This is a genomic window from Flavobacterium sp. TAB 87 (assembly GCF_001529295.1).
Lineage (GTDB): Bacteria > Bacteroidota > Bacteroidia > Flavobacteriales > Flavobacteriaceae > Flavobacterium.
In genome coordinates, this window is record NZ_LLWK01000038.1 from 230,687 (window position 1) to 288,357 (window position 57,671).

39 protein-coding genes are annotated in these 57,671 nt (G+C 36.3%); 27 read left to right on the forward strand and 12 right to left on the reverse strand.

The features are described from left to right. Positions 1–144: 144 nt before the first annotated feature. The gene (locus AP058_RS13175) at positions 145–960 is read right to left on the reverse strand and encodes a LytTR family DNA-binding domain-containing protein (protein ID WP_066311751.1); all 816 of its coding nucleotides are present in this window, start codon (positions 958–960) and stop codon (positions 145–147) included. A gap of 180 nt (positions 961–1,140) precedes the next feature. Between AP058_RS13175 and AP058_RS13180 the strand changes: the two genes are divergently transcribed. The 3 genes from AP058_RS13180 to arsB are packed head-to-tail and all read left to right on the forward strand — an operon-like array spanning position 1,141 to position 3,027. After that, entirely contained in the window at positions 1,141–1,470 is a 330-nt protein-coding gene (locus tag AP058_RS13180) for a helix-turn-helix transcriptional regulator (protein WP_066311754.1), read from the forward strand. Between the two features lie 17 nt (positions 1,471–1,487). Continuing rightward, entirely contained in the window at positions 1,488–1,991 is a 504-nt protein-coding gene (locus tag AP058_RS13185) for a DUF6428 family protein (RefSeq protein WP_157492728.1), read from the forward strand. 10 nt (positions 1,992–2,001) lie between these two features. Then, a complete protein-coding gene (gene arsB / locus AP058_RS13190; RefSeq protein WP_066311758.1) occupies positions 2,002–3,027 on the forward strand; it encodes an ACR3 family arsenite efflux transporter in 1,026 nt (341 codons plus the stop codon). A 639-nt stretch (positions 3,028–3,666) separates the two neighbouring features. On the opposite strand, the gene AP058_RS13195 is transcribed toward arsB, so the two are convergent. Next, entirely contained in the window at positions 3,667–5,208 is a 1,542-nt protein-coding gene (locus tag AP058_RS13195; protein ID WP_066311760.1) for a glycine--tRNA ligase, read from the reverse strand. A gap of 98 nt (positions 5,209–5,306) precedes the next feature. Here AP058_RS13195 and AP058_RS13200 point away from each other — a divergent pair, with 98 nt between their 5' ends. Beyond that, positions 5,307–5,987, forward strand: a complete 681-nt coding sequence (locus AP058_RS13200) for a ComF family protein (protein WP_066311766.1) — start codon at positions 5,307–5,309, stop codon at positions 5,985–5,987. A 1-nt stretch (position 5,988) separates the two neighbouring features. On the opposite strand, the gene AP058_RS13205 is transcribed toward AP058_RS13200, so the two are convergent. Next, on the reverse strand, positions 5,989–8,673 hold the full coding sequence (locus AP058_RS13205) for a reprolysin-like metallopeptidase (RefSeq protein WP_066311767.1): 2,685 nt from the start codon (positions 8,671–8,673) through the stop codon (positions 5,989–5,991). A gap of 193 nt (positions 8,674–8,866) precedes the next feature. Between AP058_RS13205 and AP058_RS13210 the strand changes: the two genes are divergently transcribed. From AP058_RS13210 to AP058_RS13245, 8 genes are all read left to right on the forward strand, one after another. After that, on the forward strand, positions 8,867–9,805 hold the full coding sequence (locus AP058_RS13210; protein ID WP_066313436.1) for a bifunctional riboflavin kinase/FAD synthetase: 939 nt from the start codon (positions 8,867–8,869) through the stop codon (positions 9,803–9,805). A gap of 101 nt (positions 9,806–9,906) precedes the next feature. After that, the gene (locus AP058_RS13215; RefSeq protein WP_066311769.1) at positions 9,907–10,344 is read left to right on the forward strand and encodes a hypothetical protein; all 438 of its coding nucleotides are present in this window, start codon (positions 9,907–9,909) and stop codon (positions 10,342–10,344) included. A gap of 99 nt (positions 10,345–10,443) precedes the next feature. Continuing rightward, positions 10,444–11,526, forward strand: coding sequence for a biotin synthase BioB (gene bioB, locus AP058_RS13220; protein ID WP_066311770.1), 1,083 nt, complete (start codon positions 10,444–10,446; stop codon positions 11,524–11,526). Between the two features lie 52 nt (positions 11,527–11,578). Continuing rightward, positions 11,579–11,815 (forward strand): LysR family transcriptional regulator substrate-binding protein, encoded by a 237-nt coding sequence (locus AP058_RS13225; RefSeq protein WP_066311771.1) that lies wholly within the window; start codon positions 11,579–11,581, stop codon positions 11,813–11,815. Between the two features lie 51 nt (positions 11,816–11,866). Continuing rightward, complete coding sequence (locus AP058_RS13230; RefSeq protein ID WP_066313445.1) at positions 11,867–12,337, forward strand: methylated-DNA--[protein]-cysteine S-methyltransferase; 471 nt, start codon at positions 11,867–11,869, stop codon at positions 12,335–12,337. Positions 12,338–12,445: 108 nt separating this feature from the next. Then, the gene (locus AP058_RS13235; protein WP_066311773.1) at positions 12,446–13,159 is read left to right on the forward strand and encodes a 3'-5' exonuclease; all 714 of its coding nucleotides are present in this window, start codon (positions 12,446–12,448) and stop codon (positions 13,157–13,159) included. Between the two features lie 147 nt (positions 13,160–13,306). Further along, the gene (locus tag AP058_RS13240) at positions 13,307–14,746 is read left to right on the forward strand and encodes a nucleoside recognition domain-containing protein (protein WP_066311778.1); all 1,440 of its coding nucleotides are present in this window, start codon (positions 13,307–13,309) and stop codon (positions 14,744–14,746) included. Positions 14,747–14,794: 48 nt separating this feature from the next. Continuing rightward, positions 14,795–15,262 (forward strand): FKBP-type peptidyl-prolyl cis-trans isomerase, encoded by a 468-nt coding sequence (locus AP058_RS13245; protein ID WP_066311780.1) that lies wholly within the window; start codon positions 14,795–14,797, stop codon positions 15,260–15,262. An 86-nt stretch (positions 15,263–15,348) separates the two neighbouring features. On the opposite strand, the gene AP058_RS13250 is transcribed toward AP058_RS13245, so the two are convergent. Genes AP058_RS13250 through AP058_RS13265 form a run of 4 tightly spaced genes read right to left on the reverse strand, consistent with a single transcriptional unit; the run spans position 15,349 to position 21,535 of the window. Further along, positions 15,349–17,817 (reverse strand): TonB-dependent receptor, encoded by a 2,469-nt coding sequence (locus AP058_RS13250; RefSeq protein ID WP_082706663.1) that lies wholly within the window; start codon positions 17,815–17,817, stop codon positions 15,349–15,351. Then, positions 17,756–19,123, reverse strand: coding sequence for an HTTM domain-containing protein (locus tag AP058_RS13255; RefSeq protein WP_066311782.1), 1,368 nt, complete (start codon positions 19,121–19,123; stop codon positions 17,756–17,758). The genes AP058_RS13250 and AP058_RS13255 overlap by 62 nt, the downstream gene beginning before the upstream one ends. A gap of 2 nt (positions 19,124–19,125) precedes the next feature. Next, entirely contained in the window at positions 19,126–20,247 is a 1,122-nt protein-coding gene (locus tag AP058_RS13260) for an imelysin family protein (protein ID WP_066311784.1), read from the reverse strand. A 58-nt stretch (positions 20,248–20,305) separates the two neighbouring features. After that, on the reverse strand, positions 20,306–21,535 hold the full coding sequence (locus tag AP058_RS13265; protein WP_066311787.1) for a DUF4856 domain-containing protein: 1,230 nt from the start codon (positions 21,533–21,535) through the stop codon (positions 20,306–20,308). A gap of 187 nt (positions 21,536–21,722) precedes the next feature. Here AP058_RS13265 and AP058_RS13270 point away from each other — a divergent pair, with 187 nt between their 5' ends. Both AP058_RS13270 and AP058_RS13275 read left to right on the forward strand, forming a co-directional pair. Continuing rightward, a complete protein-coding gene (locus AP058_RS13270) occupies positions 21,723–22,913 on the forward strand; it encodes an imelysin family protein (protein ID WP_066311789.1) in 1,191 nt (396 codons plus the stop codon). A 57-nt stretch (positions 22,914–22,970) separates the two neighbouring features. Then, positions 22,971–24,371, forward strand: coding sequence for a di-heme oxidoredictase family protein (locus tag AP058_RS13275; RefSeq protein WP_066311791.1), 1,401 nt, complete (start codon positions 22,971–22,973; stop codon positions 24,369–24,371). A gap of 31 nt (positions 24,372–24,402) precedes the next feature. Here AP058_RS13275 and AP058_RS13280 read toward each other — a convergent pair whose 3' ends face one another. After that, the gene (locus tag AP058_RS13280) at positions 24,403–25,056 is read right to left on the reverse strand and encodes a metal-dependent transcriptional regulator (RefSeq protein ID WP_066311797.1); all 654 of its coding nucleotides are present in this window, start codon (positions 25,054–25,056) and stop codon (positions 24,403–24,405) included. Positions 25,057–25,135: 79 nt separating this feature from the next. Then, positions 25,136–27,007: an Nramp family divalent metal transporter gene (locus AP058_RS13285; RefSeq protein ID WP_066311799.1), complete on the reverse strand. Its 1,872-nt coding sequence runs from the start codon at positions 27,005–27,007 to the stop codon at positions 25,136–25,138. 223 nt (positions 27,008–27,230) lie between these two features. Here AP058_RS13285 and AP058_RS13290 point away from each other — a divergent pair, with 223 nt between their 5' ends. From AP058_RS13290 to AP058_RS13345, 12 genes are all read left to right on the forward strand, one after another. Further along, positions 27,231–28,397: a lycopene cyclase family protein gene (locus AP058_RS13290; RefSeq protein ID WP_066313451.1), complete on the forward strand. Its 1,167-nt coding sequence runs from the start codon at positions 27,231–27,233 to the stop codon at positions 28,395–28,397. Between the two features lie 370 nt (positions 28,398–28,767). Further along, entirely contained in the window at positions 28,768–29,178 is a 411-nt protein-coding gene (locus AP058_RS13295) for a BrxA/BrxB family bacilliredoxin (RefSeq protein ID WP_066311807.1), read from the forward strand. 244 nt (positions 29,179–29,422) lie between these two features. Continuing rightward, a complete protein-coding gene (locus tag AP058_RS13300) occupies positions 29,423–30,808 on the forward strand; it encodes a rhodanese-related sulfurtransferase (RefSeq protein WP_066311810.1) in 1,386 nt (461 codons plus the stop codon). A gap of 71 nt (positions 30,809–30,879) precedes the next feature. Next, complete coding sequence (locus tag AP058_RS13305; protein ID WP_066311813.1) at positions 30,880–32,121, forward strand: peptidase U32 family protein; 1,242 nt, start codon at positions 30,880–30,882, stop codon at positions 32,119–32,121. Next, positions 32,121–32,351 carry a ferredoxin gene (locus AP058_RS13310; protein WP_066311815.1) on the forward strand — a complete coding sequence of 77 codons (231 nt, stop codon included), beginning with the start codon at positions 32,121–32,123 and terminating at the stop codon, positions 32,349–32,351. The genes AP058_RS13305 and AP058_RS13310 overlap by 1 nt, the downstream gene beginning before the upstream one ends. Positions 32,352–32,434: 83 nt before the next feature. Further along, on the forward strand, positions 32,435–35,581 hold the full coding sequence (locus tag AP058_RS13315; RefSeq protein ID WP_066313460.1) for a SusC/RagA family TonB-linked outer membrane protein: 3,147 nt from the start codon (positions 32,435–32,437) through the stop codon (positions 35,579–35,581). A gap of 18 nt (positions 35,582–35,599) precedes the next feature. After that, positions 35,600–37,132, forward strand: a complete 1,533-nt coding sequence (locus tag AP058_RS13320; protein ID WP_066311821.1) for a SusD/RagB family nutrient-binding outer membrane lipoprotein — start codon at positions 35,600–35,602, stop codon at positions 37,130–37,132. A gap of 247 nt (positions 37,133–37,379) precedes the next feature. After that, positions 37,380–38,768 carry a regulatory iron-sulfur-containing complex subunit RicT gene (locus AP058_RS13325; protein ID WP_066311822.1) on the forward strand — a complete coding sequence of 463 codons (1,389 nt, stop codon included), beginning with the start codon at positions 37,380–37,382 and terminating at the stop codon, positions 38,766–38,768. After that, complete coding sequence (locus AP058_RS13330; RefSeq protein WP_066311825.1) at positions 38,752–39,231, forward strand: gliding motility lipoprotein GldH; 480 nt, start codon at positions 38,752–38,754, stop codon at positions 39,229–39,231. The genes AP058_RS13325 and AP058_RS13330 overlap by 17 nt, the downstream gene beginning before the upstream one ends. A gap of 11 nt (positions 39,232–39,242) precedes the next feature. Continuing rightward, a complete protein-coding gene (locus AP058_RS13335; protein ID WP_066311828.1) occupies positions 39,243–41,546 on the forward strand; it encodes a penicillin-binding protein 1A in 2,304 nt (767 codons plus the stop codon). Positions 41,547–41,777: 231 nt separating this feature from the next. Next, positions 41,778–42,479: a CoA transferase subunit A gene (locus AP058_RS13340; protein ID WP_066311837.1), complete on the forward strand. Its 702-nt coding sequence runs from the start codon at positions 41,778–41,780 to the stop codon at positions 42,477–42,479. Positions 42,480–42,565: 86 nt separating this feature from the next. Further along, positions 42,566–43,222 (forward strand): 3-oxoacid CoA-transferase subunit B, encoded by a 657-nt coding sequence (locus AP058_RS13345; protein ID WP_066311840.1) that lies wholly within the window; start codon positions 42,566–42,568, stop codon positions 43,220–43,222. Between the two features lie 117 nt (positions 43,223–43,339). Here AP058_RS13345 and AP058_RS13350 read toward each other — a convergent pair whose 3' ends face one another. Next, entirely contained in the window at positions 43,340–47,185 is a 3,846-nt protein-coding gene (locus AP058_RS13350; protein WP_082706664.1) for a T9SS sorting signal type C domain-containing protein, read from the reverse strand. Between the two features lie 200 nt (positions 47,186–47,385). Between AP058_RS13350 and AP058_RS13355 the strand changes: the two genes are divergently transcribed. Beyond that, a complete protein-coding gene (locus AP058_RS13355; RefSeq protein ID WP_066311843.1) occupies positions 47,386–47,868 on the forward strand; it encodes a regulatory protein RecX in 483 nt (160 codons plus the stop codon). 82 nt (positions 47,869–47,950) lie between these two features. On the opposite strand, the gene AP058_RS13360 is transcribed toward AP058_RS13355, so the two are convergent. Both AP058_RS13360 and AP058_RS13365 read right to left on the reverse strand, forming a co-directional pair. Further along, the gene (locus AP058_RS13360; protein WP_066311846.1) at positions 47,951–52,990 is read right to left on the reverse strand and encodes a T9SS sorting signal type C domain-containing protein; all 5,040 of its coding nucleotides are present in this window, start codon (positions 52,988–52,990) and stop codon (positions 47,951–47,953) included. Between the two features lie 829 nt (positions 52,991–53,819). Next, complete coding sequence (locus AP058_RS13365) at positions 53,820–56,891, reverse strand: T9SS sorting signal type C domain-containing protein (protein ID WP_066311849.1); 3,072 nt, start codon at positions 56,889–56,891, stop codon at positions 53,820–53,822. Positions 56,892–57,671 lie beyond the last annotated feature (780 nt).

Here is a 57,671-nt window from a genome sequence, read left to right on the forward strand (position 1 = left end):
TACTACTTTTGGACCTGCTTACTGCAAATCTTGGTGTAAAACTAAAACCTAAACCCCCATTTTTTGATGCATAAAAGCCTCTTTATGGTACAAGTAACTCGTACACTAGCGTGCGTATAGTCATACAAGGTAAATTACTAATTCTTAGACTTCTAAGTAATTGTCTTCTGAAAAATTATCAATAATTAACTCAATATTAGACCTATAAGACTTAGAAAACGGAATTTTTTTAACCGTATTTCGAAGCGTACATAACTTGCTACCAGTATGTATGCGCGCAATATAATTGCTGTTAATTAAATAGCTGTTGTGAATTCTATAAAACGGATTCCGTAATAAACCTTCAAAATGCTTTAACGTTTTAAAAGCAGTGATCATCTCGCCAGTCTGCAAATAGATGTCCGTTGAATTATTATCGGCTTTAAAATAAACGACTTCATTGGCCCGAATGTATCGGTAATCACCATATGATTTCACACACAATAACAATGATTTTTCGGAACTGATAACATTCGAAACAAAATTAGATTCAACATTACCATCTAATAATGAAAGCGCTTGCTGCTGCATTTGTTCTAATTTACTCGTTTTTGTAATAGCTAAAACCGCTTGAAAAAATTCATTTCTGTGAATCGGCTGCAATAAATATCCCGAAACCTGAAAATTAATCGCTTCAAAAGCCAATTCCTTAGACTTTGCTGTCACTATGACTTTCGGAACAACAGTCAAATATTTATGTAGTGCATTAATAAAATGCAGCGACAATTGACTCTCCTTAGCTTTAGGATCTATCGCAAGAAATATTATTTTAGGAGTATGTGCTAAGACTAAGTCTAAACCTTTTTGATACTCAGTGGCCGAAGCTACAAAGAGTAACTCTTGACAATCATCAGCATAATCCTTAAGCTGCGCAGTAGTTTCAAGACAATCATTAATAATAATATAGGTTAATGCACTCATTCTATTTTTCTACTATTTAAATTGGCACCGCCAAATTTTACAAATATTAAATAAACATAAAAAAAACTATCTATTTGAATCAAATTAATAAAAACAAAATTTATTGGCTAAAAGAAAACATTGCAATAAAAAAATGAAAAATAATATTTCCACACAAAAAACAAATCGTAATATTGCGATATGGGAATCACAAAAACAATTGGCTTTGACATGGAGACCAACGAAATGGCCGAAATTCTAAAAGCATTAGGGCATCCCGCGCGCTTGGCCATTGTCAAGCACTTAATACAAACACCATCTTGCATTTGTGGCGACATTGTAGCCGTACTGCCATTGGCGCAATCTACCATTTCCAAGCATTTATCTGAACTAAAAAAAGTAGGGTTAATACAAGGCAACATTAGCGGAAACAACAGCTGCTATTGCTTAAACCCTGAGACTTTTAACCGAATCAAATTATTTTTAAATACACTTACAGCTTTTTCTATTACTGAAAACAAATGCTGTTAACATCAAAAACTCACACTATGAAATGGTCCGAATTTAAATCGCAATTAAGTCAATTTCCATCACATCATTTGCAATTCGAAATAACGAAAGACACTTTTGTACATCCTTCTTTTCACATCACCGAGATCAAGCAAGCCAACATTACGTCGGTAGATTGTGGCGGAAAAAAGAACGAATGGACAGAGATTATCGTGCAACTTTGGGAGCCGGAAGTGCTAGAGAATAATCGCTCCATGCAAGTTACCAAAGCACTTTCTATAATCGAATTGGTCGAAAAATCAGTTGCTCTAGATTATAATGCCGCAGTAAAAATTGAATTTGGAAATGCTGTTTTTGAGACCAAACAAATGCTTCCGCAGGAATTCGAAATCAAAAATGACGAACTTATCCTAAAATTGCAAACAGATGCCACGCAATGCAAAGCCATCGATCGCGGAGAAGCTTGCGGCACTCCAAAACCAAAACTTAAAATCACCAATGCATCAGAGAATGTTTGCACACCAGATTCAGGTTGCTGCTAAAGTGTAATCCATGAAAAAACTATCTTTTTTAGACAATTACCTCACACTTTGGATATTCATTGCCATGTTTATTGGCGTGGCTTTAGGCTATTTTTATCCCGCAATATCCACGCACATCAACAGCCTCAGCTCAGGAACTACCAACATTCCTATCGCCATTGGCTTAATCTTAATGATGTATCCGCCACTGGCAAAAGTCAATTATAAATTACTCCCAAAGGTTTTCAAAAACACAAAAATCGTATCCATTTCGCTCGTACTAAATTGGATAATCGGACCTTTTTTGATGTTTTTTCTAGCCATCATTTTCCTAAAAGAATATCCAGAGTACATGATCGGACTAATCCTCATCGGCTTAGCGCGCTGCATCGCCATGGTTTTAGTCTGGAACGATCTCGCACAAGGAAATTCCGAATATGCCGCAGGTTTAGTAGCCCTAAATAGTATTTTTCAGGTTTTTTTCTATAGTTTTTATGTCTGGATTTTCATCACCATTCTACCGCCTTATTTTGGTTTCGACGGCGCGATCGTCGATATTTCCATCGCAACCATCGCTCAAAGTGTGGCCATCTACCTTGGCATTCCTTTTATTTTAGGGTTTTTGAGCCGCGCTATTTTAGTCCGCAGCAAAGGCGAAAACTGGTACAATACCGTATTTATCCCAACCATTTCGCCACTTACTTTAATCGCATTATTGGCCACAATTGTTGTGATGTTCAGTCTAAAAGGAGAACTGATCTTGCAAATCCCAAAAGACATCATCATCATCGCCATTCCCATGCTGATTTATTTCCTACTCATGTTCCTTATTAGTTTCTTCACCACCAAAGCCGTTGGAGCAACCTATGACAAAAATACCGCCGTTTCTTTCACCGCCGCTGGAAACAATTTCGAGCTCGCCATCGCCGTTGCCATTGCGGTGTTTGGCATCAACTCTGGCCAAGCATTTACGGGTGTTATCGGCCCTCTGGTCGAAGTTCCCGCGCTTATCCTCTTGGTAAAAGTCTCCTTTTGGCTCAAGAAAAAGTATTACTAGTTGGGCGTGCCGCCTCCCACGGGGTCGGCGTCGGGCTTTCGGGTCTACACGGTAGCCACCTCTATCCCTCACGCGGCCGCGATTTTCAAAATCACATTTAGATTTTAATTACAACATTATTTTTAGGATCGACCACCATTTTTTGCACTTGTAGTTCGTCCCAAATTTTACTAATTCACACAAATTATTTAGGGGAAATCTCCGCTGGAAAAACAACGAATAAAGTTTCTAACTCTGATTTCACTTATTTAAAAACAAGCAAAATCTCCGCGATTACTTTTTCAAAAATCGTACAACGTATAAACATACCTACAAGGTTAAAAAAAACCTTGCAGGAGATCTTACTTAGCTTTAAAATCATAATTATCGAGAATTTGTGGAATTTGTGGTTAAAAAAAGCTCGCTATTTCCTAGGAAACTTTTGAGCATTCTGATCTTAAAAATAAAAAAAATACACTTAAGGAAATCATACCTACAAGGTTAAAAAAAACCTTGCAGGAGATCGTACGCAACTTTAAAATCAAATAATTAGCAAGAATTTGTGGAATTGTAGTTAACATATTATGAGATAATTTAAAAAAAATCCCAAACTCCAGTGTTAGGAATTTGGGACTTTAAATATTTAAAATCTAACGAAAATTACATCTTCATCAACCAGTTTTTCATCGAAACTTCGTTTTCAATAATTCCAGCCAATTCAGTAATTTTTACGCGATCTTGTTTCATCGTATCTCTGTGACGAATCGTAACCGTTTGGTCTTCGATCGTTTGGTGGTCTACCGTAATACAAAACGGAGTTCCCAATGCATCTTGTCTTCTGTAACGACGACCAACCGCATCTTTCTCATCATAGGCCACATTGAAATCCCATTTTAAATCAGCAATGATTTTATGTGCAATTTCAGGCAATCCATCTTTTTTAACCAATGGCAAAACAGCCGCTTTTGTTGGAGCCAAAACCGATGGTAATTTCAATACAGTTCTAGATGAACCATCTTCTAAAACCTCTTCTTGCAATGAAGTTGCAAAAACAGCCAAGAACATTCTATCCAAACCAACTGAAGTTTCTACCACATAAGGCACATAATTCTGATTCAGTTCTGCATCAAAATACTGTAATTTTCTGCCTGAATGTTGTTCGTGTGCTTTCAAGTCAAAGTCAGTACGCGAGTGAATTCCTTCCAATTCTTTAAATCCAAATGGGAAATTAAATTCGATATCAGTCGCTGCATTAGCATAATGCGCTAACTTTTCGTGATCGTGAAAACGGTAATTTTTTTCTCCTAAACCAAGTGACAAATGCCATTTTAAACGCGTTGTTTTCCAATGTTCGTACCATTTCATTTCGTCGCCTGGACGTACAAAAAATTGCATTTCCATTTGTTCAAATTCACGCATTCTAAAAATAAATTGTCTTGCAACAATTTCATTTCTAAATGCTTTACCTGTTTGGGCAATTCCAAAAGGAATTTTCATACGACCTGATTTTTGTACGTTTGCAAAATTCACAAAAATACCTTGAGCTGTTTCAGGACGCAAAAACAAATCCATTGCTGAATCTGCCGAAGCGCCCAATTTGGTACCAAACATCAAGTTGAATTGACGTACTTCAGTCCAATTTTTTGAACCAGAGTCTGGACAAGCAATTTCTAATTCTTCAATTAAAGATTTAACATCACCCAAATCTTCATTGCCAAGAGAACGACCCATTCTTTCTAGAATTTCGCGTTCTTTCGCTTTGTATTCCATCACACGAGCATTCGTCGTAACAAATTCTTGTTCGTTAAACGCATCGCCAAAACGAGTTCTCGCTTTTTCGATTTCTTTGATCGCTTTTTGATTCAGCTTTTCAGCATAATCTTCAATCAATACGTCAGCTCTATATCTTTTTTTAGAATCTTTATTGTCAATCAATGGGTCGTTGAAAGCGTCAATGTGACCCGAAGCTTTCCAAGTGGTCGGATGCATCAATATTGCAGCATCTAAGCCGACAATATTTTCGTTCATCTGTACCATCGATTTCCACCAATATTCACGGATGTTCTTTTTTAATTCTACTCCATTTTGTGCATAATCATAAACCGCACTTAAACCATCGTAGACTTCGCTCGACGGAAAAATAAATCCGTACTCTTTTGCGTGCGAAACTACATTCTTAAATATATCTTCTTGTTTTGCCATAGTACTGCAAAAATATAAAAAGAACCCTTAAAAAAAAGGAAATAGGCAAAGATTGCTGCGTTGAATTTTATATTTTTATAAATAAATTCTTCCTAAGTATGTGGAAACATCTTTTAAATCTATTTTTTCCGAAAGTTTGCTCCGGTTGTCATGCTTTTTTGATTGCCAACGAAACTGTAATTTGCACCAAATGCAGACACGAAGTTCCACTTACGCAGCATCATCTTCATTCAAAAAATGAAGCTTTTCAAAAGTTTTATGGCAAAATTGATGTTATTCATGCTTCTGCTTTTCTATCTTTTCATAAAAATGGAATCGCACAAGAATTAATTCACCATTTAAAATATAAAAAACAAGAAGAAATTGGCTCTATTTTAGGCAACTGGTATGCCGAAGATTTAAAAGAAATTAAACCTGAAATTCCTTTTGACATTGTAATTCCGGTACCTCTGCATCCAAAAAAACAAAGGGAAAGAGGCTACAATCAAACCACTACTTTTGGAAAAGCGGTAGCCGCAAACTTATCCTTACAGTTTAACGAACAAATTCTTCTTCGCAAAACCTATTCTAAAACACAATCCAAAAAGAATCGTTTGGGTCGAGCCGAAGGAATCGAGAAAGCTTTTGACGTCGTATTTACCGATCAAGATCACAACAAGCACTTTGTCTTAGTAGACGATGTGTTAACTACTGGCGCCACACTAGAAGCTTGTTCGCGCGCTTTGCTTAAAATTCCAGGGGCCAAAATTAGCATCATTTGTATGGCAATGGCCAATTGAACTACCGAATTATTATTTTTCGTACGGTTTTGGAATCTCCATCGATAACGGTTACCAGATAAACTCCAGCCATCTTACGGTTCATCTGTATACTTTCAATAAAATTTGCTCTCCCTTCAAAACGTTGCTCGTACACTTTTCGTCCCAACAAATCATGAATTAAAATTTGAATCTTATTTTCTAAACTGCTTTTAAGTTCTACAGTAAAATTTCCATTGTTCGGATTTGGATATATCGCAAAATCGGCAGTCTCAAACTCTGGATTATCTAAGATAAAATGTTTAGTTGTAATCGTTAAAGAAGCCGAATTTAAAGTTCCTGCATCAGTCGCAAATTGATCCCTAATTCCGAAAGTCCAAATTCCTTGCGCTTCTTTTTCATTAAAGATATTTAAATAATCTGATGGCAATACTTTTTGAAAAACCGCAGATCCACAAGAAATTGCAGCTCCCGAATCGTCATAAATTAAATCTAAAGTAGTAGATGCGCTCGAACAATTTCGATTAAACAATCGCACCACAGTTCCTTGTGGATGCTGAATATACGAATCAACATCAGCAGCATACGAGTGTGTAAAATTCATCTTAACATCTACATCCGCAATTTTATCATTAGCTGCCAAATCGTTTTGAGTATTCGAAGTTGGCGGAACTACAAAGGTCAATTTCGTGTAATTTTTATCTCCATCTGGAATTTGTACTGGTGCTTGAAAGACATAAGTGTTAGTACTAAAAGTTACCGAATAGCCAACAGCAATTGGTTTACTATTTATCGCATAATAAATATTTGCGGTCGGTTCAATCAAAATACGACAATCTGTTCCCTTTATAGTTTGAGGAACTGTAATTACTTGCGAGCCATCGTTTGGCGTATTGGACGCTAAGGTAGTATCATATGTTACGCCGCCATCTGTAGATAACTTAATATTTACGTTAGTTGATCCTGCTAAATTTGTTGTGTTATTAACTGACCAAGTTATGGTTTGCTGGCTCCCATTTTGCCAAGCAATATTCTCTGTGTCTTGAGACGTTATTACAAAAGGTCCCGTATTCGCATTTACGGTAACAACCATGGCATCGGTATTGGTTTGAGCCAAACCTTGCGCAGCATTATCTCTAGCGGTTAAAGTGAAATTTAATGTTCGACCGACCGATGCAACCGATTCCCAAGTAGAGGTCAAAGCTCCAGCGAGCACTTTACTTTGTTCGGGCATATAGCGAATCGCGGTATTTTTAGGTAAAAAAGAACGAAACAAAGGTCCGTCAACTTTTGAAGGAATCGCTTTACTTTGAGCGCCAACCGAAGCGCCAACTGAATCATTTTGTTCCCAACAGTATGTTAGCGAATTCCCATCCGTAGCGGAACCTATTCCTTTTAAAACAAAAGCAGTAGTGATCGGAATCACATAATTGAGACCCGCATCTACAACCGGAGGATCACTAGCAATTGGAGTACTTATAGCACATGATTTTGAGGCTAATTTATTCTGAATTTGTAAAATGCTCACATAAGTAAAATATCCATCAGAAATTTGTTGCACATCATAATCAGAAACACCCGCATAGCCCATTATCGTCGAGCCGCTTCCTGGTTCTACATTTACACCCGTTCCTTCACTTTCAAAAGAAAAAGTATGATTTGCTCCTAATTGGTGTCCCATTTCGTGTGCTACATAATCAATATCAAAACTATCTCCTTCGGGTTTACTATCAGACGGCGAGGTATACGCACTTCCTTTTGCATTCGCATCGGTCGCAAATTTCGGATTTTCGCAAACACAACCAATGCAACCAGCATCACCACCACCGCCCGATCCGCCAAACAAATGACCTATGTCGTAATTCGCATTGCCAATTGTTACCGTTAAGTTTTGTTGCAATTCCAAATTCCAAGCGCCGTCCACTCCAGCACTTGCGTTTGAGTATGGATCCGTAGTTGGATCGGTGTATATTATTTGGTCATTAGTAGCAATTAAAACCAACTTTACAGACAAATCGGTATTAAAAATAGCATTAACTCGTGTCATAGTTGCGTTCATACCCGCGAGAGCACCTTGTTTGGTTCCTCCAAAATAAGCGGTATATTCTGCAGTACTTGAAAGTGCCAAACGCAATGTCTTGAAATTTTTTGTATTAGAAACCGGTTTTGCCGAAGTCTGTAATTTAGAATTTAATGCAACATCCTGCGTTGTACACAGCCAATTGGATTTTTGATTTTTGTTTGAAAAAACTTCGTATTTCTTGGTATTGCGATCTACAGCTTCTATAAAATCGCGTTTGCCGTTGCTTTTAAGGGTCATACTTTGAACACCTATTGGTGAAATGCTAAAATAAATTCGATTCGATTGCTCTTGTAAACTAACACCTTCATACGACTGTATTTCCGGATATTTCGCTTGTAATTCAGGTTCAAAATTAGATGTTTTCCAAACAGAAAAAGATTCTAAAACTCCTTCCGAATTTGGGAACGAAAGTGTAGTCATTTGTTTTTTAGAACTGGTGTTTTTCAATGCGTTCAATCGTTGTTGCAGCAAAACCTCATCCAATTGATAATATATTGACTCACTTGCAGTCAGTCCACGACTGGTTAAAGCCGGAGTAGCTTCTTTTTTCCAAATTAAATCATTCTGGGCATACAATTGTAAACCAGTACAAACAAAAAAAAGGAATAGTAATACTCTTTTCATACAAAATCAATTTCCGTCAAAATTACTTTTATTTTCTTAAAAACACGCGATTTACTAGTTTGCCAAAAAGATTAACAGCTTAATATGCTTAGTATTTACTCCTTTTAACGCTTTTCTTTGCAAAAAATCAATTCGGCTTCTTGCTAAATTTGAATTAGATACCCTAAATTTGCCGCATCTTAAAATAATTGCTTTGAAGATTTTTCATTCTATTAACGATTTTCAGTGTACTAAAAAAACAATACTTACGCTCGGCACTTTTGACGGCGTACATGTTGGGCATAAAACGATTTTAGAAAAACTGACTCAAAGCACCGAAAATGGTTTGTACGAAAGTTTAGTTCTTACTTTTTTTCCGCATCCACGAATGGTGCTTCAAGAAAAATCTGAAATTAAACTGCTCAACACTATTTCTGAAAAAACAGAACTTTTAGCTCAAATTGGTATTCAAAATTTAGTCATTCATCCCTTTGATGAAACTTTTTCGAGATTGACTGCCGAAGAATTTGTAAAAACAATTTTAGTCGATCGTTTTCAAATTCACAAAATTATTATTGGTTACGACCATCGTTTCGGTCGAAATCGAACGGCTAATATTGATGACTTAATAATTTTTGGAGAAGAGTATGGTTTTGAAGTCGAACAAATTTCAGCGCAAGAAATTCATGCTGTTTCAGTAAGTTCAACCAAAATTAGAACGGCTTTGTTGGACGGGAAAATGGAATTGGCTAATGAGTATTTGGGCTATACCTACTTTATTACAGGAAAGGTTGTACAGGGCAAGCAATTGGGCAGAACCATTGGTTTCCCTACTGCAAACATTTTTGTTCCCGAAGATTACAAACTGATTCCAAAAAATGGCGTCTATGTAGTTCAAGCAATTATCGATGAAAAAGTCGTTTATGGAATGATGAATATTGGGTTTAATCCCACGATCGAAGATCAAAATCAGCAAAAAATAGAGGTTCATTTTCTTGATTTTGAAGGTGATTTATATAATGCTACACTGCAAATTTCGATAGTACATTACATACGAGATGAGCAAAAATTCGATTCGATCGAACTATTAACAAAGCAACTACAAAGTGACAAAAAAACTGCAGTAGATTTTCTGCAGCAAATTAATTTGTAATTTTAAAATCGCAGTCCGAGATCTTCCTACTTGTTTTTTTTGTAAATTTATAGCTATCATTCTGTTTATTAATAGAATACAACTATTTAAAAAAGATAATTATGAAACTACCAAAAGAACTTTCCAACGGATTTTTAATATTTCTGGGTATCGCTGTTTATTTTTTAGTACTATCTATTTTAGGTCTCAGTAACTTATTTTACTTGCGATTACTGAATGTTATTTTCATTTTTTATGGTGTGAACCGAACCATACAAATGAACACAAAAAATGGACAAAATGATTTTGTATCCAATGGCGTTTCTGCTATGGCAACGGCGGTCGTTGGAGTATCTTTAAGCGTTTTGGGATTATTAATTTATATCTATGCCAGGGGCGGCGATGCTTTTGTGCCTTTGTTAGCCGAAAGTTTTCTTTTTGGCGGAGATCCTTCTGTTCCTGCCTATTGTATTTCTTTATTGTTTGAAGGACTAGCTTCGGCGGTAATTGTAACTTTAGTGCTGATGTTATATACCAATAATAAATATGCAGTCGACTAATTTCTTTATCTAAAAAACATTCCGTTTGTTTTTTAAGAAAGAGTCCATTGGTACATAAGAACTATTTAACTACTTTTGGAACATCAAAAATAAACGTCGATGAATATCACCAAACATAACTGGACTAAGGAAGAAATTATTGCTATTTACAACAAACCTTTAATGGATTTGCTTTATGAAGCTGCTACAATTCACAGAGCCAACCATGATCCAAATATTGTACAAGTTTCGACTTTACTGTCTATAAAAACTGGAGGTTGTCCCGAAGATTGCGGTTATTGCCCCCAAGCTGCTCGTTATCATACCAAAGTAGAAGGAAACGATTTAATGTCGGTGAGTCAAGTAAAAGCGCAAGCTTTACGGGCTAAAGAAAGTGGCTCCTCTCGTGTTTGTATGGGAGCGGCTTGGAGAAACGTAAAAGATGGAGCAGAATTTGACGATGTTCTAGAAATGGTTCGTACCATTAATAAACTAGACATGGAAGTGTGCTGCACACTGGGAATGTTAACCGAAAATCAAGCACATCGTCTAGCAGAAGCTGGACTATATGCCTACAATCATAATTTAGATACTTCTGAAGAATATTATAAAGAAGTAATTTCGACTCGTGGATTTGAAGATCGTTTAGAAACCATTAATAACGTTCGTAAAACCAATGTTACTGTTTGTAGCGGAGGAATTATTGGAATGGGAGAAAGTATCGAAGACAGAGCAGGAATGTTAGTGGCTTTGGCTACTTTGAATCCGCAGCCAGAATCGGTGCCAATTAATGCTTTGGTTCCGGTGGAAGGAACGCCAATGGAAGATGAAAAGCCGGTTGAAATCTGGGAAATGATTCGCATGGTTGCTACCACTCGAATTATTATGCCCGATACACAAGTGCGTTTGTCTGCTGGAAGAACAAACATGAGTCGCGAAGGACAAGCCATGTGCTTTTTTGCTGGAGCGAATTCTATTTTTGCTGGTGATAAATTACTAACCACACCAAACCCTGACGTAAACGAAGACATGAAAATGTTTGAAATGTTAGGTTTGATTCCGCAAAAACCATTTACAAAAGTAACACAACCTAAAACAGTCGAAGCAGAGAATTCTCAGTTTGCTCCTCTTGGTGAGAAACCAAAATGGTCTCGTCCTGGACATACGATCGAAAGAAATCTAGAAGCTTCTGGAAAGAAATAAAAAGCAAAATTAAAAATTCCCGAGAGTCAAATCTTCGGGAATTTTTTTTTACTTGATTCCGCCAAAAGTGGTGCACGAGTCCAATACTATTTCATCGATTATACAGTTGGTAAAAAATGGATTAGGAATTTCGATTGTACTGACCAATGTGATTAAAAGTTACGAAAATGCTGAACTAGAACTTGTCGAACTGAAACAATCCAATTTATTCACTGACATTTTAATAGCAACATCAAAAAATCGAAACTCAGAAATTGCAGATGCTGCTACCGCTTTCTTGCTAAAGTAAATAATATTGACAGTAAAAAGCCTGATTAATAACTATAAAGAAATGCAAATGATAGTATCGACCAACATACAAACGCCATTAGGAATTGCTCAAATCACTGGAGATGCATTTGGCATTAGCGAAATAAAAATCTCGCAAGATGGCGAAATTTCAACATTAATTCCGCGAGAAATTCAACAAGCTGTGAAGCAAATTCAAGAATATTTTAAAGGTATTCGCACTGAATTTGATTTTAAGATGAATCCGAAAGGCACTGAATTTCAACAAAAAGTTTGGAAGGGCTTACTTGAAATTCCATTTGGCAAAACGATGAGTTACCTCCAACTATCAAAAAAATTAGGTGATCCCAAAGCGATTCGTGCTATTGCGACGGCGAACGGAAAAAATCCGCTTTGGATTGTTGTTCCTTGCCACCGCGTTATTGGCTCCGATGGTTCTTTGACCGGCTATGCTGGCGGTTTGTGGCGTAAACAGTGGCTTTTACAACATGAAAGCTCAAGTAAACAACAAAGTTTATTCTAGCAAAACAAATTCTAATTATCATAAATTTATTTATATTCGTAACGAATTACTTATAATTTCAGCACCAAATACATTCGTTTTAATCTTCATAATCTGCTTTTCCTAAATATGATTGAAAAAATAAACCTCAACCACATTCTTTTCTTGGATATTGAAACTGTTCCAGAAACAGCCGATTTCAATACTTTGGATGCCGAAATGAAATTACTTTGGGAACAAAAAACACAATACCAGCGCAAAGACGAATTTACGCCCGACGAATTTTACAATCGTGCAGGAATCTGGGCCGAATTTGGAAAAATAATTTGTATTTCTGTGGGTTATTTTATCAACAAAGGAGACATTCGAAACTTTAGAGTCACGTCTTTTTTTGGTGAAGAAAAAAAAATATTACATGATTTCTCCAACTTACTGCACAATCATTTCAACCAACCGCAACATGTACTTTGTGGACACAATGCCAAAGAATTCGATATTCCGTTTATTGCCAGACGAATGATTATCAATCAACTTCCTATTCCAAACAAACTAAATTTATTTGGTAAAAAACCTTGGGAGATTCCGCATCTCGATACGTTAGAATTATGGAAATTTGGCGATTACAAACATTATACTTCGCTTAAATTATTGACCAAAATTTTGAATATTCCTTCGCCGAAAGACGATATCGATGGTAGCGAAGTGGCGCACGTTTATTATGTCGAGAAGGATATTGATAGAATTGTTACCTATTGCGAAAAAGACACGATTGCCGTAGCCCAGATTTTCCTTCGATTGAGAAGAGAAGATCTATTGATTGATGCTGAGATAATTCACGTTTAAGAAACGCAATTTTATATTCGAATGTATTCTGTCTTTAAAAAATGAACCAATCGCCGTTCTATTTTTTACAAATATGATTGCTATATCCATTGATTTTTTGATATTGCAATTGTTCTTGATTGCTTACATTTACAAAAATTATAAATTATGGTATTAAGTAGATTTTGGCTTGTAATTTTTATATCGTCAATTTTATTTGTGGTGGTTAGTTTGTTTTCGGGCAGCACGTATACCATTGATTATGTTTTAAATGGCGAAAAAGGCGATCCTATTTTAATATCTGAACAATACATAGACCAAGTTCCCGCTTTTGTTCGCGACAGCATTCAACTGAAGGAGAACAAAACCATGATCGTCAATCGTGATCTATCCAATGTTGACACTACTTACGTTTATAAGAACAAAACGGTACAAATTTACAGCGGCGTTCAAAAATCAGATGGTTTGTTGGCAACTTGTAAAAGCAGTTTGGTCGATATCATTATTCCGCTTATCGCCTACTTGGCCTTCTTTTGTGGCTTGATGGAGTTACTAATTATTTCTGGCGTGTCTGGCAAATTAGCCAAAGTATTGAGTCCCGTTTTTATAAAAGTTTTCCCTAGCATTCCTAAAAATCACCCTTCGATTTCCTATATGACGCTAAATTTTGCCGCTAACTTTTTAGGTTTAGATTCTGCCGCAACTCCTTTTGGTTTGAAAGCCATGGAAAGTTTGCAAGAACTGAATCCAGACAAAGATCGGGCAAGTGATGCCCAAATTATGTTTATGTGTTTGCATGCCTCGGGTTTAACTTTAATTGCAACTTCTATTATTGGTTACCGCGCTGCAGCGGGTTCTAGCAACCCTGCTGATGTAATGTTGCCTTGTATCATTACTTCGTTTATTGGTACCATTGCTGCTTTTATTATTGTGGGAATCAAACAAAAAATCAACTTTAAAAGTGCCTCTTTGGTTATTGGTTTAATGACTCTAATTGGTGCCATCATCGGTTTGTTGATGTATGTAAACCATTTGGATTTAATCGGAAAAAACTATTTTACTTCTAATTTATCTGGCTTAATTTTGCTTGCTATTATTGGATTTACTTTGATTTTCGCGTTTCGCCATGAGAAAAAATTTGCCGATGCAAATACGACCGTTTTTGATTCATTTGTAGTAGGCGCAAATAATGGGGTAAAAACAGGAGTGACTATTTTTCCTTATGTTTTGGGAATGTTGGTAGCGATTTCTCTTTTTAGAAATAGTGGTTTATTCGATATCATCAGTAACGGATTGGCTTTTGTTTTCTCCAATTTAGGGGTCAACAAACAAATTATCGATGCGTTGCCAGTGGCGTTGTTACGACCATTTAGTTCAGCAGGATCAAGAGGATTTTTGATTGATTCAATGAATACTTTCGGTGCAGATTCAATGACAGGAAGGTTAAGCAGTATTTTTCAATGTAGTGCTGAAAGTACCTTTTATGTGATTGCTGTTTATTTTGGTTCCATAAATATTAAAAATACGCGTTATGCTCTAACTACAATGCTATTAGTGGATTTAATCTGTGTAATCACTGCTATTTTTGTAGCGAGTTGGTTTTTTTAAAATCATCTTAAAACGCTATATTTGCCAACCAATAACAAATTAAAAATTATGAAATATTCATTCTTAGCTTTAGTTGCTGTACTGTTTTTTTCTTGCAAAAATAAAGAAGCTGATACTACTTTTGATGGCGTTGATTACGCTGCTAAAAACGAAGTTGAAATCGTCAAATACATTGCTGACAATAATTTAGAAGCAACACGCAGCGATTCTGGTTTATATTATGTAATTAATGAAGAAGGAACAGGCAAGAAACCAAGTGCTTCTAGTAACGTAACTGTGGCTTATAAAGGTTATTTTACAGATAAAAAAGTATTTGATGAAAGTCAACCCGAAGGGATTTCTTTTGGATTGAACCAAGTTATTAAAGGATGGACCGAAGGTATTCCGTATTTTAAAGAAGGTGGAAATGGTATTTTATTAGTACCTTCTCAATTAGGTTATGGAAGTGCAGATCGTGGGCCAATTCCTGGAGGATCAGTTCTTGTTTTTGAAGTAAAACTATTGTCGGTTAAGTAACCGATTTGAAATAAAAATAAGAAAAGCTACAGCAACCTTTGGTCTCTGTAGCTTTTTTTAGTGCTTACTACGAAAGTTAAATCGCTTTAAAACTTAAACTCTACTGTGGTATAAAACCCAATTGGATCTGACGGTATAATTCCGGGACCAGGATAACCAGTCGCTCTTCTTGTAAAATAACTGTTGTCGGTAAAATTGGTTACTCCTGCTTCAAGCTTAAAACGATTCCATTTGTAAGAAGCCGAAATGTCTGCTACGTAATACGCTGGTATTTGACCCGAAGTTCCATTGCTAATTGCATTTGCTCCCACTTTTGAATTGGTCGCATCAGTAAATTGAGATGAAACGTAAGAACACTGAATACTTGCCATAAAGTTTTTATAGCCAATTCCAGTTCCCACTTTCAAATTCACTAACGGCACAAATTCCACTTCTTTCCCTTTTATAGTAGCCTCTTTCGATTTTAAATAATCCGAGCCCGTAAAAGCAACGTTAGTAAAAACATTCCACAAGAAATCATCTGAATTAGGAACCAAAGTTTCGGCAATGTTCCAATTTAATAACGTTTCAAAACCGTACGTCAAAGCAGTACCAATGTTGTCGCGGTAACGAAAAAATATTCCGCCAATTTCTGTATTGTACTCGCCGATTTTATCGTTGTAGTATAACGCATAAACACTCGAGTCGAAACTCAATTGATTGCCTATTTTTCCACGAATACCAACATCCGAGGTGTACCCTTTCTCATCAGAGATATCGGGTGCAATTGCTTGATTAGAGTTTACAGTTCGAATATCGTTAAAAGTGACCGAACGGTAATTTTGAGAAATATTTCCATACACCTCTAAACCATTTTTAGGTTTGTAACTCAATCCAACTCCTAACAAAATAAATTTACGATCTTTGATATTATCTTCATAAATGGTTTCGTCTAAAATAATATTTCCTGCAAAATCACGATTTATTTTTCGGTACGAACCATCGGCCTCTGTTTTTATTTTTTCGATTCTAAAGCCCGGAGTTACCGAAAATTTTGAACTGAGTTTAAATATATTTTCTCCAAATACTGAAAAGTTTAAATTCGGATAACGATAATCGGATTGATTTTCATAAAATGGAAATTCATTCGTAGCTAAATTAAAATTAGCATCACTGCCCGAACTTCCCGGTCCTTGAATTCCGCTATTATTGGATTGGTAATATTTTGCTCCAATTAAAAAAGCGCTTGAATTCCCATGGATCGTATATTTTTTAAGATAACGTGCTTCGGCTCCCCAATTAACAAAATCTCCTGTGATTAAATCTCGAACTGTTCCATCAGTATCGGCAGTGGTCACCCGATTAGGACGAAAACCAACCGTTTTTCGGCTCGCATCTAAACCAAATAATTGCAATGAAAAATCGGCGTCGTGTTCAAAATGATGTTTGAAACGCAAAGCAAATAAATTCCAATCGACTGCAAACCAGTTGCGAGCGCGATTGCTTTGCTTAGGATTTTCAGCAAACATTTCATCCGTTAAACCACCGGCTTGCTGCGCCAAATAATTAAAATAAGTATAATCAAAATGTAACGACGTGTTTTTGGTAAACTGGTAATTTAAGTTCGCAAAATAATTCTTGCTTTCAAATTCAGAATTCGGTCTAAAACCATCTCCTTTTTTATAATTGAAAAAAGTGTAATAACTGAATTTTCGCGTCGTTCCACTCAAACTCGTGAAATTGGTAAACAATCCATTGGAACCAACTGTATTTCTAGTTAAAAGCTGAATCGGTTGCTCTACTGGTTTTTTAATTTTAAAATTAACCAAACCCCCAAATTGTGTTCCGTATTGTAATGAAGCGGCACCGCGAATTACCTGAATTTCTTCTAATGCTTCGGTTGGAGTCGCATAATAGCTTTCGGGATAACCCAAAACATCGGCACTAATATCATAATCATTTTGACGCGTATTGAAGTTAGAAGTACGATTGGGATTTAGTCCACGACCACCAATACTCAATTGTAAACCGCCGTCTGAGCTTTCGTTGATCGTTAAACCAACGACTTGCGCATAAATTTGTCTGGCATTATTGGTCGCTTTATTTGCTGTAAGATTAGCAACTGCAATGACCTCGGTCTTTTTTCCCGCGTAAATTGCAGTTTCTTCGATGTCTTTGAGTTTGTGCAAGGTAAAGACTTTCGAGCGCTCTTTACTAATAACCACTTCTGAAAGTGAATTCATGGCGCGCAACGTGACCGTGACATTGGTCGCCGGTGCTTCTATAATTTCATCAGAAATCGCATAATTATCTTTGTAAAAAGCAAAAGAATAGCTGCCGCTTTGCGGAACTAGCATTTCAAAAAAACCATTCGCATCAGTTAGTACTTTTTGCTGAGCGCTTGTGTTAATTACCTCAACGAAAGCAATTGTTTTTCCTAAATCATCTTTTACAACACCGGAAATTGTGGCTTGTGAAAAAACGTTTGCAGAAAGTAACAGCAGAGCAAAGAAACTAAAACCCTTTGATAGTGTCGTTAAATGGAAGAATCCATGTTTTGTGTTGAAACGATTCATGTTCTTTGGCTAAATTTATATTTGAATCAATGTAGGGTTTACTCAATCTTCCGTTTAAAGCGACATAACTGTCTACGTAAACTTCGGGATCTGTAACTCCTGTTTTTTTATAATAATCGTGTAAGAAATGTGCGTATTCTAAAATAAAATCGGGCTGAAAACCCATTTGTTTTTCCTGAAAAGTATTGAGAAATTGGCTGTTACTTACAAAAAACTCTTCTTTCGTTTTGGCATCAACGACTCTAAACTGGGAGTAACCCGCTTTCTCCATCAGCATGACGCGCCATGAAAATCGAAAACCCTCTTCTGTCCAAAATAATTCGTCTGGATAGGTCATGTATCGAAAGGGAAAGACTATTTGAAAAAGTAAAAAAAGACTTAAAAAAGACCATTTGACTTGATTGACAAAAGTTGATTGTTGCACTAAAGTTTTCCCGTTTTCGAAAATAGACCAATTCAGCTGAAACCATTTTGACAGTCGTTCTAGTATTTTTTGATGAAAATTAGAATCAAAAAACACTAAAGTGCTCACGATCATGATGTACGGAAAAACGCCAATTGGAAATAATACTTTGGTTAAAACATGAAAAATAACAACTAGAATAAAAGCAAACCAGCGCGTGCGCTTATATAGTAATAAAAACGGAATGCATAAATCATAAATCATCCCGCTCCAGCTAAAAGCAAAATGCACCCAATTCTCATTGAGTAAACTTCCTAAAAATGGCAAGTTCGGATTTGTTGGAAGCCAAATTTTTAACGGCATTGCACGAAACAACCAATCGGAATTGATCTTTGCCAAACCAGCATAAAAATAAACGATTCCTAATAAAAGCTTTAAGATATCAGTGGTCCACCGCGGAATAAATTGGTATGCTTTTGTCGGGTTTCGATACGCATCAATCGAAAAAAAAGCATTCGCAGGCAAAAATATAAGTATGAAACTTACAATCGAAATAAAATAATAATGATTTAGGTAGGTCGTTTTATCCATCAATTCGATGTAGGTAAAACTCAGAAAAAAAAGAACCGCTGACAATCGATATCTGTAACCAACCGCAACGCCTAAAGCCGAAATAAATGCAAGTGCAAAAATACCGTACGTATACATTCCGATTGGTTTGACCCATTCAAAACCGTAATATGAAAAATGAAATAATGGTTGAATATAAAATCTATCGATCCAGCCATAACTCATAAAACGCAACAAACTCAAACACATCATTAAACCAAACGCTAGCCTAAAAAAAGCTAGCGTTGTGGCAGATGTACTTTGGGTACAATATATTTGAATTTTTTTAAACATAACTAATCTCCGTCGCCATCTACATAATCAATCGTAATATTTAGCGCTTGCGTCATATCTAATTTAGTGTAAATCACTTGTTTTTGCATAACATCGTAAGCCATTAACATTTTAGAATTATCGGTAGTAACTTGATTTGAAAAGCTATCTGATAATGCTGAATTGCTGCTAAAAATAGCATCGTATTGCTTATCTATTGTCGTTCCTAAAAGCTGACCATCTCGTTCTGCTTTTACATATTCTAAAAACGATTTTAAGCTCGCACCAACGGTTTCAGATTTGTACTGTTTGCCGTTAAAGAAATCACGAGAAGCTTGAAGTGCTGTATTTAATAATATTTTTGAAACATCATTTTTATAAAAAGCTTCTACCTTCTCTGGAAACTTAGTTCCGTTTGAAAATTTTCCAGCAGGAAATCCAACTTTACCCGTACGAATATCTTTTTCAAAATTCTTTACAAAAGCATTTGTAGTAGTGCTAACTGCACTGGTTACTGAAGTTCCGCTGTTTTTAACATAAGCATCACGATAACCCGTTTTCCAATCGTTTAATACAATTGCGTTGTTTTCTTTTAGCTTGGCAATTACATCGTTTAAATATTTTTTATACTTAGTCGCACTTGCACTAGTCGTGTAAAAACTAAGTAGCATTGTATCGTCGGTTCCCAAACCATTTAATAAATAATCGACAGCAGGAAATCCTTGTTTTACATACTGCGACAATAAGCTTAAATTGTATGTGCCTGTACTAATGTTTGACTCGATACCTGCAGCGTCTGTAGGATAGGTATTGCTGCTACTCACCAAATGAATTTCGTCTGCCTTTCCAAAATTATAAATAGCAACATATTGGTAGGCTTTGTAAGCATCTAACCAAGCAATTCGTACCGCTGCCAAAGTAGCATCGGTCGGCATGTTTGTAAACGCTGTCGCTGCATTTTCTAATGCTACGATTTGTTGTTGATACCCTTCGTAACTCGGAATAATAATATTATCTGCCCAGTTGGTTAGAAGTGCTGTTCTATTAAAACTATCTGGTTTCGTAGTGGCCTCATCGTCTGACCCTCCCGAAGAGCAGGCGGCAATAAAACCAATTCCTAACAGTAAAAAAACTAATTTCTTCATTGTAATAAATTTTGGCAAAAATACAAAAGGTATTTAAGTTATGTGTATTTATTCTAAATTAATTTACAGTTGCTGCTTGTGCTACTGTAAAATCAAACTTAGTGGCTATTTTCGCAGAAACAGCATCTAATTTTGGCGTTAATGTATCAATATCCCAAAGACCATTTTCTCCGCTTGTTAGAGTTTCTAACATAGCATCTACCTCATCTTTAGTAAAATACGGTGCATTTGTAGCCGGGTTATTGGTATAGCGCAGACACATAATAAAACCATAGGCTTCAGACAAGGCATGAAATGCTTTGGCACCTTTATCGGTAACTAACTTAGACTTTCCTTCTTGCAAATAATAAACTGCACGAACAGCAGGAACTAAGGCTAGGTTTTCTTTGATAATCTTTATTTGCGCATTTCTAGTTTCATAGTCATTACCAACAATAGCTGCTCTACCTTTTATAAATGCTTTTTCAATTTTTTCTTTCACTGTAGAAAAATCTTGATCAGCATTTACCTGATTGATGTAGCTGCTCCAAAATTTATATGTTTTGTTTTCGCCGCTATTGCTATCACCACCGTAAACGTAGCCATAAGCTTCGTCCCAATAATGTTCCATTGTGGTGTAGTTTTTTGCCTCTTCAAATATTTTTTTTGTGTTATTTTCTCTATTCGAAGCTTCATCTAATTTCTTTGCACTTAAATAATTATTCGAAATTTGGTCTAAAAATGAAGCACCCATCATTCCTTTTAATAACACTTGCTGCGGCTCTAGTCCGTTTGCTGCAAATAAGCGCTTGCTGCTTCCGTCCAAATATACTCCAGCTGCTCCGGCAGCTGCTGCATTACCTTGACTCGCTAAATTTCCATCTGAAAAAGTACTTTCAAAAAATTCACGGGTCTGTGTTTGTTCGATAGAAGTACCTCCTCCAGCATTTAACGTAAAATATTCATAAGAAGCAGCTGTTTTGTTTTTTAACTGTTTTCCAGAAGCATTTAATCCATTACCAGTAAAGGGGCTGTTGGTATTACTGTACATATTTGTCAATAAATCGGTTGACAAAGTTGTTCCGTTAGCAGCAGCTGTTTTAAATACACCACCCATTTCTTCTAACATAAAAATACGCTCACTTTGACCTGAATACGAAACTGTTGAAGCGCTATTGCGTTCAAAAGTGTAGGTTGTTGGTACTGCATACTCATTTTGTTGTATCAAATTGTCATCATTATCTGAACATGCTGTAAACGCCAAAATTGATAAAGAAATCACTGCTGCCGAATAATTTTTAAGTTTCATATATGCCTTATTAAGATTTAATTAAAATAATTTCGACAAAGTTATTTATAATATTGAAAACTGCAAGTATTATTTAGAATTAATCTAACTAAAAATTAATTTGACGAAATTATGTTTGATTGTTTTTGTTGTTTTAACACTTATTTTTATATTTGCCACTCTTTAATTAATCTAAATAACAATAGTAATGAGTAAAATATTTTTCAGATTAGCTTCTCTATTTATCGCGGGTATTGCAATTAGTTCGTGTTCAGACGACAACAATACAAGCGAAAATGAGCAAATGGTAACCAAAAAACAAGTCATCGAAAATTATGCAGATATGGCTTATGCCAATTACAAGCAAGCATATGATGATGCTGTTCTTTTAGAGAAAGCAATTGCAACTTTTACAGCAAGTCCAACCGCAGCTAATTTTTCTGCAACACAAGCAGCATGGAAAATTTCTCGAGAAAGTTACGGAACTACCGAAGCTTTTCGTTTTGCCAACGGTCCAATTGACGGAGATGATAATGGTCCAGAAGCACTTTTAAACGCATGGCCTTTAGACGAAAATTACATTGATTATGTTGACAATAATGGCGTTCCTACCGAAGGTGGAATCATTAATGATTTTACCGGATTTCCAACAATAGATAAAGAATTATTACTTGATTTGAACGAAAATGGCGGTGAAAAAAACATTAGTGTTGGATACCATGCCATTGAATTTTTATTGTGGGGACAAGATTTAACCGCACCATCTGAGAAAAAAGCAGGTTTAAGACCTTTTACTGATTATGTAGTAGGTGGAACTGCAAAAAACCAGAAGCGCAGGGCTGAATATTTGAATGTTTGTGCGGATCTATTGACCGACAATTTGGATTATTTGGTAAACCAATGGAAGATTGGTGGCGCTTACAGATCCGAATTTTTGGCATTACCAGAAAACACGGCTTTAAAAAATATGTATTTAGGAATTACGACTTTAGTTTCTGCTGAATTACCAGTAGAGCGCATGCAAGTTGCCTTAGAAAATGCAGATCAAGAAGACGAGCATTCTTGTTTCAGTGACAATACACATCGTGACATTGCTTTAAATTTACAAGGAGCCATTAACGTATACCAAGGAAAATATGGTGCAATTAACGGTGCGTCTTTAGCAGATTTAGTACAAGAATCGGATGCAACCGCTTATACAGAAACAGAGGCTTCACTAAAAGACGCACAAGCAAAAGTAGCTGCCATGTTAACACCTTTTGACTTAGCAATTTCGGCTGGACCTAATTCAACTGAAGGTAAAAAAGTTGCCGCGGCAGCATCGCAAATTAAAGTTTTTGGAAAAAATCTTTTAGCTGGAGCTGCTAAAATTGGAATCACAGTTAACGGAGTACTTTAATTATTCCCTCAATACCATAAAGTGTTCTTTTTCTACAACACTTTATCTGCATTTATTATGAAAAAACTGTTCAAAATTATTTTTACTCTAAGTGTTTTCACTTTAACAAGTTGCAGCGATCACGACGAGAAGTATGTGCCGCTAGAAGCCGAAGCAGATGAACAATATGCTGGTGGCGATTATAGTGTATTCAATACTTCCGAAGAAGCATTTGGTTTTGCAGGAACAATGCTAACCAACGCAGAGCAAATCGATTTTGGTGTGGGTAATTCTCTCTTTCGACAAAGTTGGGTTTCTGCACCGTCGTCCACTACAGCTCGCGATGGTTTAGGTCCGTTTTTTAATGCCGTGTCCTGTGCCAATTGTCATTTTAAAGATGGCCGCGGCAGACCACCAGCTTTTGATGGTGAAAAAGCACGCGGTTTATTGTTGCGTTTAACGACCGAAGGCAATTATTTGGATGGTACCGATTTTGGCGATCACATTTATGGTGGACAATTACAAGACAGTTCGATTTTAGGACATGTTGCCAAAGGTTCGTATACCATCACCTATCAAACCACTATCGAAAATTTTGCGGACGGTTCAACTGTAGAATTGAGAAAACCGATCTATCATATTACTAATTTAGGATACGGCGATATGTCTGCTAATGCTCGCATTTCGCCGCGAATAGCACCACAAATGGCCGGTTTAGGATTGTTAGAAGCGGTTAGCGAAAGTACTATTTTGGCTTTCGCCGATGAAAATGACAACAATAAAGATGGGATTTCAGGAAGACCCAACTATGTGCATGACGTTTTATCTGAATCCACACAATTGGGACGTTTTGGATGGAAGTCAAACCAACCCAACATTCGGCAGCAAGTCGCTGCAGCATTTTCTGGAGATATGGGAATTACTTCCTATTTATTTCCGAATGAAAATTGTCCTCCTGGAGTCGATTGTGATGCCATTCCGAACGGTGGAACGCCCGAAATAACAGACCTCAATTTAGATCGCGTTGCGGTCTATTCAAGCACATTGGCAGTACCTGCACGAAGAAATTATAGAGATCAAAATGTACTGGAAGGAAAAAAAACATTCGAAACATTGCAATGTACGAGCTGTCACATTCCTAAAATGCAAACCGGCAACACACATACTATTGTTTCGTTGCGCAACCAAACCATTCGACCGTACACCGATTTGCTGCTTCATGACATGGGAGAAGGCTTAGCGGATAATGCCAAAGATTTTAAAGCGACAGGAACCGAATGGCGTACACAACCGTTATGGGGAATTGGTCTAATTCAAACCGTCAATAAACATACGTACTTGCTGCATGATGGTCGTGCTAGAAATGTGGAGGAGGCTATTTTATGGCACGGTGGTGAAGCCCAAAAAAGTAAAGAAAATTACAAAAAGCTTTCATTAAAAGAACGTCAAGACTTACTTGCCTTTATTAATTCATTATAAAAAAGGGGATTCAATACCGAATCCCCTTTTTTTATAGCAATTTGACGTACAAATTAGAAGCAATTTTGTTGGAGATATCCAGCTCCTTTTGGTCTACTTTTATTTTGAGAGACAAATCAAACGATTCTCGCGATATAAATTCGATGGTAGAACCCAAAGCAATTTCTTGTTTATCAAGGTATTTTAAAAATGCAGACGAGGTGTCTTTAACACCCACACAGATTCCTTTTTGATCCTGCCCTAAGTCCGAAAGCAATTGTTTTTCTACCGCAACAATTCTTCCGTTCGCATCTGGAATTGGATCACCATGAGGATCTTCAGTTGGATTTCCTAAAAAATCGTCTAGCTTATTGATAAGTTGCTCCGATTTGATGTGCTCTAATTGTTCGGCAATTTCATGCACTTCATCCCAAGAAAAATCTAATTTTTCAACTAAAAAAACTTCCCATAAACGATGTTTGCGAACAATCATCTTTGCAGCTAACTTTCCGTTTTCAGTAAGTGAAACTCCTTGGTATTTTTTATAATTTACCAAGTCTTTGTCCGCCAATTTTTTCAGCATATCCGTAACCGAGGAAGCTTTAGTCTCCATCATTTCGGCAATGGCGTTGGTGCTAACTTCTGCTTGCGCAACACTAGTAAGATGATAAATTGATTTAAGGTAATTTTCTTCTGAAAAAGTCATTCTTTTTATAAATTTTGAGGCACTACGTTTTAAAAAACAAACTAATCACAATGAATACTCTTCGTTTACTATTCTAAACTTAGTTTTTAACAATAAACAAAGGTATTGAAATTTTATGACGCAATTGGTCAACTGTAGTTCCAAAAATTAAATCTTTAAAACCAGTGTGGCCATGCGTTCCCATTACCAAAAGATCAAAATCTCCTTCAGTAATGATTCTCGGAATTACTTTGTGTGGTTTACCGAATCCTAACGCAATCTTGATTTTAAACCCTTTTTCTGTTAGCATTTCTTGATACTCTTTTAGCAATTTTTCATCGACTGTCGTTTCGTGATCGTCGGTTTGAGATCCGTATAAGAGTGCCGTAACTGTTTCAACCACGTGAATTAAAGTATAATTGGCCTCATAGCCTCCCAATTTAAAAGCATTATTCAAGGCGGCTGCATCGGCTTTTGAAAAATCAACGGCAACGGCAATATTAGATTTATGGTGAATTTTTATAGGCGTAAACTCTAAATTTAATTTATGCGGAGAGTGATTGTGTTCACTGTTTTTAAACTTCACAATAAATGGTTTAATTACGATATACAACAAAAGCATAAAAAAACCCAAGCCCAAAGGCACCACTGTCAACCAAATTACTATTGGATGCTTGACCATTTCTAGCCATCCTTTTATTTCATCATAAACCAACTTGCCGTTTAATGTGACAATAACTAAAGCAATAATCCAAGAGGTTATTTGTGTCATTCTACTGATGTGAAAACCGTTCATTTTGGTTTTATCGCTTACAAAATGGATTAACGGAATTATGGCAAAACCCAATTGCAAGCTCAACACTACTTGACTTAAAATTAACAACTTACCCGTCACACTGTCGCCATAAATTGAAATAACTATTACCGCAGGAACGATGGCGATTAAACGGGTTATAATTCGTCTTATCCAAGGTTGAATGCGCAATTGCAAATAACCTTCCATAATAATTTGTCCCGCCAAAGTTCCTGTAATGGTCGAGCTTTGTCCTGCAGCAATAAGTGCCACCGCAAATAAAACTGGTGCCCATTTGGTTCCCAATAAAGGTTCTAGAAATTGATGTGCATCTTGTATCTGAGCCACTTCAAACATTCCGTTTTTGTAAAATGTCGCTGCCGCTAAAATTAAAATAGCCGCGTTTACAAAAAAAGCAAGATTTAAGGCAATGGTCGAATCAATCATGTTGTATTTTAGCGCCTGCTTAATGCCCGCAACACTTCGATCAAATTTTCGAGTTTGCACTAACGAAGAATGCAAATACAAGTTGTGCGGCATGACCGTAGCGCCAATAATTCCGATTGCGATGTATAATGCATAAGCATTGGGTATCGAGGGAATTAATCCTAAAATTACTTTATCGAGTTCTGGCTCTGCAAAAATCATCTCAAAAATAAAAGAAAATCCAATAATAGCTACCAAAGCGATGATAAATGCCTCCATTTTACGAATGCCTTTATTGATCAAAAATAGCAGTAAAAAAGTATCTAAAACGGTAATCATTACGGCATCGATTAACGGAATATCAAACAATAAATTAAGTCCAATTGCCATTCCTAAAACCTCAGCTAAATCGCAAGCCGCTATGGCAACTTCGGCCAAAATGTATAAAATGTAATTGATGAATTTGGAGTAGGTTTCTCGCGAGGCTTGCGCTAAATCACGCTGAGTGACAATTCCGAGTCGGGCACTTAAGCTTTGAAGTAATAATGCCATCAAGTTACTCATCAATAAAACCCATAGTAAAGAGTATCCGAACTGACTTCCTCCGGCAATATCTGTGGCCCAGTTGCCGGGATCCATATAACCAACACTTATTAAATACGCTGGACCTAAAAAAGCTACTATTTTTCTAAATCCTGTCTTTTTATGCTCAGTAGCAACAGATTGGTTGACCTCTTCTAAAGATTTATTCATTGAATAATTGCGCTTTACACAAATATATTAAATAAAATATTTTCATTTAAATAAAGTTTTAGACCATTCTAAAAATTATATTATGCTTTTATTTGAAATTTATTCTATGCGTTTTAGCAGGGGCATGTACTGTTTAAAAAGCAGTTCAATTAAAAACTCAGCTCCATTGTCTATTTTGCTTTTCGCCTCGAGAACAAGTACATTTACTTTTTAATTGATGATAATGAAGCATTACGATTATATTTTTACGGGTTCTGGGCTTTCGGCATTAATGACCGTTTACAAGATGATTCTTTCAGAACAATTCAAGGACAAGAAGATTTTGCTTTTGGATGAAAATCTGAAAAATAAAAACGATCGAACCTGGTGTTTTTGGGAGAATAAAAATTCGGAATGGAGCAAAATAAGCAGCAAAACCTGGGATTTCGCCCTTTTTAAAAATACGGATTTTAGTCGAACACTAACGCTCGAACCGTACGAATACCTTCAAATACGCAGTGTCGATTTTTACACTTTAGTTTTCGATTTAATTTCGAAACAAGACAATATTACTTTTTTAAACGAAAAAGTGACTGATATTAACGAATTAGACACCCACGTTTTTGTTAAAACAGAAACTCAAGAATGCAGTGCCGGCCGCGTGATCAATAGTATTGTAAACGTGGGGGCATTTATTAATCAGCATAAATACGCTGTAATTCAGCAACATTTTGTGGGTTGGTTTGTAGAAACAGAAGAAGCTGTTTTTGATCCAAACCAATGTACTTTTATGGATTTTTCGGTTGATCAAAAAAACAATACACGCTTTATGTACGTTTTGCCGACCTCAACAACTGAAGCTTTATTAGAATATACCTTATTCTCTAAAGATCTATTGCCTTTTGCAGAATACGAGGAGGAGATCAAATCATATCTGAAAAATTTAGGTGTTAAAACTTTTAAGATTACCGAAAAAGAACAAGGCAATATTCCGATGACGTGTTATCCCTTTTGGGAAAAGAACACCAAGCGCGTCTTAAATATTGGTACCGCTGGAGGCTGGACTAAAGCAAGTACTGGTTATACTTTTAAAAAAACCGATAAAAAATCATCTGAATTAATTAAACTATTCTTACAACAAAACGACTACAGTAAATTGTATAAAAAAGACAAGTTTTGGTTCTATGATTTATTGCTTTTAGACATTCTTTACAGAAATAATGCGTTAGGAAGTTCTATTTTTTCCTCTTTATTTAAGAAAGGAGATCCCAATTTGATTTTTAAATTTTTAGATGAAGAGACCAGTTTATGGCAAGACTTTCAAGTTATTCTAAAATGTCCTAAACTTCCGTTTATCAAATCGTTATTCAGAGTGGCTTTTCTTCCAAAAAAATTCAACCTAAAATCATAATCATTGAAAAACAATATCTTAGGGTTCAGTCTTTTCTTTAGCAGTCTTTTTTCTTTTGGACAAGTTTCGTTGAATAATGCGCTGAAAATTTATCCTGAATTTTCTAATACAAAATATTAAAAAGCAATCTGTTGGTTCAAATAGGAAAATATAAAGAAGAAGTACTTGCTTTACTTTGAATCGCAGGCGAAGATGCATCCACAGGATTTTCAATTAATGAAGACAATACCTTCTGCGAGACTTATGTGTATCAAATAAAGTTTACCAATTAGCAATTAAACTATAACAAAAGTTTATCGTATCAACCAACTAGTTGAAATTAATCTTTGTAACTTTGCAGTTCAATAAAGTTAAACCTAAAAATATAAATATGTATCCAGAAGAAATGGTAAAACCAATGCAAGCGGAACTTACAACTGCAGGTTTTAAAGATTTACATAGTGCTGAAGAAGTAAATAACGCAATAAAAGCAGAAGGAACAACTCTAGTAGTAGTAAACTCTGTGTGTGGTTGTGCTGCTAGAAATGCACGTCCGGGAGCAAAGATGAGTTTGGATGGTGCTAAAAAACCAGATAATTTGATCACTGTTTTTGCAGGAGTTGACAAAGAAGCTGTTGATGCTGTAAGAGAACATATGTTTCCTTTTCCTCCATCATCACCAAGTATGGCTTTATTCAAAAATGGTGAATTGGTGCACATGCTAGAGCGTCATCACATTGAAGGTCGTCCAGCAGAAATGATTGCTGAAAATTTACAAGACGCTTTTAAAGAGTTTTGTTAATTAAATAGTATTGAATTGCTCACGAAGTAAGATTCAAAATTTTATAAAAGGACTGTCTAATTTAGACGGTCCTTTTTATTTATAATAGTCCACTTACCTACTCTATTTTTAGTACGCTTAAAAATACAGTACGTAAAAGTGGCAGTCTTTCACTAAAACTTAGGACTTGCTAACTTTGCCACTCCATATCCTTTTGCTACCTTTGCCGCTCAAAAATAGTTCTCAACTTAAAATAGTTTATAGCATGCAACTGTACAACACTTTAAGCGCAGAAGAAAGAGCCATCATGATCGATGATGCCGGGAAGCAACGACTTACGTTGTCTTTCTACGCTTATGCGCAAATTCAAAATCCAACACAATTTCGTAATGATTTATTTCTAGCGTGGAATCCCTTAGGCGTTCTGGGCAGGATTTATGTGGCTAATGAAGGAATAAATGCCCAACTTTCGCTTCCCGCAGATAATTTCTATGCGTTTAAAGATACGATAGAAGCCTACGATTTTATGAAAGGAATTCGTTTGAATATTGCCGTAGAACATGACGATCACTCCTTTTTGAAATTAACCGTAAAAGTTCGTGACAAGATTGTTGCCGATGGTTTAGTGGATGAAACTTTTGATGTAACCAATATTGGAATACACTTAAAAGCCAAGGAATTCAATGATTTATTAGAAGATCCCAATACTATTGTGGTCGATATGCGCAATCATTACGAGAGCGAAATTGGTCATTTTACAAAAGCTATAAAACCAGACGTTGACACTTTTCGCGAAAGCTTGCCAATTATTGAAGAGCAATTAGCGGAGCACAAACAAGACAAAAAGCTGTTGATGTATTGCACCGGAGGAATTCGTTGTGAGAAAGCAAGTGCTTACTTTAAACACAAAGGTTTTGAAAATGTGTACCAATTGGAAGGTGGAATTATTGAATATACACGTCAAGTAAAAGAGCAAGGCTTAGAAAGTAAATTTTTAGGGAAAAACTTTGTATTCGATCACCGCTTGGGTGAAAGAATTACAGACGATATCGTTTCGCAATGTCATCAATGTGGAAAACCTTGTGATGTACACACCAATTGTGCAAATGAAGGTTGTCATTTACTATTCATACAATGCGAAGAATGTGCTTCGGCTATGGAAGGCTGTTGCTCGTCAGTATGTGTAGATGTAATTCATTTACCCGAAGAAGAACAAAAAGCAGTTCGAAGAGGAATTAAAAATGGCAATATGATTTTCAAAAAAGGAAAATCAGATGTGTTGACATTTAAAAACAATCAAGATCCATTAGCTGCGATTCCAAATCTTAGTGATCTAGCCGAAACAAAAACAGCTCGCAGAGTGGCTACTGTTTTGAAAAAAGAAACAAAAATTAAAAAACAATACATTGGAAAAGGAACTCACTTTTTTCCAAAACCAAGCGTTGCTCAATTTTTAATTGAAGATGGGGACATAAAAGTTGGTGATAAAATCTTAATTAAAGGAACTACAACTGGAGAACAGCAAATGATAATCGCCGAAATGTTCGTGAACGACATCGATGCTACAATCGCTACTTCGGGAGACACTTGTACTTTTAAATTACCTTTTAGAATCCGTTTGTCTGACAAATTATATAAAGTTTTAGACTAATTTTTCAAACAAATTCACTCATCACCTTTGTCAAAATTTAAAACTTTGACAAAGGTTTACTTCATACAAAAATGACCACAAATAATAAAATTGAACTTATGGCTCCCGCTGGGAACTTTGAGTCACTTCAAGCTGCAATAGACAATAATGCTGACTCCGTTTACTTTGGCGTAGAGCAATTAAACATGCGCGCTCGTGCAACGGTAAATTTTACCATGGATGATTTAGCAGAAATTTCCCGTCGTTGCGAAGCAAAAAAAATTAGAACTTATTTGACGTTGAATACCATAATCTACGATCACGATTTATCGGTGGTTAAGACTTTATTGAACAGAGCGAAAGCAGCCAGTATCACTGCCGTAATCGCCTCAGACCAAGCTGTAATTGCGATGGCAAGAGGAATTGGAATGGAAGTTCACATTTCGACGCAGTTGAATGTCACAAATATTGAAACCATAAAATTCTATAGCTTATTTGCAGATACGATGGTTTTAAGTCGGGAACTGAGTTTGCGTCAGGTAAAAAGCATCACCGAACAAATTAAGAAAGAAGAAATTAAAGGACCAAGCGGAAAATTAGTTGAAATTGAAATTTTCGGTCATGGCGCTTTGTGTATGGCTGTTTCTGGAAAATGCTATTTGAGTTTGCATTCCAATAATTCATCGGCAAATCGTGGTGCTTGCAAGCAAAATTGCCGCAAAAAATATACAGTTATCGATCAAGAAACTGGTTTCGAAATCGAATTGGACAACGAATACATGATGTCTCCAAAAGATTTATGTACCATTGATTTTTTAGATCAAGTAATCGATTCTGGCATTCAGGTTTTAAAAATTGAAGGTCGAGGTCGTGCTCCAGAATATGTGGCAACTGTAATAAAAACCTACCGTGAAGCAATAGATAGCTATTACGAAGGAACTTTTTCTAAAGAAAAAGTGGAAGTTTGGATGGAAGCCTTGAACACCGTTTACAATCGTGGGTTTTGGTCAGGATATTACCTCGGACAGGAATTGGGCGAATGGAGTGATGTTTCGGGATCGTTGGCTACTCAGAAAAAAGTGTACGTTGGAAAAGGAACGCATTATTTCCCGAAAGCCGAAGTGGGACAATTTAAAATTGAAGCGTACGACATAAAAGTTGGCGACAAAATTCTGGTGACTGGTCCAAGTACTGGCGCCCAAGAAATGATAATTGAAGCAATGCAGGTAAATGACACTGTTGCACAAAAAGCAACAAAAGGAGACGACTGCACTTTAAAATTGCCGTTCCGAATCAGGATGTCTGATAAATTGTATAAAATTGTTGAGGCCTAATGGTTATTATAACGTTACAAAGAGACAAATGCATTGGTTGTAATTACTGTGTAGAAATGGATCCCCTCCATTTTCAAATGTCTAAAAAAGATGGGAAATCGGTTTTGATACATTCGGTAAATGCCAAAGGTTTTTATACGCTAAAGTCAGCTGATCATACGATTGTTGAAAGCTGTGAACGATCTGCCAAAGCTTGTCCTGTAAAAATTATCTTAGTAAAAGAAACTTAATGTTTTTCCAAAATTAAACCGAAAATACAAAAGTTGTGTTAAAAAATACGTTAGATTTACTTAAAATAAGAAAATTTAACGATATGAAAAAAAAGATTTTAATTCTTTTACTATTCTTTTTTGGGTTTTTTATGATGTATGCCCAAGAAGGTATTGTTAAAGGTAAAGTTTCAGACAACCTTGGTATTGGATTACCCGGAGCAAACGTCGCTGTTAAAGGAACTAAATCTGCTGTGTCTACAGATTTTGACGGGAACTTTCAAATTAAGGCTTCAAAAGGAAGCGTTTTGGTGGTTTCTTACATCGGTTTCGCAAATCAAGAAGTTACCGTTACTGGTACTACAGTTACTATTAGCCTTAAAGAAGGTGCAGAAAACAAACTAGACGAGGTTGTTGTTACTGCATTTAATGTTCAAAGCAAAACAAAGTCTTTAGGTTTTGCTAATCAAACCGTTAAAGCTGTAGATATTGAAAGACCAGGCCAGGTAAATGCTCTGGAAAGCTTACAAGGAAGCATTTCTGGACTTACGGTAAACAAAACATCTGGCGCTGCTGGTGCTGGAGTTGATATATTAATTAGAGGTGTTTCCTCGCTAAGTGCTGGAAGTAACAATCAGCCTTTAATAATTATTGACGGTAATCCAGTGAACAATTCGACTTTTACAGGAAACATTAATCCTTCAATTGGTTCTAATTCTGCCGGAAGTAGCGAGCAATTTGCTTTTTCAAACCGTTCGGTAGATATCAATCCAAATGACATCGAGTCTTATTCGATATTGAAAGGAGCAGGAGCTACAGCACTTTATGGAATTTTGGCCGGTAATGGTGTAATTATCATCACTACTAAAAAAGGAAAAGAAGGAAAAACGAAGGTGAATGTTTCCTCTAGCGTTTCATTTAGTGAAATAAACAAATATCCTGAGTTACAATCTACATGGAGAGAAGGTACAACAGCGGGAAATGGAGCTTCTCCTTTTCCACGTAATTTAGTTCCTAGAGTTTTAAGTAATAATGACGACAGTGTTCCTGGTGGCGTTTCGTATTATCCTGGTTTTACTTCTGGGTTTCAATCGAATGGACCAAAATATTCTTCTGCTGATGATTCAAGCATTCGCTTTAGAGATTTTTATAGAGATTTTTTCAAAACTGGAGTTAATCACACTTTAAACGTAAGTGTAAGCGGTGGAAACGAAAAAATCAATTATTATCTTTCTGCATCTACAAGTAAAGATGAAGGAACGGTTCCAAACACAAGCTACGACAGAAAAACTTTAAAGTTTAATGGAGGTTATAAATTATTAGAAAATTTAAAACTGGGAACTTCTGTAACGTATGCTAATTCTGGTGGAACTAGAGCTAATACTGGAGATAAATCGATCATGAGTTCAATGGCTTACTGGTCTCCATCTATTGATATTAACAACTATTTGACTGTTGATGGAAAACAAAGAAACTGGACCAAAGGAACTATCGACAATCCAAGATATTTTGCTGAAATCAGTAATTTAAATGACAATGTTGATCGCTGGATTGCTGGTGCCGACTTAAACTGGCAAGCGAATTCTTGGTTTAATGTTGTTTATAGAGCAAGTATTGATAATTATTCTGAGTTGAGAAATAGATACGTTCCAGATGATTTAGATGTTGGAACTGGTGTAAAAGGATTCATAACAAATGAAACTATTAATTTCAAAGGTCTGAATTCAAACTTAGTATTTACTGCGACGAAAAAATTTGGTGACATTAGCACTAATCTTTTGATAGGACAACAAATTTCTGATACTAGAAATACTTATGGCAATCAAAGAGGTGAAGGTTTATTAATCTCAGGATTTGACAATATTTCAAATACTACAAACAAATTTGTAACAAATACAGGAGAGCAAGTTCAAAGAAACATTGGATACTTTGGTGAAGCAAAAGCTGATTTCAAAGAAATTATCTATTTAGGAGCTACTGCAAGAAGAGATGAAGTTTCAACTTTACCTAAAGCAAATCGATCTTTTGATTATTACTCTACAAATGCTGCCTTTGTATTTAATGACTTAATTGATAAAGATAGAAATGTTTTATCATTAGGAAAAATAAGAGCTTCATGGGCACAAGTTGGGAAAATTCCTCCTTACGGAATTGGAAGATACAGTAGACCTGAAACTCCTTTCAATGGTGTTGGTGGAATTTCTGTTGGCTCTATTGCTTCAGACCCTAACATTAGACCAGAGATCGTTACCACTCTTGAAGTAGGTACTGATTTAAAGTTTTATAATAACCGCATACGATTAGAGTACACTTATTTTGATAGAAAAAGTGACGACCAAATTATTGCAGTTCCAGTATCTCAAATTTCTGGCTTAACAAGTATTTGGAGTAATGCAGGTTCGTTAAAAACAAAAGGTCATGAGTTAACACTTGCAGGAGACATATTGAAAACTAGCAATTTAAAATGGACTGCTACTGCTAACTTTACTGCTTATGACACTGAAGTAACTTCTTTGCCATTTGAGAATGTTGTTTTTATGGACAGTTTTCAAGGTGTAATTTCTCAAGTTAAAGTAGGTGATGCAGCCGGATCTTTATATGGATATACTTGGACGCAAATTGATGGTCAAAGAGTGATAGGTGCTGATGGATTACCAATTTTAAAGAAAACGGCTAAAGGTGATTTCGAATATTCTAAAGTTGCTAATGCATTTCCAGACTGGGTTGCTACACTAAACAATACTTTTACTTACAAGAATTTTAATTTATCATTTTTGTTCGAATATAAAGAAGGTGGAAGCGCTTTTGACTCTGGACAAAGAAACGGGTTGCGTAATGGTGTTTTAAAAATCACTGAAGAGCGAAACATTCAAAAAGTGCTGGACGGTGTAAAATCTAATGGTTCTGGCGGTTACGTCAAAAATGACATTCCAGCTATAATAGATGCTAACAGTTATTACCGTAATGAAAATTACAACAGATCTTCTGAAATTTTAGTACAAGATGCTTCTTGGTTGAAATTACGAAATGTCTCTTTATCGTATAATTTACCTTCAGAATTACTTCGCAAATTAAATATGGCAACTGCTTCGTTTACAGTTAGCGGAAGTAACTTCTTGCTATGGACACCATTTAGAGGTTTTGATCCTGAAGGAAGTCAATTTAGCTCAGGAAGTAACGTATATGGGTTCACGGGTTTAAACGTTCCATTAACACAATCGTACTCTTTTGGTGTTAATTTTGGATTTTAATTTATTAAAAATAACAGTATGAAAAATATTTTAATAATAGTAGCACTTTTTGTTACGACCAGCTTGGTGACCAGTTGCAGCGATAGTTATTTTGACGTAAATACACCTCCCGATGCGATAGACACTAATTCAACAGCATTAAAAGATGTATTAAGTCCTGCCATTCAAAACACCATTGACGCTCAATATTCTGCTTCAGTAAGTGTGGCTCAGGTAAACCAACATATTTCTTCAGCACTTTCAAATCAGGATATTGATAAGCATTATTTTAGTGGTTTAGATTCGTATTGGTTTACCACTTATGTAAAAGCTTTAGCCAATATTAAAGTGGTCGAAGACAAAGCAATCGCTACAAATTCTTCTCACTACTTAGGAATTGCGCAAGTTTTAAAAGCGATTAATCTCGGTTTAGCAACTGATTTATACGGAGATATTCCTTATACTGAAGCATCCCAAGGTGGTGTAATTTCATATCCAAAATATGATTCTCAAGAATCTGTTTACGCTGCAATTGATGAATTATTTACAGCTGCAATCGCAAAATTATCGGCTCCTAATACTTCAATAATTAATAAACCGGGTAAAGAAGATTTAATTTATGGCGGAGACGTTAACAAATGGATTAAGGCTGCGTATACTTTTAAAGCGAGATATCAGTTACACTTATCTAAAATAAACGCTGGAACAGCTGCTACAAAAGCATTGGAAAGCTTATCAAAAGGGTTCACCTCTAATGCAGATGATTTTCAATTAGTTTACAATACTGTAAATACAAATCCTTGGTACGCAAATCAGTTAGGATTAAACACTGGTAACATTTCGTTTTTAATCTCAAATCAATTGATAAATGCTATGAATGGAAAATCATTTCCATTTACTACAGTAACAATGGATCCAAGATTATTAGCAATTGTTGACATCAGAAAGTATCCGAATCCAGCTTCACAAACTACAAATCCAGATCCAATGGTAGTTACTAATTACAATGGAATTGAAAATGGAACTGGCGCTAATGTTCCTGGACAACCAGGCGCTAATGCTAAGATAGGAATTGATTTCTTTTATTCAAAAGCGAATTCACCATTAGTAATTATGTCATTTGCTGAAGCGAAATTTATTGAAGCAGAGGCGAATTTCCTTTTAGCAGGAGGAACTGCTACTAGCGCTGGTGCAAATGCAGCAGCAAACACTGCTTATCTTGCTGGAATTAATGCTAACATGGATAAGTTAGGAGTTGCACCTGCTCTAAAAACAGCTTACATTGCTGACGCTTCAATCGCCAAAGGCACAACAACTTTAGCATTAAAAGACATCATGAGACAGAAATTTATTGCTCTGTATCTAAATCCAGAAACTTTCACAGATTATCGCAGATACAATTTCTCACCTAATGTGTTTGTTGGTTTAAAATTACCAAAAAACACAGATCCTAACAATGGTGGGGAATGGATCAGAAGATTTGTATATCCGAATTCTGAAAAAAGCACTAATTCAGCCGTCTACAGTGCGAATTTTAAATCTATGATTACACCAGTTTGGTGGGATAAATAGTAAAGTAATTCTAACGCTACTGAATGTAAATTTAGAAGTGATTTATAAAAAAAACGACTTTTTATAAATGTAAATGCAGTAAAGAAACCCATTACGATAGCAATCGCAATGGGTTTCTTTTTAATAAAAATTTTATCATTTGCATATAATTCCAATCGTTGTAACATAAAATTAAAAAATACTATCTTTACGCGTAAATCTTTCTAAGAACTTAAGTTGCATTTATTGCAACACTACATATAAAATTATGGCATGTACAAGTTGTTCAACTTCTGATGGTGGAGCACCAAAGGGTTGTAAAAATAATGGGACTTGCGGCACCGATAGCTGCAATAAATTGACTGTTTTTGACTGGCTTTCGAACATGAGTTTGCCTAATGGCGAGGCTCCTTTTGATTGCGTTGAAGTACGTTTTAAAAACGGCAGAAAAGAATTTTATAGAAATACTGAGAAATTAACCCTAAGTATTGGAGACATTGTTGCAACTGTAGCTTCTCCAGGACATGATATTGGTATTGTGACTCTTACGGGAGAATTGGTTCGTATCCAAATGAAGAAAAAAGGAGTGAATCCTGAAAGTAGTGAAGTTGCTAAAATTTACCGAAAAGCATCACAAAAAGATATTGACATTTGGTCTGCAGCGCGTGATCGCGAAGAACCGATGAAAGTTCGTGCACGAGAATTGGCTATTTCTCAAAAACTAGAAATGAAAATTTCGGATATTGAGTTCCAAGGTGATGGATCAAAGGCAACATTTTATTATACAGCCAATGATCGTGTCGATTTTAGAGTTTTAATTAAGGATTTTGCAAAAGAATTCAGCACTAGAATTGAGATGAAACAAGTAGGTTTCCGTCAGGAAGCAGCTCGTTTAGGCGGAATTGGTTCTTGCGGACGAGAATTGTGTTGCTCTACTTGGCTAACCGATTTTAGAAGTGTGAACACCTCGGCAGCGCGTTACCAGCAGTTGTCACTGAATCCTCAAAAATTAGCAGGACAATGTGGTAAACTAAAATGTTGTTTGAACTATGAATTAGACACGTACATGGATGCTTTAAAAGATTTTCCAGAATACGACACTAAATTAGTTACTGAAAAAGGAGATGCTATTTGCCAAAAGCAAGATATTTTTAAGGGGCTAATGTGGTTTGCTTACACCAACAATTTCTCAAATTGGCACGTTTTAAAAATTGATCAAGTCAAAGAAATAGTAGCAGAAAACAAACTTAAAAATAAAGTTTCGTCTCTAGAAGACTATGCAATTGAAGAAACTGCAGAACCTGAAAAAGATTTCAATAATGCGATGGGGCAAGAAAGTTTGACTCGTTTTGACCAACCAAAACGCAAGAAAAAACCAAGCAAGAATAGAAAGCCAGCTGGCGAAAATGTTATTGTAGCAAATTCTGCTAAACCAGAAAACAAAGCTAAAGTTAGCAATCCGAATCAAAAGCTAAAAGCAAATCCGAATCAAAAACCAAAAGAAAAAGAGAAAGAAAAATTAAACGATACTCCTAGCAAGCCAAATAAGAATCAAAATCGCGCACCGAAAGCTAACAAGCCAAAGCCAGCCGAAGATTCTGCGACTGCCGAGCCAAGAAAACCAATAATTATTACCAAGAATGAGAATAAAAAATAGCGCTATTTTATTTTTAACGGCAGTAGTTCTTTTTTCATGTGATAAAGAAAGGGTTTTTGATACGTACGAATCTGTTGGTAGTGCTTGGCACAAAGACAGTATTGTCACGTTTGACTTACCTCAATTAGATTCGACTAAGACGTACGACTTACTTGTAAGTTTGAGAGCGAACAACAATTATGCGTATAACAATTTGTTTTTGATTGTTTCAACAGAGAAGCAAAACGGCTTTACCAAAATTGATACTTTAGAATACCAAATGGCAAACCCTGATGGAAGTTTATTGGGCAATGGGTTTTCTGACATTAAAGAAAGTAAACTTTTGTATCGAGAGAATGTCAAATTTAAAGGCACTTATAAAGTGCATATCAAACAAGCTGTTCGCGAATCGGGCAAAGTTCCGGGCGTACAAGAATTAGAAGGTGTTACTGACGTTGGATTTAGAATAGAAAAAAAAGAATAGAATAGTTATATATGGCTACTAAAAAAAACAATATTTCAAAAAATAATACCGACTTCAAAACGTACACTAAGCGTTTTTGGAAAATTTATATTTACGGTCTTTTAGGAACGATTACTTTTTTCCTATTTGCTTCTTGGGGAATTTTTGGTTCAATGCCTTCTTTTGAAGATCTTGAAAATCCAGATTCCAATTTAGCGACCGAGATTATTTCTTCGGATGGCGTTGTTATTGGAAAATATTTCCAAACCAATAGATCGCAGTTAAAATATTCTGACTTGCCTAAAAATCTTGTTGATGCTTTAGTTGCTACCGAAGACGAGCGTTTCTATGAGCACTCCGGTATTGATGCGAGAGGAACTTTACGTGCTGCGTTTTCCCTAGGAACTAATGGAGGAGCGAGTACTTTAACCCAACAATTAGCAAAACAATTGTTTCACGGAGAAGGGTCTAAGTTTTTACCGTTTCGTATAGTGCAGAAAATAAAAGAGTGGATTATTGCTACTCGATTAGAAAGACAGTATACCAAAAATGAAATTTTGGCGATGTATTGCAACGTATACGACTTCGGAAATTACGCTGTCGGTGTAAGTTCTGCGGCACAAACTTATTTCTCGAAAGAACCAAAAGACTTAACGGTAGACGAGTCGGCGATATTAGTTGGAATGTTTAAAAACTCAGGTTTGTATAACCCAGTTCGAAATCCAGTTGGTGTAAAAAACCGTCGTAATGTGGTACTTAGACAAATGGAAAAAGCAAAGATGATTTCTATGGAAACGAAAGACCGTTTACAAGAATTACCAATTACTTTGCAGTTTAAATTAGAAAGCCACCGTGAAGGCTCTGCCACTTATTTTCGAGAGTACTTACGTGACTACATGAAAAAATGGGTGACCGAGAATAAAAAAGCTGACGGAAGTGACTACAACATCTACAAAGACGGCCTTAAAATATATACAACAATTGATTCTAGAATGCAGAAATATGCTGAGGAAGCAGTATCTGCGCACATGGCAAACTTGCAACAAGAATTTTTTATTCAGTCTAAGACGAATAAAAATGCACCTTTTGTAAACATTTCTCAAAAAGAAACCGATCGTATTATGATGCAAGCGATGAAAGCATCGAATCGTTGGTTTGTAATGAAAGGTGCCGAAAAGTCGGATGACGAGATCATTAAATCGTTTGACGTAAAAACCAAAATGAAAATTTTTACGTGGAAAGGTGAGCGTGATACTATTATGACGCCAACTGATTCTATCCGCTACTACAAACACTTCTTGCAATCTGGATTAATGGCAATGGAACCACAAACCGGAAGCATTAAGGCTTGGGTTGGTGGTATTAATTATAAATATTTTCAATACGACCACGTGGGTCAAGGAACGAGACAAGTAGGTTCTACTTTTAAACCGTTTGTTTATGCTACCGCGATCGAACAACTTAATATGTCTCCTTGCGACTCTATCATTGATGCTCCCTTTACTATTCCGGTTGGGCGCCACCACGTAACGGCAAGCTGGACTCCAAAAAACTCCAACAACCGCTACATTGGTATGGTTACTTTAAAGAAAGCATTGGCAAGTTCAATAAATACGATTTCAGCGAAATTAATAGACAGAACTGGTCCAGAAGCCGTAGTTGATTTGGCACATAAATTAGGAATTAAAACACATATCCCGAATCAACCTTCTATTGCTTTAGGAGCCGTTGATATTACGGTTCAAGAAATGGTTGCAGCTTATAGTACTTTTGCAAATCAAGGAGTTTATGTAAAACCACAATTTTTGAGTCGAATCGAGAATAAAAGTGGTGAAATAATTTACGAACCAATTCCAGAATCACATGATGTACTAAATAAAGACATTGCTTTTGCAGTAGTTAAATTATTAGAAGGAGTTACCGAAGGTGGATCTGGTTCGCGTTTGCGCACCACAGGTGGTGGACACGGGTACAATCGTGTAACAGGATATCCGTACGCATTTACCAATCCGATTGCTGGTAAAACAGGAACCACACAAAACCAGTCTGATGGTTGGTTTATGGGAATGGTTCCAAATTTAGTAACCGGTGTTTGGGTAGGTTGCGAAGACCGTTCGGCTCGTTTTAAAAGTATAACCTACGGACAAGGAGCAACAGCCGCCTTACCTGTTTGGGGTTATTTTATGAAACTATGTTATAACGATCCTGATTTAAAAATATCTAAAGCTGAGTTCGAAAAGCCAGCAAATCTTTCGATAAAAGTTGACTGTTACGTTCCGAAGAAAGTAAAAGATTCTATTAATCCAGAACAAAATACAGACGAATTCGAATTGTAATGCAGTTCAAAATTCTTATTTAATTATTAATTTACTTTTATAAAAGCCATAACTTCCATCTAGAGGTTATGGCTTTTATATTAGAAGTCATTGACACCGAAGACAGAATTATTTTACATTATCATTTTCGTAAAGAACTTCTGATTCAAACTTATTATATTACGAATACTGAAATTTATTTTTGCTTTCAAAATAAATACGTAATTTTAGAAAGGAAAAAATCAATTCACTATGATTAACAAAAAAGTAGATTCTGTTCAAGACGCCATTGCAGGTATTACCGATAATATGACGATAATGTTTGGAGGTTTTGGTCTTTGTGGCATTCCCGAAAACACCATTGCAGCATTAGTTGCAAGAAACACCACTAATTTAACGTGCATCTCAAATAATGCGGGAGTGGATGACTTTGGTCTGGGATTGTTATTGCAGAAAAAACAGATCAAAAAGATGATCTCGTCTTATGTTGGTGAAAATGCCGAATTTGAACGACAAATGCTTTCGGGAGAACTAGACGTTGAATTGACACCACAAGGAACATTGGCCGAGAAATGTCGCGCAGCACAAGCTGGAATTCCTGCGTTTTTTACACCTGCGGGTTATGGAACTGAAGTGGCCGAAGGAAAAGAAGTTCGGGAATTTAATGGTAAAATGCACATTATGGAAGAGGCTTTTAAAGCTGATTTTGCTATTGTAAAAGCATGGAAAGGGGATGAAGCGGGTAATTTAATTTTTAAAGGGACAGCTCGAAATTTTAATGCTTGTATGGCTGGTGCTGCGAAAATAACAGTTGCGGAGGTAGAAGAATTAGTTCCTGCAGGAACTCTAGATCCCAATCAAATTCACATTCCAGGTATCATGGTGCAACGCATTTTTCAAGGAGAAAAATTTGAAAAACGAATTGAACAACGAACGGTTCGTAAGAGAGAATAAAAACGAGATAATCAGACAATTTATTCATTACTTAGTTTGATACTATATCCAATGATTAGATTTTCTAATTTATATAACGAGAAGATATGTTAGACAAAACAGGAATAGCAAAACGAATTGCCAAAGAAGTAAAAGACGGTTATTTTGTAAACTTAGGGATCGGAATTCCGACGTTAGTCGCGAATTATGTTAGCGACGAAATTGCTGTAGAATTTCAAAGTGAAAATGGCGTTTTAGGCATGGGTCCTTTTCCTTTTGAAGGTGAAGAAGATGCCGACATTATTAATGCGGGAAAGCAAACGATTACTACTATGCCTGGAGCAAGTTTTTTTGACTCTGCTTTCAGTTTCGGAATGATTCGAAGTCAAAAAGTAGATTTAACTATTCTGGGCGCAATGGAAGTTGCCGAAAACGGAGATATAGCCAATTGGAAAATTCCTGGTAAAATGGTTAAGGGAATGGGCGGTGCGATGGATTTAGTAGCTTCTGCAGAGAACATTATCGTAGCAATGATGCACGTAAATAAAGCGGGTGAATCTAAAATTCTTAAAAAATGTACGTTGCCGTTAACTGGAGTTGGCTGTGTTAAAAAAGTAGTGACAGAATTAGCTGTTTTAGAAGTTACTCCCAAGGGATTTAAATTAATTGAAAGAGCACCGGGCGTTTCGGTAGAGCACATTATCGCTTCGACTGAAGCCGACTTAATTATCGACGGAGAAATTCCGGAGATGAGTATTACTTAGTTTTTACGAATCGGTTATAAACAAAGGACATAACATAGTATTACAGTATGTTAAGTCCTTTGTTTTAACAATCCTAAATAGATATTTTAACTTATAACCTGTTTCAAGTATCTCGAATTACTTCAAAACTACTTTTTGAGACATGATTTTATTATTCTGTAAAACTACTTTTACAACCAAAACCTGAGTTGGAATTTGACTTCCATTCCAACTAAATTCAGTGGATGAAATTTCGTTTTTTCGAAATAATTCTCTTCCTAACAAATCATAAATCACAACTTCATCTATAATAGTATCTACAGCAAATAATTGAACTGTTTTACTTCTCGTACTAATTTTTATGTCCTTCTCAACAATTGTCTGTTCCTCAATACCTAGCGTCTGATCTGCATAAATCAATACAAAACGATCGTCAAAAACTCCCTTTTCAGTCGAAAAACTATATCCACTTTTTCGCAAATCATGAGTGACATTTAATTTTTTATCTTTTAAGTAAATAGCGTGAATGGCTAAATCTCCGTCAGAACTATGAATGTCTATACTAAATTTTCCTTCGATAGAAGAGATATATCCGACATGAACCTCATCTGCAATTTCAAATGGTAAGCTTCTACCTTGAATGGTGAAGTTTCTGTTTCCTGAAATTGTGTAAAAATCTGCATGCGCATTTCCGTTTAAACTAACTCCATCAAATCTAGTGTCAAAATTGTTCGTTGCACCTTCTACATAACCAACTAGCAATTGCTTAAATATTCCATCTTCGTTCATTAAATTCAACCATACTCGATGTCTCTCGCTAATAGTATTTTCCTTCTTGTTTTTACTAGGTTTGAAAAACTGATTGTTTTGACCAACTAGTCTCATACTATTGTCAAATTTTATCGTGCCTATTGCATTTGCAAAGGTAAAAAACGATTGGCCAGAAGCTATTTTTCCTGAAGGAGGAACTCCTTTCGGACCTGTAATTACAGCTCCAGTACGATTATAACTCGCATAATCAGCTGAAGTATACACATAAAACGAACTGCTTTGGGTGATTGGCGTGTCGTGCGTCCACAAATAAATGGTGCCATTGAGAAATTCATTTTTGTCCAGAAACGTATCGGCATTAATTGCAGATGCGTACGGGTTTCCTACTAAAAAGAATTCGTCTGGTAGTGTAGTTTCTCCTATAATATTTCCGTTATTCGGAATGCCTTTAAATTTAACTCCTTGCTCATAAAGTTCCGAATTTTCGAAAGCTTTTTCACCGTTTGCATATGCTCCTGGTTTAGGCACTCGTATTATATATCCTTTTCCAGCTTGCATAGTCCCATCATCAAAAACCCAGTCTTTTTGCCATCGATAATATTTATCTGGAAAAGTATTTGGAGATAATTTTTTGGCTGTCTGATTCAAAACAGGAGAAGACCAATACGTATAATCAAAATTCTTCATTGGGGTTGATGTTTTTTCTATGACCGCATGACCCGTATTTATAACCTCATCATCATCTTGGTAGAGACTTGCTTTGTCTTTAATAACTAATGTTCCCAAACCCGAATAACCGAACGATAATCCCAACGTAGTGCCAGAAGCAATCGTAACTGTCTTTCCGAGAGCAATAGTGCAGCTGCACGCATATACTGATGTCGTAAATTCGTAATCTTTCTCAAAAGTAAGTTCCATTCCGTCTGCTGCTTGTTCGTTAGACCAAATTTCAGAATACGTTGAACTGTTGGTGCACAAACGTAAACGCGCCACACGATGTTTTGCTTTTCCCGCAACTGAATTAAAGTTTCCTCCAATGATTGCCTTATTATCAGAAGTAATTGCCACGCTATATAAAGTACCATTTAAGCTACTCTCGAACGAGAGATCAATACCTCCATTTTTATGAAGGCGTACTAAACGAGAAACCGGAGTGCCATTATAAGTTCCTGTAAACGTTCCACCAACTAAAACCCTTCCATCTTTTTGTAGCAAGATGGTTCGAATATCTCCTTTGCTAAATCCCGTTCCGATGGCAAAAGTTGCGTCTAAAGAACCATCTGAATTCAGTCGAATCATTCTTTTTTGGGAAACACTCTTATAGCTAATAAAAGAACCTCCAGCGAGAATTTTACCATCGGGTTGAAGGGCCATTGCATAAATATTATTACCAAAACCAGCTTCGATAGTAAAGGTGTTGTCTGTAGAGCCATCGGCATTCAAACGAATCATTCGTGAAGAAGTAAGTCCGTTAAAAACAGTAAATCGTCCACCAACAATGATTTTGCCATCTGGTTGCACTTCAATTTGCTCCACATAAGCGTCAGCACCTTGACTATTAAAAGTCATATCAACCGTACCATCACTATTAAGGCGAATAATTCTATTAGCGGGCAAAGCATTATATGATGTAAAATTTCCACCAACTAAAAACTTTCCATCATCTTGACGCCTAATGATATACACTTGATTGTTAAATCCTGTACCGCTCACAAAACTGCCGTCTATTTTTCCATTTTCATTTAAGCGAATGATTCGTCCAGCGGAATTTCCATTATAATTTTTAAACGCTCCACCTGCAATTATTTTGCCATCTGGTTGGACTAAAATAGATCGCACAGTATCATCCGAACCAACTTCTCCGAAATTGAAACTCGAATCTACATTGCCTTCTTCTGTAAGGCGAATTAATTTGCCAATGGTACTGCCATTAAATTTTCTAAAACTTCCACCAACTACTATTTTTTTATCGCTTACTGGTACTACTTTTAAAACTGCCAAATCAAAACCGACTCCTGGCGTTAAATAGCCACCATCTAATGCTCCATCATAATCTATCTTAGTAACTCGACCTTGGTTCAGTGCGTCATAAGTAGTGAAGTTTCCAGCTAAATACCATGAATTAGTATGGTCTGATGCGATTGAAAAAACAGAAGAATTAGGGCCATCTCCATTATCGAAATTTGATTTCACTTGTCCGTTATCGTCTAAAAAAATAATTCTGTTTACGACACTGCCATTGTAATTGCCCGTAAAACTTCCACCAACCATACAATTACCATTGCCATCCAATTTAATCGCATATACAATCCCTGAAGTAAAACCGCTTCCCGAAGTGAACGAAGAATCTAAAGAACCATCAGTATTAAGTCTAACGATTCTATTTACCGTTATCCCATTGTAAGTTGTAAAGCTTCCTCCAACTAGAATCTTTCCATCACTCGCAATTGCCATTGTTTCAACATTAGTATCAAATCCATCTCCAACATTAAAAGTCGAATCTATACTTCCGTCTTCATTTAAACGCACGATGTGATTTTTGCTTGAACTTGAAAACGAAGTGAAATTACCACCAACCAGAATTTTATTGTCTAATTGAACTGCTACCACATTGACTTGATGGGAAGAGCCAGTTCCGACGAAAAAAGAAGAGTCTAACAATCCATTTGGAAGTAAACGAGCAATTTTATTTGCGGTGACACCTTTAATACTGGCAAAAGTACCGGCAATTATTATTCTATTATTTTGATCTACTGCTATGCTATGAATACTACTTGTAGTAGTAATTGGTCCTACGTTCGCTGTAAATGCTGCATCTAAATTACCTACTGCATCTGTTTTTATAATTTTGGATACGGCTGCGCCATTATACATTTTGAAATTCCCTGCGATTATCACTTGTGAATCGGTTTGAACTGCGGCACAAAGTACGTTACCATCAAAACCAGTTCCTGTAACAAATGTTGCATCTATTTGACCTTCTACATCCAAGCGACAAAATTTTGAAACAGCAGTTCCATTGAAATTATTAAAGCTACCTCCAACAATTAATTTATTATCCGATTGTAAACTGATAGAATGAACGACGCCATCGAATCCATCTCCTAATAAGCCATTGTCTATAGTATTAAAAGTGGGATCTAATTTGCCTTGTTGCGCTTGAGAATGAGAAGCGGAGAAAAATAAAAGCAGAAAAAGTAAAGTTGTTTTCAATAGTAATAAGTTTAATGGTACGTAGTAATTTTAATGAAAAAGCTAAACAGAAGCTTTTTAAAGTATACACAAAAATATAAAAATAATAAAAATCTTACAATACCTTGAATTAGTGATATTTCTTCTTTAATTTTAAATCTTGACATTTTACATAATCGCTCAAACAATGTTTACTTTTAACTTTTCTATTTATCTTAAAAATGTCTGAAACTTATACCATACTACAAGCACTAAAAAAATTAGAGCATTATTGCGCTTACCAAGATCGTTGTCATGATGAAGTAGTGTCTAAACTAAAAAGTCTTAAAATGACTGCTGACGAAATTGATCAAGTGATTGTTAAACTTATTAGTGATAATTTTTTAAACGAAACCCGTTTTGCGTGTAGTTTTGCGAGAGGAAAACATAGAATAAAACAATGGGGAAAAGTGCGCATCGTCAATGAGCTCAAATTCCGGCATATTTCGGCATATAATATTACAACAGCTTTGAAAGAAATTTCTTCAGAAGAATATTACGAAACGTTTGAAAATTTATCATTGAAAACATGGGAAGGTATTTCAGAAAAAAATAAACTTAAGAAGAGTAAAAAATTCTGCGATGCTTTGTTGCGTAAAGGTTTTGAAAGTACGCTCGTTTATGAGAAGATGAAAATGCTTTCTTCTACTAAAGACGAAGTGTAAAAAGGAAAGAATTAATTAAAAGTCGTAAAAAAAAACCACTTGCGCATACAAGTGGTTTTTTTAATTCAATAAGTTACTGATATTAAAATATAATTTTAGTCGTTTGCGTTATACCATTTTCTAATTGCAATTTAACCAACAATACCTGATCACTACTTCTTAAATTAGCAATTTCAAAAACTGAAGAATTGATTTTACTTTTACTATAAATTGTTTTACCCGAAACATCGTAAATCAATACTTTTTCAATTGTATGAGTTGTAGCATCAATAGTTATGACTTTATTTTTCACAGATACTTTTATCGTTTTGTTTTGCTGTTGAAAATCATCTACTCCTAATGTTTTATTGGTGTACTTTAATACAAAACGATCGTCGAATGTTCCGTCTGCGCTTGAGAAACTATAGTCGCCTTTGCGTAAATTGTGCGTTTTATTTTCAACCTTATCAAATAAAAATACCGACTGATTGTCTAAGCTACCATCTGTGTGGTCTATGCTAATAGTAAACATACTATTAGGAACAGCAGGTTTTTTTGCCAAATTTGCGCGAAATCCTAACGGAATTTCTTCATCCGTAAAAGGAACAGCGCGGCCTTGAATAGCCAGTTTAGCACCATTATTTATACTATAAAAATCCGCATAGGCATTACCATTATAGGTTACCCCATCATAAACCATATCGTAAGCATTGGTAGCTCCGCTAAGGTATCCTATTAAAAGTTGTTTGAACAACCCATCTTCATTGGTTAGATTTAGCCATATTCTATTTTTCTCAACAGCTGGCTTTCTAGTCATTTTGAAGAACTGTGAATTTTGGCCCAGTGGGCGCATATAATTTTTAAAAGAAACAGACGGCAAACTTGCATCGGCAGCAATAAAAAATGACTGACCTGCCGCAATGTACCCAGAAGGTGCTTTAGATCCTGTTACAGCCGCCGTTCCAGAATTGGTACCAACGCCGCCGGTGATATTATAACTTGCATAATCGCCACTGTTGTAATTATAAGTGGCCGTGCCAGGTTGCAAGGTGCTAGGTGGCGAATTGTGCTCCCAAAAGTACAATGTTCCATATAAATTGGGATTTCCATAAATAAACTCATCGGCATAAACTGCAGATGGATAAGGGTTTCCAATTAAGTTCCATGTCCCGTTGAGCTGAAATTCGATAGTTCCATTGTTTGGGATGCCTTCAAAAACAGCATTGTAAACAGTTGCTGTCGTAAGATCGAAACTTTGTGGCGCACGCACGGCATAACCAGATGCGGGATTCATAGTTTCTACACCATTCACACTTACAGACCAGCCATTGCTGTATTTTAAATATTTGTCATACAAAGTATTAGGCGAAAGTTGGTTTAATGTCATTCCAGCAACTGGAGATGACCAGTAGGTGAAATCGTACCTGCGCATTGGCGTCGTATTGCGTTTGTAGGTAATTTTTCCTGTGTTTTGCACATCTTCTATTTGCACCAAGCTCGCATTATTTTCAAATACCAAGCCATTATCGGTAGTCACATTAACTCCCTTTGTAATAGTTAAGGTCAAGTCTGAAGGCACAATTACAACTACACCCGCATTGATAGTAAGCGCACAAGCCGTAAAGTTTGTTGCAAAAGGCGAATTGGGTGTAACACTCGCAATGATCGCATTTTTGGTGGCAGTTGGACTTCCGTTACTCCACGCATTTCCGTTCCAGGTTGTTGAAGAATTATCTCCTACAATTACTGATGCTGTTGCTGCAGAAGTACAACCGTTTGTAGTTACTGTAAAAGTATATGATCCTGCTGATAAATTAGGCACGGTGTAAGCAGTACCAGATCCTAGAATTGTGGTGTTAATTGGTCCACTTTGATTAATAGTCCATGATCCTGTGGGTAAATTGCTTAAAATTACGGTTCCGAAAGCAGCAGAACAAGTTACATTGGTAATCGCTCCAACTGTCGGGGTTGCTACACTATTTATAATTACTGTAACCTGTAATCTTGCAGTTCCTTCACAACCGCTAACTGTTTGTGACGCATAATAACTTCCATCACTTAAAACTGTATTCGATGCTAAAGCAACTCCGCCTGATGGCGCGCTGTACCATTTTAAACCACTACCAGTAGCTACTAAATCTGAAATTTTCGGCGATAAAAGTGCATTTGCACAGAAAGTCTGTGTTGTTGAACTGGTTGTTGGTGCGAGTGGGTTTGTGATTGTAACTTTCCACGAACCCGAGGAAAGGACAAATGCAGTATTACATATATTGTCCTTCGCAAAACGAGTATAGGTCGTTGTCGTGGTAAGGCCACTTGGCGGATCATAACTTTTTAAGGTGGCTCCAAGAATGTCTACACCATTTGCTTGCCATTTATAACTAATGGTTCCATCTCCACCGCTAGCATCTGTGGCACTTCCAATGATGGATGGATCTCCGTTATAGCAAATAACTTGTCCTGTACTATTTATTACACCTGCACTAAAAACAGGATTAACTTTAACCATTATTACGGCCGAAGTATTAGTGAAATTGCATGAGGTAACTACTCTTCGGTACCAACTTGTTTGCGATACTGTACCTGATGTATAATTTGCAGTTGTATTAGATCCAGGCGCATCTGCAAATCCAGTAATTGCGCTAGTTGTGCTTCTTTGCCATTTAAAAGTAAAACTACCTCCTCCTCCCGTAGGTGTACTACCATTAATTGTGACAGCGGCCCCACTGCAAATAGCTACTGCATAAGAGGATGTTATATAAACTCTTTTTAGAGTTCCTGAGCAGGGATCACCAAATACTGCATTACTAGCTGGAATGGTGGCAGAATTATTGCCTAAAATATAACTTTCCGAAACAGCTTGACTAGTTGAGGAATGACAAGCAGGATTAATGGCAAAATTTGGTGCTGTACCTGTAGGCGTTCCGTAACTTGCAAAATCCACTGATGCAAAATAAGCCGTTGCAGGAGCAGAAATAGTAGCCGGTGTGCTGTTTTCAGTAGCGGTAGCGCTCACAGAACCTGAAATTCCATTTGTAAATGTTAGTTTGTTATTGCTTATTTGTGTACTATAAAATGATACCGAACCACTAATACTAACATTGGCACACGGACCAGTTGCAGTTACTGTATAAGTTCCCGCTGATGTAGGTGTACCGCTAATAGTTACGGTTTTTGTGGTAGTACTTACCGTAGAAGTTAATCCAGCTGGTAAAGTGCTTACGTTTGCATTTGTAGCACTACCTGAATAGGTATACATTGTAGACGTAAAAGGAGTTCCTGAACAAATTGTTTGAGTTTGAGAACCGCTAGTTAAAACTATTGTTCCCAAAGGGTTTATGACCACCGACCCCGTACGACTTACATTGGCACAAGGACCAGTGGCAGTAACTGTATAGGTGCCCCCTGCTGCCGGTATACCGCTAACAGTTACGGTTTTTAATGTAGTATTTACAGCAGCATTTAATCCAGTTGGTAAATTGGTTACATTTGCATTTGTGGCACTACCTGAATACGTATAAACTGTAGTTGCATAGCCACTTCCTGCACAAACTGTTTGATCCTGCGTGCCACTCGTATAAACAATAGCACCAAGAGGATTCACAGTAATTGTTCCGCTCACAGAAAACCCAGCGCAAACGCCCGTAGTTGTAAGTGTATAAGTTCCAGACGACGTAGGAGTACCAGAAATCGTTACGCCGCTGGGGCCAATAGAGGAAGTAACTCCAGCGGGCAAATTAGTAACAGTAACTCCAGTTACATTGCCTGAGTAAAAGTACGTAGTAACTGGAATTGTGGATCCCGCACAAACAGTGGGATTTTGCACCCCTGTAACTGTGTATGTTGTAGGGCAATCTTCTGGTTGCAGTTCTCCAGTGGAAAGCAATTTAGCGCTTGTGGAACTACCTCCGATTTGAAACTTTACTTGAGAAAGTTGCGTTGTCGTTAATGCGGAACCTGTATTTGCTACAAAAATTTTGCTTGAACTAGTCCAGCCGTTGATGGTTAAAATTTTACCAGTTGTCCAAGTTAATGCACTGCTGTTCGCAAAATTAGTTGTTGAAGTTCCAAGCAAATCGATGGTCGAATTATCGTTTAAAGTAATGGTTCCCAACGTTTCACTAAAACCTCCTGCTGCGTAGCTCCCACCATTAAAGATCACTTTTGCACCATCAGATATAATATTTGCAGCACTTGGAGCTAGCTTTGCTGTACCGCTCATTGTTAAATTATTTGATACCGTTGTTGTTGCAGCCAAGGTTTTATTTTCTGATCCAGATACTGTAAGATTTGTATAATCTGTAGGACGAATCGCTTGCCCTGCACCGTCGTAATTTACTGTCGCACCTGTGCCATTAAGCTCAATTTTTTTTGTACCCAAAGCACTGATGCTAAATGGATTAGCATTACTCAACAACAAGGTGCCAGTTTGAGCGCCCGTTGCCGGTGCCGTGGTAAAAGTAGACTCGTTATATATAGAGCCATCTGTTATTGTGATTTTTCCATCTACGTTTAATAAACCACTTGACAAATTAAAAGATGCATTACTTACATTCTTTTCACCAGATCCTGCAAAGCTCGAGATATTTAGATTGCCTGAAATATTAAAATTTGAGATTCGAGATGTGAATAAATTTAGACGCGTAACATATCCTCCAGTTGGAGGATTATTTGTGCCAATTTGCACAGAAGCGCAATTGAGTGTTCCACTACCAGATATATCGGCTGATCGACTGTCGCCTGAATCTGATTGTAAAGTAATAATTCCGCTGACATTTAATACCGAATTTACTATAAGATTAGTTACTGCACTTCCATTGGAAATAATATTTATAGAAGCGCATGCGGCATTTGTTCCAACAGTAATTGTACGATTAGCCTGAATAATAACAATATCGCCAGCAATTGGAAAACTTGTACCAGGGCCACTTTCACTGTTAATTGTAGACCACGTATTAACATCGTTCCATGCACCGTTAACCCTCGCATAATGAGTGGTCTGTGCAATTCCGCTTAGTTGAAAAACTATAAATAATGCAAAAGCGAGTAACAATTTTGAGCGCAAAGGACCGCTATTTTCAGTTCGCAAACCAAAATGCTGAAAATTTAAACTATTTGTTGAAAAAGGTAGTTTTTTATCCATCTTTATAAGTATTAGAAATCTTTAAAAGCCAGTATAAATATGCGCGATTAAAAACGGATTATCTATTGCAATATCAATTTATTGGTTGAATTATAATGTAAAATAACAAGAATTTATGTGTAAATAATTTAAAACAGAGAATATTAATAGTAAACATACTGAAAATCACATGTTATTTTATAAAAATACATATTTTAAAAATAGATAAAGTATTAAGTCCACGTTTAACAACTAACATTTTTTGTTGGAATGAAGAGAACGCGAATTTATATTTTCAAAAATTTATTCTTGTTTGCAACAGAAGCAATAATCATAAAGGTTTTGATAAATTTCGGATAGTCAATTGCGATTCGGTGGTGTGCTTTTTTGCTGCAGTTTTTTTCTCAATTGAAGTTTTATTTTTAAAACTAAATTAATTTTCTAAAAATTACAATTGTAACTTCTTTCTGGCATAAATTTATTCATCACAACTTAGAGTTGTTGTAGCTGAGGAGGCGCAGACTTTATTGTTTATCGATTACTGCTATTTTTAATTGGAGTTGTTTTTCGGAACTAATAGCACAAATGGATTCGCGCTGATTGGTGGAATTCGTGATAATCTGAAACAGAGATTTCACAGATTATCACAGATTAAATCCTTTTAAATCTTTTAATCTGTAGCAGAAAAAAATTACAAAGTGCAGAATTCTATTAAAAAGCAAGCCACAAATTGCACTAATTATCACAAACGATTCCGTGTTAATTAGTGCAATTTGTGGCTGAGACCTTTTTATTTTTAGGCAAAGATTAAATACTGTTAAATCTTTGATCTGTGTGAAATACTATAAACCTATAAAATAATTTTAGTATTCGATGTCGCGCCATTTTCGAGGATGGTTTGAACGATCAGGACCTGATTGCTGATCTTTAAATTTTCAATTTCAAGTACGGTATTGTTTATGTTTTCTTTGGTGTAAATTGATTTTCCTGTAATGTCAAAAATCGTAACTTTATTAATGCTTTCTAATTTTGCATCAATAGTTATCTTTTTATTATTGACATACACTTCTAAAACTTTATTTTCAGTGTTGAAATCATCAACTCCTAAAGTGGTACCATATTTTAAAATGAAGCGGTCGTCAAATACGCCATCGGCACTGCTGAAAGTGTAGTTGCCTTTGCGCAAATTGTGTGTTTTGCTGGTTTGGTTGTCGTACAAAAATACCGGTTGCTCATTCAGGTTGCCATCGGTGTGATCAATACCTATTGAAAAGGAACTTTCTACCGCAGGTTTTTTGGTCAGTTTAACACTAAAACCTAAAGGAATTTCCTCAGCTGTAAAAGGAACCGCACGACCTTGTATTGCCAAACGAGAACCATCATTAATGCTATAAAAATCGGCAAAAGAATTTCCATTGTAGGTTACCCCATCATAAATGGCATCATAGCCATTGGTGGCGCCGCTTACATAACCAATTAAAATTTGTTTGAACAGTCCATCTTCATTGGTCAAGTTTAACCAAATTCGATTTTTCTCCATCGACGTTGTCTTAGCCATTTTATAAAACTGCTTGTTCCTGCCTGCAACGCGCATTTCATTGGTAAATAAAACGGTCCCTACCGTTTGCTGTGCTGCGACAAAAAATGATTGCCCCGCCGCAATATATCCTAATGGTTCAGAACTGCCTGTTGCAGCAGCTGTTCCTCTATTTTTACCAATACCGCCAGTGATGTTATAACTTGCATAATCGCCACTCGTATAATTGTAGGTTGCGTTTCCTACAATCGCCACGTCTGGTGAAGAATTGTGTGTCCAAAAATATAGGGTCCCATATAAATTGGTATTATTATATATAAATTCATCCGCATAAACTGCCGACGGATAAGGATTTCCAATTAGGTTCCAAGTTCCTTTTATAGCATATGGGATATCTCCATTATTTGGCACACCCTCAAAACTTGCTGTAAATGGTGCTGCTTCGTTAAGATTGTAACTTTGTGGTGCTCGAACTGCATAACCAGCAGCTGCTTGCATTACTGCTGTTCCCTTATAATTGATAGACCAAGCATTGTTGTATGCTAAATATTTATCGGACAAAGTATTTGGCGAAAGATCGCTTAATTTGAAATTAGAAACTGGAGAGGACCAATACGTAAAATCAAATCTACGAACTGGCGTTGTGGTGCGTTTGTAAGTAACTTTCCCGCTATTGATTGCATTATTAATTTGCACCAAACTGGCATTATTTTCAAAGATTACTGTCCCGTTGTTGGTTAGTTTATCTTGTAAAGTTAGCGTAGCATCGCCGTTAACTGTAACCGTATAACCTGATTGTACCGTGCAATTGCAACCTGTAAGATTGGTCGCAGCGGTAATTTTCAAGTCTGCTTCGACGTTCAAGTTTTGTGTGATATTTGGCGTTCCGTCAGACCACTTTGTGCCATTCCATTTATTTGTTACCGTTTCAGGTACCACAAATTCTGCCGATGCAGGTGATTTACAACCTGTCTCATTGGTCACTCTGAAACTATATTTTCCCGCTGGCAAATTGCTTATTTGCTTAGTATCTCCTGTTCCATTAACAATTACATTACCTGGTAAGCGCTCCACACTCCAAGTTCCTGAAGCAGGCAAATTACTCAATTGAACAGATCCTGGAATGCTGCAAGTAACAGCAGTAATTGCTCCTATGGTAGGCGGAGTTAGTAAATTTATTACTGTGGCAACATCATTATTAATTGTCTGACCCGAAATATCCTCGACCAAATTGTCAGACGGATCTATTGCGGTGACTTTTGCACTATTAGAAACATATCCCAGAGCCACATCGGCTGCAGTGATCGTATAGTTTGCCGTAAAGGTAACTTTTGCTCCCACATTTAAGGTACTGATAGTGCCCACTGCAGTCGTTCCCAACTTTGGGTCAACCACAGTAATGTTTCGCAATGGTACATCTCCAGTATTGGTGACTTCGAAATCGTATGTGATTTTATCTCCTAATTTTCCACAGCTCACTAAACTTGCTTTTTTAACCAAATCTAGTTGTGCTAATTTTAAAGAATTTGCATTGAAAGCAATAAAAGCACAATCTGAACTCCCTGAAAAAGTAACTACAAAACGATCTACAGTAGGCGCGAGCGCAGCAGTAATTCCAAAAGCGCTTAGGTCGTAGGCTAAAATTCGTATGTCCCGTACTTCATTTGAAATAAATCCATTAGCTGGCTTGCCATCTGTCGAATCAAAAATATCTAAACTGTAAGAACCTACCACCTTTACACCTTGAAAAGCGATGGTAACTGGGTCTCCAACAGTTTTGCCTAGAGCATCTACAAACTTAAATACATCGGCTCCACCTGGCAGTGCAACCTGCGTTACAATTAAGTCAGGTATGCCATCATTTAGTCCGTTTAGATTTAAATTGTCAGTTCCAATTTTAAAAGAAACACTGCTAGTTCCAATATTTGCAATACCAGTCCCCAAGGCGAGTCCATTAATTCCGTCAGTAAGTCGTGCAACCATTTCTGCTGATGTGGCAACAGCACCGGTCAAAGCCGGAGTTAAAATGCTTGCTGATTTGGTTTCATCAATCATTGCGCCTTGCAGAAAAAATGTTGAATTCCCCCGTTTAATATCCTGAATTTTTAATGCTCTAAATTTGTGCGCGTCAAACGCCACCTTTTCTGTGATCAATCGGCTGTCATTTACGCCAGTTGAATAGGTTTTACCATTCCATTGAAATGCAGTTAAATTATTTTCAGAATCGGGACGATTGTCTGAGCCTGTTGCAGCATTCGCAGTCCAATAGCCTCCCCAGTCCGTATAAATTCTGTCAACAGCGCTCTGTGCTTGAACGGCATTGGTTATAAAAAATAATAACAATAAGATAAATAGGGGTAAAGATGACTTGGTAAAATTTTGCATGATTGAGCGCCATTAAATGACTTTTTATTAAAAAAAAAATTTATTATTGTTGTACTATTGAATGGTGACTTAAAACAATACTTTGCGAATTGCTGCTGTTCCATTTTTTAAATAAACAGGCACCACCAACATTTGTTTGCTGCTGTTTACTAGGTTATTTCGACAATTGAAGCGTTACTTATACCGCGACCGTTACATGAAACACTAGTGCATTTAAAGGTCAAGCTTACTGGAAAACGCGACAAAGTAAACTTGTTATCCCAACTGCCTAAAATTATTAGAGAAGAATTATTCAATTTATGATTTATGTCTATAGCTTTAATAAAGCTATAATTAACAACTTGAGCCGTTGTAGTTGGCATAAAAGAGTAATAACAAAATAATATAAAGAGTAGTTTTTTTATCATATACTTATCGTTTTTGAGGCATATGACGGTATTTTTAATTCTTGCCATTGCACAAAACATGTTTATCAACTAAAATTTCTTTTATAAATGCCTGCTAGCTACACCAAAATTAACTTTTACAAACAGTCTTAATTTTTAACGAATAGTTACCTACTAGCCAAAAACAATTACGTCATTACAATTAAATTTTGAGTCAAAGATTAAAAATTTAAAGTATGAAATACTCCAAGCATTAATTAAGGTGCAAAAATACCGCTTTTAAAAGATCGTAAGTCAAAAGCCATTCTATAATCGTTCAACGGCAATAGTTATCGATGAACGACAAAAAAAACGTATCATAATTATTTTTTATAAGTATTTACCTAATTACAAT

Coding starts and splice junctions, on each gene's coding strand:
- AP058_RS13175 (WP_066311751.1), bottom strand. CDS start 960: ATGAGTGCATTAACCTATATTATTATTAATGATTGTCTTGAAACTACT.
- AP058_RS13180 (WP_066311754.1), top strand. CDS start 1,141: ATGGGAATCACAAAAACAATTGGCTTTGACATGGAGACCAACGAAATG.
- AP058_RS13185 (WP_157492728.1), top strand. CDS start 1,488: ATGAAATGGTCCGAATTTAAATCGCAATTAAGTCAATTTCCATCACAT.
- arsB (WP_066311758.1), top strand. CDS start 2,002: ATGAAAAAACTATCTTTTTTAGACAATTACCTCACACTTTGGATATTC.
- AP058_RS13195 (WP_066311760.1), bottom strand. CDS start 5,208: ATGGCAAAACAAGAAGATATATTTAAGAATGTAGTTTCGCACGCAAAA.
- AP058_RS13200 (WP_066311766.1), top strand. CDS start 5,307: ATGTGGAAACATCTTTTAAATCTATTTTTTCCGAAAGTTTGCTCCGGT.
- AP058_RS13205 (WP_066311767.1), bottom strand. CDS start 8,673: ATGAAAAGAGTATTACTATTCCTTTTTTTTGTTTGTACTGGTTTACAA.
- AP058_RS13215 (WP_066311769.1), top strand. CDS start 9,907: ATGAAACTACCAAAAGAACTTTCCAACGGATTTTTAATATTTCTGGGT.
- bioB (WP_066311770.1), top strand. CDS start 10,444: ATGAATATCACCAAACATAACTGGACTAAGGAAGAAATTATTGCTATT.
- AP058_RS13235 (WP_066311773.1), top strand. CDS start 12,446: ATGATTGAAAAAATAAACCTCAACCACATTCTTTTCTTGGATATTGAA.
- AP058_RS13240 (WP_066311778.1), top strand. CDS start 13,307: ATGGTATTAAGTAGATTTTGGCTTGTAATTTTTATATCGTCAATTTTA.
- AP058_RS13245 (WP_066311780.1), top strand. CDS start 14,795: ATGAAATATTCATTCTTAGCTTTAGTTGCTGTACTGTTTTTTTCTTGC.
- AP058_RS13250 (WP_082706663.1), bottom strand. CDS start 17,817: ATGAATCGTTTCAACACAAAACATGGATTCTTCCATTTAACGACACTA.
- AP058_RS13255 (WP_066311782.1), bottom strand. CDS start 19,123: ATGTTTAAAAAAATTCAAATATATTGTACCCAAAGTACATCTGCCACA.
- AP058_RS13260 (WP_066311784.1), bottom strand. CDS start 20,247: ATGAAGAAATTAGTTTTTTTACTGTTAGGAATTGGTTTTATTGCCGCC.
- AP058_RS13265 (WP_066311787.1), bottom strand. CDS start 21,535: ATGAAACTTAAAAATTATTCGGCAGCAGTGATTTCTTTATCAATTTTG.
- AP058_RS13270 (WP_066311789.1), top strand. CDS start 21,723: ATGAGTAAAATATTTTTCAGATTAGCTTCTCTATTTATCGCGGGTATT.
- AP058_RS13275 (WP_066311791.1), top strand. CDS start 22,971: ATGAAAAAACTGTTCAAAATTATTTTTACTCTAAGTGTTTTCACTTTA.
- AP058_RS13280 (WP_066311797.1), bottom strand. CDS start 25,056: ATGACTTTTTCAGAAGAAAATTACCTTAAATCAATTTATCATCTTACT.
- AP058_RS13285 (WP_066311799.1), bottom strand. CDS start 27,007: ATGAATAAATCTTTAGAAGAGGTCAACCAATCTGTTGCTACTGAGCAT.
- AP058_RS13290 (WP_066313451.1), top strand. CDS start 27,231: ATGAAGCATTACGATTATATTTTTACGGGTTCTGGGCTTTCGGCATTA.
- AP058_RS13295 (WP_066311807.1), top strand. CDS start 28,768: ATGTATCCAGAAGAAATGGTAAAACCAATGCAAGCGGAACTTACAACT.
- AP058_RS13300 (WP_066311810.1), top strand. CDS start 29,423: ATGCAACTGTACAACACTTTAAGCGCAGAAGAAAGAGCCATCATGATC.
- AP058_RS13305 (WP_066311813.1), top strand. CDS start 30,880: ATGACCACAAATAATAAAATTGAACTTATGGCTCCCGCTGGGAACTTT.
- AP058_RS13310 (WP_066311815.1), top strand. CDS start 32,121: ATGGTTATTATAACGTTACAAAGAGACAAATGCATTGGTTGTAATTAC.
- AP058_RS13315 (WP_066313460.1), top strand. CDS start 32,435: ATGAAAAAAAAGATTTTAATTCTTTTACTATTCTTTTTTGGGTTTTTT.
- AP058_RS13320 (WP_066311821.1), top strand. CDS start 35,600: ATGAAAAATATTTTAATAATAGTAGCACTTTTTGTTACGACCAGCTTG.
- AP058_RS13325 (WP_066311822.1), top strand. CDS start 37,380: ATGGCATGTACAAGTTGTTCAACTTCTGATGGTGGAGCACCAAAGGGT.
- AP058_RS13330 (WP_066311825.1), top strand. CDS start 38,752: ATGAGAATAAAAAATAGCGCTATTTTATTTTTAACGGCAGTAGTTCTT.
- AP058_RS13335 (WP_066311828.1), top strand. CDS start 39,243: ATGGCTACTAAAAAAAACAATATTTCAAAAAATAATACCGACTTCAAA.
- AP058_RS13340 (WP_066311837.1), top strand. CDS start 41,778: ATGATTAACAAAAAAGTAGATTCTGTTCAAGACGCCATTGCAGGTATT.
- AP058_RS13345 (WP_066311840.1), top strand. CDS start 42,566: ATGTTAGACAAAACAGGAATAGCAAAACGAATTGCCAAAGAAGTAAAA.
- AP058_RS13355 (WP_066311843.1), top strand. CDS start 47,386: ATGTCTGAAACTTATACCATACTACAAGCACTAAAAAAATTAGAGCAT.
- AP058_RS13360 (WP_066311846.1), bottom strand. CDS start 52,990: ATGGATAAAAAACTACCTTTTTCAACAAATAGTTTAAATTTTCAGCAT.
- AP058_RS13365 (WP_066311849.1), bottom strand. CDS start 56,891: ATGCAAAATTTTACCAAGTCATCTTTACCCCTATTTATCTTATTGTTA.